Origin of the sequence: Serratia sp. szju, assembly GCF_044594185.1 — a bacterium.
In the GTDB taxonomy this organism is placed as follows: domain Bacteria; phylum Pseudomonadota; class Gammaproteobacteria; order Enterobacterales; family Enterobacteriaceae; genus Serratia; species Serratia bockelmannii.
Genome location: NZ_CP172576.1, coordinates 1885605 through 1941573, shown reverse-complemented (window position 1 = coordinate 1941573; position 55969 = coordinate 1885605). Strand labels below are relative to the sequence as shown.

Below are 55969 nucleotides of genomic sequence, written 5' to 3'. Positions count from 1 at the left end.
TAATCACATGGCACATGATTCAAATGCAGAAAACTTACGCGCTGAACTGAAGTCCTTAGCCGATACGCTGGAGGAAGTGCTGAACTCCTCCACCGACAAGCCGAAAGCCGAGCTGGAGAAGCTGCGCTCGAAAGCGGAAGGCGCGCTGAAAGAGACCCGCGCTCGCCTGAGCGACGCCGGTGACAAGCTGGCTTCGCAAACCAAGCAGATCGCCGGCCAGGCCGACGACTACGTGCGCGACAACCCGTGGACCGGCATCGGTATCGGCGCGGCGGTCGGCGTCGTGTTGGGCGTGCTGCTCGCGCGTCGTTAATCATGGCTGAACAACCGCAAGTGCGCGCGCAGGCGCAAGTGCGCGCGCAGGGCCCCGCTAAAGGGGTCCTGGATATCGGTCAGCGCATCATCACGATCCTGGTCGGCATGGTGGAAACCCGCGTCCGGCTGGCAGTGGTCGAGCTGGAAGAGGAGAAAGCCAACCTCATTCAGCTGCTGATCATGGCCGGCATGACGCTGCTGTTCACCGCCTTCGGTTTGATGAGCCTGCTGATCCTGATCTTCTGGGCCATCGATCCGGTCTACCGGCTGGTGGCGCTGGGCGCGACAACCGGCATGCTGCTGTTCCTCGCCGTGGTCGGCACCATCTGGACGCTGGTCAAGGCCCGTCGCACCACGCTGCTCGGCGCCACGCGCAAGCAGTTGGAACTCGATCGCGCCGAGCTGGAGCGCGAGCCATGAGCCGCCGCTATCTGGAATGGAAAAAAGAGAGGCTGATTCGGCAGATCCAGCAACAGCGTCTGGATCTGGCCGAACACAAGTCTCTGTGGCTGGAAAAGACCGAACGCATCGACCGCGGCTGGCAAACGGTGTTTGGCCTGCGCCGCTATCTGGTGCTCGGTTCCAGCGTCATGGCGCTGTACGGCATCCGCCATCCCAGCAAGATGATCCGCTGGTCGCGTCGCGCTTTCGGCGCATGGAGCGCTATCCGTCTGTTTAAAAAGACGTTTTCCGCCAAGTAAGCCGCTTAGTCTTTCCTTCAAACCTCCTGTTGCTCTGCCCGCATTTTCTCCCTTGATACAACGCGTCCAACCCCGGGGCCGGGCAACCTGCTGATCGGCGGCATTTTATTAGCACGCTAAAGATTCAGATTTTTTGAAAAATTACGACAGTTTTACTTGCTAACAACCTGAGCACTTCCCGCTTAACATTCACTCCATCAATACGATACGGAGCGGACAGGGTCAGAGACCCGCTACGCCGCCCGTTGATATGACTACCGCCGAACAGGCGCACAAAAACACTTTGGAGTAGATGATGAAAAAATTAGAAGATACAGGTTTGTTGGTTGCTCGTATTCTGATGCCAATCCTGTTTATCGTGGCAGGCTACGGCAAAATGGGTGACGCATATGCCGGTACCCAACAGTACATGCAATCGATGGGCGTGCCTGGCTTCTTGCTGCCGCTGACCATCCTGCTGGAATTTGGCGGCGGTCTGGCGATCCTGTTCGGTTTCCTGACCCGCACCGTGGCGCTGTTCACTGCCGGTTTCACCATCCTGACCGCGCTGCTGTTCCACACTGACTTTGCGGAAGGCGTAAACCAGCTGATGTTCATGAAAAACCTGACCATCGCCGGCGGCTTCATCGTGTTGGCAGTCGCAGGCCCGGGCGGCTTCAGCATCGACCGTCTTCTGAACAAGAAATGGTAATCTAAACTGTCATTCAGGGCCCGGCATGCCGGGCTCTGTCGTTTTTTAACTCGGACACCAAGGAGATTCCCATGGGACAACTCGTCGATGGCGTTTGGCAAGACATCTGGTATGACACCAAATCTACCGGCGGCCGTTTCAAACGTTCAACCGCTCAGTTTCGCAATTGGGTGACCGCCGACGGTCAGCCGGGCGAACACGGCGTGGGCGGCTTCCAGGCCGAAGCGGGCCGTTATCACCTTTATGTTTCTCTCGCCTGCCCCTGGGCGCATCGCACGCTGCTGATGCGCAAACTGAAAGGGCTGGAGCAGATCATTCCGGTCTCGGTGGTGCACCCGCTGATGCTGGAAAACGGCTGGACCTTCGGCCAGGATTTTCCGGAAACCACCGGCGATCCGCTGTATCACGCCGACTTCCTGTACCAGATCTACCTGCGGGCCGATCCGCACTACAGCGGGCGCGTGACCGTGCCGGTGCTGTGGGATAAACAGCGGCAAACCATCGTCAGCAATGAATCCGCCGACATCATCCGCATGTTCAACAGCGCATTTGACGGCGTCGGCGCTCGGGCAGGCGACTACTACCCGACCGCGCTGCGCGGCAAGATCGATGAGCTGAACGGTTGGATTTACGATCAAGTGAACAACGGCGTGTACAAAGCCGGTTTTGCCACCAGCCAGGAAGCCTATGACGAAGCGGTCAACGGGGTATTCAACGCGCTGGAGCGCCTGGAGCAGATCCTGGGGCAGCATCGCTACCTGACCGGCGATCGGCTGACCGAAGCCGACCTGCGTCTGTGGACCACGCTGGTGCGTTTCGATCCGGTGTACGTCACCCACTTCAAGTGCGATAAACACCGCATCAGCGACTACCTCAACCTGTACGGCTTCCTGCGCGACATCTACCAGATGCCGGGCATCGACGAGACGGTCAGCCTGCCGCACATTCGCAACCACTACTACCGCAGCCACGCCACCATCAACCCGCACGGCATCATTTCCATCGGGCCGGCGCAGGATCTGGACGAGCCGCACGGCCGCGACCAGCGCTTCGGTTAAGGCGAAAAAAATCCCCTTGCCGCCCGGCAAGGGGATGTCATCCAACCGACTTAACGCTGCGCGAACAGGCGCGGAATTTCGCGCAGGAACCAGGCTTTCGCCTCCCCCATGCTGTCGCGCCGCCAGGCCATGATGATATCGGCTTCGCGGCTGTATTCCGGCCCCACCACGCGCAGCCGCCCGGCCTCGATATCTTTCTCCACCATCGGATACGGCATGGTCGCCACCCCCAACCCGGCCAGCAGCGCCAGACGCTTGTCTTCAATGGTGCTCACCGTCAGACGCTGCTGCTTATCCAGCAGCTGTACGGTCAACACCGGGCGCTCGCGAGCGGTATCCGCCACCGCGATGCCGCGGTATTTCACGCGGGTCACTTCGGAAAGCGGCTCCGGCTCCAGGTGGATAGGATGATCCGGCGCGGCGACATAAACGCTCATCACCTTATACAGTTTGCGGGTGTTGATCTCGGACGACGCGCGAAAATGCATGTCCGGCGCGATCACGATGTCGGCGCGCCCCTGCTCCAGCCGCTCCCAGGCGCCCGCCAGCACCTCGGTGAAAATCGACACCTGGGTGTTGGCCTTCAGCGCCAGCTTGTCCACCAGCGGGAACAGCAGGCTCGGCGGCGACAGCGCTTCGCTGACGATGGTCAGGTGAGTTTCCCAACCGCGCGCCAGCGCCTCGGCGTCGGTGGTCAGCTTGTCGGCCGCTTCCAGCAGCACCCGCCCGCGTTCCAGCAACATGCGCCCCACGTTGGTGAACTTGGTGCGGTGGCCCGAACGGTCGAACAGCACCACGTCCAATTCTTCTTCCAATTTTTGCATGGTGTAGCTGAGTGCCGACGGCACCCGGCCCAATTCGTCGGCGGCCGCGGCGAAACTGCCGCGCCGGTCGATTGCATCCATCACCCTTAGTGCCTCAAGCGTGAGCGCCCGATCTCTGGCCATCGCATCCCTCTGTCAGGAAATTTGAATATGCCGACCAGATTAACTGGCTAACAATCCGACGTCCAGATGCTTACCATTTGGATAATGAATTTAGAGAGCCGATTGCCATGATTACATGCAGAACAGCACAACAATGCGGGCAAGCTGACTTTGGTTGGCTGCAGGCTCGCTACACCTTTTCCTTTGGTCACTACTTCGATCCCAAACTGATGGGCTACGCGTCGCTGCGGGTGCTGAATCAGGAGGTGCTGGCGCCGGGCGCGTCGTTCCAGCCGCGCACCTATCCCAGCGTCGATATCCTGAACCTGATCCTGCAGGGCGAGGCGGAATACCGCGACAGCGACGGCAACACCGCACGCGCCAAAGCCGGCGAAGCGCTGCTGTTGGCCACCCAGCCAAGCCTGAGCTACAGCGAACAGAACGTCAGCAGCGATACGCCGCTGACTCGTCTGCAGCTGTGGCTGGATGCCTGCCCGGAACGCAACAACGAGCGGGTGCAACGTCTGACGCTGCCGACTGCAGGCAACCTGCTGCTGGCCTCGCCTGACGGCGCGCAGGGCAGCCTGCAGCTGCGCCAGCAGGTCTGGATCCATCATCTCGATCTGCAGCCGGGCGAAGAACACACGCTGACGATTAATGGGCCGCGCGCTTATCTGCAGTCGATACACGGTACCATCGCCGCCACCGGCGAGCGCCACGAGGAACAGCGCCTGACCTGCGGCGACGGCGCCTTCGTGCGCGAGGAGAATCGCCTGACGATCCGCGCCGAGACGCCGCTGCGCGCGCTGTTGATTGACCTGCCGGTGTAAGGCCGGCCGGAAAACGAAAAACCCCGCGCAACTGGCGTTGCGCGGGGTTTTCTTTTGTCGAGGGAGTTGACCGGTAAGCCGGGTTCTGTCGTGGACAGTCATTCCTCTAGGCCAGCAATCGCTCACTGGCTCAAGCAGCCTACCCGGGTTCAGTACGGGCCGTACCATGTGAACCCCTATTTGGCCTTGCTCCGGGTGGAGTTTACCGTGCCACGAACTGTTGCCAGCCGCGCGGTGCGCTCTTACCGCACCCTTTCACCCTTACCTGATCCCGCTTGCGCGGGCCATCGGCGGTTTGCTCTCTGTTGCACTAGTCGTAGGCTTGCGCCTCCCAGGCGTTACCTGGCACCCTGCCCTATGGAGCCCGGACTTTCCTCCCCTCCATCTGTCTCCCCGAAGAGGACGGCAATGAAGCGGCGACTGTCTGGTCAACTCCGGCGCGGATAGTAGCGTTGCGGCGGCGGCAGGTCAACCGCTTTACGGCTGTTGTTGCTCCAGCGCGTGCTTATACAACGCATTTTTCTTCACGCCGTGGATTTCCGCCGCCAGCGCCGCCGCCTTTTTCAACGGCAGCTCTTTTTGCAGCAGCGCCAGCGTGCGCAGCGCCTCGAGCGGCAACGCATCCTCCTGCGCTTTGTGGCCTTCGACGATCAGCACCATCTCACCGCGGCGGCGCACTTCATCTTCCTGCACCCACGCCAGCAGCTCGCCCACCGGCGCGCCGTGGATAGATTCCCAGGTTTTGGTCAGCTCGCGCGCCAGCACGACATAACGCTGCGGGCCCCAAACGGTGACCATGTCCTGCAGACTTTCCAGCAGACGGTGAGTGGATTCGTAGAAAATCAGCGTGCGCGGTTCCTCCGCCAGCGCCATCAGCGTATCCTTGCGCCCCTTGGTTTTCGCCGGCAGGAAGCCTTCGTAGCAGAAGCGGTCGGAAGCGACACCCGCAGCGCACAGCGCGGTGGTGGCGGCGCAGGCGCCCGGCAGCGGCACCACGCGAATGCCGGCCTCGCGGCAGCGGCGCACCAGGTGATAACCGGGATCGTTGATCAGCGGCGTGCCGGCGTCGGACACCAGCGCGATGCTCTGGCCTTCCTGCAGTTTCGCCAGCAGCTGATCGGCCTTTTGCTGTTCGTTGTGGTCATGCAGCGCGAACAGACGCGCGTTGATCGCGAAGTGTTGCAACAGCAATCCGGTATGGCGCGTGTCTTCCGCCGCGATCAGATCAACGCTTTTCAGTACCTCTAACGCGCGGTGGGTAATATCGCCCAGATTGCCGATGGGGGTGGGCACCACATACAGCGTTGATGCAGAAATGACTGATTGTTGGTGTTGATTCATTGTTTCATCCGGGTTGCCGATTTAATATTGAGCATCTTGAAAAAAACATCACTGGATACAGTATGCTTTCCTCAACATTCGTTCGTACCAAAGCAGGGCGTTCCAAGCCTGTCCGACTTACCGCAGTCATCGCGGCCGCCCTTTTCCTGGCAGGCTGTCCAAGTCGGGCCCCGCAAACGCCGCCCGCCAATATACAGGACGAAGCGAGCGCCAGCTCCGATTACTACCTGCAGCAGTTGCAGCAAAGCAGCGATGATAACAAGGCTGACTGGCAATTACTTGCTATTCGCGCCTTGCTGCGCGAAGGAAAACTGCCGCAGGCCGGCGACCAGTTGAATCAGCTGCCGAAAAACCTCAGCGGCGCACAGCAGACTGAGCGCCAGTTGCTGACCGCCGAACTGCAGATCGCCAACAAGAGCTACGTCAGCGCCCGCAGCACGCTGGGCCACCTGGACAGCGGTGCGCTGTCGCCGAATCAGAAGGTGCGCTACTACCAGGCGCAGATCGCCGCCAATCAAGGCAAAGCGTCGCTGCCATTGATCCGCGCCTATATCGCTCAGGAGCCGTTGCTGACCGGCAAACCGCACCAGGACAATCTGGATCAAACCTGGCAGGCCCTGCTGCAGCTGACGCCGCAGGAGATGAACAGCCTGGTGATCAACGCCGACGAGAACGTGCTGCAAGGCTGGCTGGATCTGCTGCGCGTCTATCAGGACAACAAGCAGGATCCCGATCTGCTGAAGGCCGGCATCAAAGATTGGCAGAACCGTTATCCGAAGAACCCGGCAGCCAAAACGCTGCCGGCTCGCCTGAACCAGGTGCTGAACTTCACTCAGGCCTCCACCTCGAAAATCGCCCTGCTGCTGCCGTTGAACGGCCAGGCGAAAGTGTTCGCCGACGCCATCCAGCAAGGCTTCGAAGCGGCGAAAAACGGCGGTTCCATGCCGGCGCCGCAACCTCAAGCCGCGCAACCTGCCAGCGCACCGGCCCAAACGGCGCCGGCCGATCAGGCCGCAGCGGGTGACATCAACGCCAACGGCGCCGTCAGCCCTTCGGCGCAAGAGAGCCAGCCGGCCGTGACCGCCGCGCAACCCGCTGCACCGTCCAGCGCGCCGATAACGCCGCTGCAGGCCGCTAATGCGCAGGTCAAAGTGTACGACACCACCAGCCAGCCGCTGGCCGCCTTGCTGAGCCAGGCGCAGCAGGATGGCGCTACTCTGGTGGTCGGGCCGCTGCTCAAAGAGAACGTCGATCAGCTGTCCGCCAGCACCACCACGCTGAACGTGCTGGCGCTCAACCAGCCGGAAACGCCGAAGGACAACCTGAACATCTGTTACTTCGCCCTGTCGCCGGAAGATGAAGCGCGCGACGCCGCCCGCCACATCTGGGAACAGCAGAAGCGTCAACCGCTGCTGCTGGTGCCGCGCGGCGCCTTCGGCGATCGCGTCGCCAAGGCCTTTAACCAGGAATGGCAGAAGCAAGGCGGGCAAACCGTGCTGCGTCAGGACATCGGCTCTGCCGGCGAGCTGCGCCAGATGGTGAACAGCGGCGGCATCCGCATGACCGGCACGCCGATGTCGAGCGCCCCGGCGCCGCAGAGCGTCACCATCGCCGGGCTGACCATTCCTGCGCCGCCGAGCGACGTGCCCGCCGCCACCGGCGGCAGCGTCGACGCGGTGTATATCGTCGCTACCCAGTCCCAACTGACGCTGATCAAACCGATGATCGACATGGCCACCAGCTCGCGCGGCAAACCGGCGATGTACGCCAGCTCGCGCAGCTACCAGGCCGGCGCCGGCCCGGACTTCCGTCTGGAAATGGAAGGCCTGCAGTTCAGCGATATCCCGCTGCTGGCCGGCTCAAACCCTCAGCTGCTGCAGCAGGCCAGCGCGCGCTTCCGCAACGATTACTCGCTGGTGCGCCTGTATGCAATGGGGATGGATGCCTGGACATTGGCCAACCACTTTGCTGAAATGCGCCAGCTGCCGGGTTTCCAGGTTTCCGGCACCACCGGTACGCTGAGCGCATCGCCGAACTGCGTGATCAACCGCAAGCTGCCTTGGCTGCAATACCGTCAGGGTACGGTCGTTCCGGTCTCTTGAACCCACGCGCCTCCGGGGCGGGCTACGAGTTACTGGCCCGCCGTCACCTGGAACACGCCGGGCTCACCTTCTGCGCCGCCAACGTCGCGGTGCGCGGCGGTGAGCTCGACCTCATCATGCGCGACGGCACTACCTGGGTATTCGTCGAAGTGCGCTACCGCCGCAACGACGCCTTCGGCGGCGCGGCCGCCAGCGTCACCTTTCGCAAACAACAGCGGTTGCTGCACGCCGCCGCCGTCTGGCTGGCGGGGCGCGGAGCCAGTTTTGACACATCATCTTGCCGTTTTGATGTTTTGGCCATTACCGGTAGCCAGTTAGAATGGATACCCAACGCCTTCAATGCGGATTAATTGGGGTTTTGCGGCGCAGACCGGCCCTTTGACTTAGTGGATTAATACAACGTGCTGGATAGAATTAAAGTCTGTTTTACCGAAAGCATCCAAACCCAGATCGCGGCGGCGGAAGCACTGCCGGACGCCATTTCCCGCGCTGCGATGACGCTGGTTCAATCCTTACTCAACGGCAACAAAATCCTGTGCTGCGGCAACGGCACCTCGGCGGCCAACGCGCAGCACTTCGCCGCCAGCATGATCAACCGTTTTGAAACCGAGCGCCCCAGCCTGCCAGCCATCGCCCTCAACGCCGACAACGTGGTGCTGACGGCGATCAGCAACGATCGGTTGCACGACGAAGTGTACGCCAAGCAGGTGCGCGCACTTGGGCACACCGGTGACGTGCTGCTGGCGATTTCCACCCGCGGCAACAGCCGTGATATTGTGAAAGCGGTCGAGGCGGCCGTGACGCGCGATATGACCATCGTCGCGCTCACCGGCTACGACGGTGGCGAACTGGCAGGGTTGCTCGGCCAGCAGGATGTCGAGATCCGCATCCCGTCGCACCGCAGCTCGCGCATTCAGGAAATGCATATGCTGACCGTAAACTGCCTGTGCGACCTGATAGACAATACGTTATTCCCCCACCAGGACGATTAAGGAACTGAGATGAAGCTAAAAGCCACATTTGCAGTGCTGTCCAGCGCCCTGCTGTTGCAAGGCTGTATCGCCGGCGTCGTCGTCGGCAGTGCGGCCGTCGCGACCAAAACCGCCACCGACCCGCGCAGCGTCGGGACCCAGGTGGATGACGGCACGCTGGAAGCCAGGGTCGAAAGCGCCCTGAGCAAAGACCAGCAGTTGAAGAAAGATGCCCGGGTGGTCGCCACCGCCTATCAGGGCAAGGTGCTGTTGACCGGCCAGTCGCCTAACGCCGATCTCACCGCGCGCGCCAAGCAGATCGCCATGGGCGTGGAAGGCACGACCGAAGTGTATAACGAGATCCGTCAGGGCACGCCGGTCAGCCTGAGCACCGCGTCCTCCGACACCTGGATCACCACCAAGGTGCGTTCGCAGCTGCTCACCAGCGATACGGTGAAATCGTCCAACGTGAAGGTTACTACCGAAAACGGCGAAGTGTTCTTGCTGGGCCTGGTCACGCAGCAGGAAGGGCAGTCAGCGGCGCAGATTGCTAGCCAGGTCAGCGGCGTGAAGCACGTCACTACCGCCTTTACCTATGTGAAATAAACCGCTTGGCGGGAGCGGCACCGTGCCGCTCCCGCCCGTTTAATCCAGCTTGTTCTCGCGTAAAAACGCTTCCCCGCCCAGTTGCCGCATTTGGCGCATAATCCATTGTTGACGCTGCACCACATAGCCGGACGGCGCATCGGCCCTGAAGCGGTGCGGATTCGGCAATACCGCCGCCAGCAGCGCCGCTTCGGCCGCGCTCAGACGTTTGGCCGGCTTATGGAAAAAGCGCTGTGAAGCCTCTTCCACGCCGAACACCCCGTCGCCGAACTCGACGATGTTCAGATACACCGTCAGAATACGTCGCTTGGTCCACACCAGCTCGATGCCCGACGTCAACCCGGCCTCCAGCCCTTTGCGCAGCCAGCTGCGGCCATCCCACAGAAACAGGTTTTTAGCGGTCTGCTGCGACAGCGTGGACGCGCCGCGGATGCGCGTCGGGCGCTTCTCGTTGTGGCTGAGCGCCTTTTCAATGGCCGCCACATCGAAGCCCCAATGGTCTGGAAACTTCTGATCCTCCGCCGCCATCACCGCCAGCGCCATTTGCGGCGAGATATCGTCCATCGACACCCAGTCCGAATGGGCGACGTAGCCGAAGTCGCCGCTCAGCCAGGCGCTGACTTGCCTCTCCACCATCACGGCGGAAAACGGCACCGGCAGGAAGGCAAAGAGCACAATGCCCAACACCCACAGGCCGATAATCGCGATGACACCGCGCTTCAGCCAATACCACGGGCGCAGCCGCCGCCATCCGCCGAGCGATTTTCTCATTCAGACAGTTCCAGCACCCGCGCCACCAGCTTATCGATGCCGAGGGCCGCCTGCGCGATCGACGGCGCCAGCATATAGGCTGGCGTAGTCACGATCTTGTGCTCGCTGTCCACCACGATGTCGTCCACCGGACAAATCACCGGCTCGCCGCCCATGGCGTCAATCACTTCCCCCAGGTCCGGATCGTTGCCAATGGTGAGCCGCGCTTGTTGATCCAGCAGTTTCGGCAACAGCGCCGGCGCGATGCACATCAGGCCAATTGGTTTGTTGGCCTTATGCATCTCGCGCGTCAGACGCGCCAAATCTTCATCGACCCAACATTCCGCGCCGGCTTCGGCGAAATTGCTGAGATTCTTGGCGGCACCAAAGCCACCGGGCACGATCAGCGCATCCAGCTGGGCGGCTTCCGCCAGCGCCAGCGGCTGCACTGCCCCGCGGGCAATGCGCGCCGATTCAATCAGGACATTGCGCGACTCCGCCATCTCCTCACCCGATAAGTGATTAATAACATGGCATTGTGGTTTATCAGGCGCAAAGCACACCGCCTGGGCGCCGGCACGGTCCAACGCCAGCAACGTCAGCACCGCTTCATGGATCTCCGTACCGTCATAAACGCCGCTGCCGCTGAGGACTACACCCACCTTTTTCATCACTCTTACTCCTGTCGCTGCTGTCAACTGGTTCGTGCTCTGAGTTGACAAACACTAATCTACATCACACATTTTAATGAATCTTCTAACAAGAGCGCTTACATTTGCTATGTTGTTGGCTGTATGATGTTTAGGAATTCGCAACAACCTGCTCGACCAGAACACTGAAACCAATACGCAGGTTCACAATTTCCCTGGTGTTGGCGCAATATTCGCGCACCCCGGCTTAGGTCGGGGTCATTTTTTTTCAGCGTTCTCAACCCAAGCCCGCAGTACCTGCACATCGTTGCGCCACTCTTGTTTCAACTCATCCACCCAATCCTGCACGTTATCCCACCAGGCCGGCAGCGTCGGCGTTTGAATCTGCTGCGCCAGCTGCTGCAGATGGCGCAGACCGACCGAACCGGCGGCGCCCTTGATCTTGTGCCCTTCCTCGGTGATGCCTTTCTGATCGCGCGCCGTCATGTTGGAGTCCAGCACCGCCAGGTAGCCCGGCATCATCTGTTCGAACATCTCCAGGCTTTGGTGGATCAGCTGCGGGCCAACCAGATCCATGTACTGTTCCAGCATCGCGGTATCGAGTAACGACTCATTAATCTGCATCGCCTTGTGCTCCGTTTTCTTTGAAGTGTGAGAAGGTTGATGATCCCAATAGTGTTTGATGACCTGGGTCAGCGCCGGCACCGACAACGGCTTGCTCAGCACATCGTCCATGCCCGCCTCGAGATACTCTTTTTTGTCTTTCAGCACGTTGGCGGTCAAAGCCACCAGCGGCGGCAGCGCCTGCCCGGCATAGCGTTCGCGCAGCGCCCGGGCGATATCCAGCCCGGTCATGTCCGGCAGTTGAATGTCCAGCAGAACTAGATCGAACTCGTCCGGGTCGAACATCGCCAGCGCATCGTGGCCGTTCATCGCCACATCAACGCTGTTGCCCAATTTCTCCAGCACCGATCGCGCCACGATCACGTTCAGTTCGATATCCTCCACCAGCAGGATGTGCAGCGCCGGCAACGGCAGCTCCTCTTCCTCCGATACCTCGCTGACGGCTTCCTGCACCGCCGGCGCCTGGATGGTCAGAGTGAAGCAAGAACCGTGCCCCTGTTCGCTGCGCACGGTGATGTCACCCCCCATGCTCTGCGCCAGCCGCTTGGAGACCGCCAGCCCGATGCCGGTGCCGGTGGCCGGACGGCCGCCGCGCTGATCTTTCACCTGGTAATACATGGCGAAGATCTTGTCCTGCTCGTCCTGCGGGATGCCCATGCCCGAATCTTCCACCTCGAACACCAGCTTCTCCTGCGCCTCGCGCCGCACGCGCACCACGATTTTCCCCTGCTGGGTAAATTTCACCGCGTTGCCGATCAGGTTCCACAGAATCTGCCGCAGGCGCGTGCCGTCGGTCACGATCTGCTGCGGCAGCGGCGTCTGCGGATCCATGATGAACTGCAGCCCTTTCGGCTGCGCCAGCAGGCCGGAGAGGTTCTCCAGATCTGCCAGGAAACCGGTGAAGTCCACCGGCTGGTTGTCGAGCTGCACCTTGCGCCGCTCGAGCTTATCCATTTCGATAATGTCGTTGAAGATATTGCCGAGGGTGATGGCGCTGACGTGGATGGTCTTCAGGTATTTCAGTTGCTCGTCATTCAGCTCGGTATCGAGCAGGATGCGGCTCAGGCCGACGATGCCGTTAAGCGGCGTACGCAGCTCGTGGCTGATGGTGGAGATAAAGGTGGTCTTCTCCCTGCTGGCGTTCTCTAGCGCGTCCTGGTAGCGCTTACGCTCGGTAATATCGCGGCCGAAGCCCATCAGCCCGTGGCGTTTGCCCACCCGGTCGTAAAACGGGACCTTGCGCAGCTCGAAACAGGCCTTGCGGCCGTCGGGATACACCAGCCACTGTTCGTAGGTCAGCGAGACGTTGTGGCGGAACACCTTCTCGTCGGTCTCAATGACCTTTTCGGCGATCTCCTGGCCGTAGACGTCGAACGGCGTCAGGCCGATCAGCTGCTTCTCGCTTTTGCCGGTCAGCAGCTCCATCGCGCGGTTGCAGCCGGAGAACTCTTTGTCTTCGTTGCGGTAGTAGACCAGATCCGGCGAGGCATCGAGGAAGGAACGCAACAGCGCCGATTGCTGGCCCAGCTCAATCTGCGCCAGCTCGCGCTGTTCCATCTCTTCGGTCAGCTTTTCCATCACCTGCAGGCGCTCTTCTTCCGCCTTGATACGGTCGGCAATCTCCTGATTCAGCTGGCTGATATTGTCTTTGAGCTGCTGATTGAGCTCCAGATCGCGGTGGCGCATCTCTTCGAGCTTGTCCACCAGCCGCGCCAGCCGTTGGCGCGACTCTTCCAACTGTTCCACCACCACCGAGAGAAAATAGACCGCCCACGGGGTGATCAACAGGCCGAAGAAGATCGAACGCACCACGTCGATGCTTTCCACTTCGCCGCGCAGCAGCATGGTCACCGCCATCTGCACCACCATCGCCAGCACCACCAGCGCCGAGGCCAGCAGCAGCGAGAAGCGTACCAACCCCAGTTTCACCATTAAATCAACGTAGTACTGGGCCAACACCCGGATTTGCTTCATAGCGGCTCCCATCAGACACAATCTTTTGAATCATACCGTAAAACCGCGGTGAGATAAGGCGGCAAACGCCGAAGTGTGGCAAAGATTGCACTTCAGAGCGGCATTCCAGGGCGGTAGCGCCACTTTTCATCCAGCGCGCTGCCCTGCCCACCGCGCTGTTGCAGATAAGCACCGACCGCCTGCATGCCACTCCAGCGGTTTTCGCACCACAGCGGCGCCAGCAGCGTCGGCCGACGGGCGCTGGCGGAAAGACGGTGATACACCACCTCGCCCGGCGTGTGGCGGATCATCTCCCCGGCGCTGACGGCGTAGTCCTCCAACGCCAGTTCGGACAAGCGCCCGGCGCGCCACGCTCGTGCCAGGGTACTGCCGGTCACGACGTGCAGCGGATGCAGTTTGATGCCATCCACGCCAGTCTCCACCACCCGCTGCAGCGTGAGCAGATGATCGCGCTGAGTTTCTCCCGGCAGCCCGACGATCAGATGGCAGCACACCTTCAGCCCGCGTTGCCGGGCCAGCCGCGCCGTCTGCTGATAACAGCGAAAATCATGGCCGCGATTGATGCGCTTCAGCGTTTTATCGTGCGCCGTCTGCAGCCCCAGCTCCAGCCACACTTCATAGCCTTGCTCGCGGTATCCCGCCAGCAGATCCAGCGCGGCGGGCGGCACGCAGTCCGGCCGGGTGCCGACGCACAGGCCGACCATGGTGCTCTGCGCCAACGCCTGCCGATACATCGACGCCAGCCGTTCGATCTGCGCATAGGTGCTGGTATAGGCCTGGAAATAGGCCAGATAGCGCCGCGCCCGATCGACCCGCGCGGCCTGCTGCGCCAGCTGTTCGTCGATGCTCTGGCGCTGCATCGCTTCATCGGCGAACGAGGCGACATTGCAGAACGTACAGCCGCCGCGCCCCAACGTGCCGTCGCGGTTAGGGCAGCTGAATCCGCCGTGCAGCGTGAGTTTATGGATCTTTTCGCCATAGCGGCGCTGGAGATCTGCGCCAAACATATTGACTAATTGCGGCAACTGCATAATCTTGGTGATTCTCTGTGTTCAAAGCCGCGATGCTAATAAGAAACGGCTTTTCCCGCGATGACAGAGATCAACGCTTTCCCCGCAAGGCGCCGCCAGGCATAACTATTCATCATAAACGCAAATCAATTCACTATAATTCTGATGAATTATTCTAATCGTCACGCAACCGTTAACGGCAATATGACAACACGGTGAAAAATAGTCATAAACATCAGCCAAGCAATATCTTATAGAATAAAATTCTGGCATTAACCCCCGCACTAGCATGGTGCAGAGATTAAGGGGTTGCACTATAGTGAGACAGCTCACACTTCTGCGGGGATCGGTGTTGCCCCACGACAGTGCAAAAATGCATTAAATTACTTATTTATCAAATAAATAAACATCATTAATTCGATAAGAATCTATCTTAAGCCCACATTTGACCTGCGAATTCTTTCTCGCTAAGTTGGAAGTCCGCTGGAAGCTTTCTGGACGGGCAAACGTCTCGTCATATTTATGCAGTAATTGAAGACTCCCTCTTAAAACAAGTCCTATACCACTTGTGAGACCGTCACGAGAGGCCATTGATGGAGGGCGGAAAAGCAGATTGGCGGGGATAACTTGCTGATTGGACTTCTGCCTGAAATTGGGAAGCCCCCTCGCAGTAGGTTGTGAGAGTCACGCAGAGCCTGGGGAGGTTCACGATATGTTGTACGATAAATCCCAAGAGAGGGACAACTGTGGTTTCGGCCTGATCGCCCACATAGAAGGCGAACCTAGCCACAAGGTGGTGCGCACCGCCATTCACGCGCTGGCCCGCATGCAGCACCGCGGCGCGATCCTGGCCGACGGCAAGACCGGCGACGGCTGCGGCCTGTTGCTGCAAAAACCCGATCGCTTCTTCCGCATGGTGGCGGAAGAGCGCGGCTGGCGTTTGGCCAAGAACTACGCCGTCGGCATGATGTTCCTCAGCCAGAATGAAGAGGAAGCGCGCCTCAGCCGCCGCATCGTGGAAGAAGAGCTGCAAAACGAAACGCTGTCGATCGTCGGCTGGCGCGAAGTGCCGACCAACCCGGACGTGCTGGGTGAAATCGCCCTCTCCTCCCTGCCGCGCATCGAGCAAATCTTCGTTAACGCCCCGGCCGGCTGGCGCCCGCGCGATATGGAGCGCCGCCTGTTCGTGGCGCGTCGCCGCATCGAGAAACGCGTGCAGGACGACAGTTTCTACGTCTGCAGCTTCTCTAACCTGGTGACGATCTATAAAGGCCTGTGCATGCCTGCGGATCTGCCGCGCTTCTATCTCGATCTGGCGGACCTGCGCCTGGAGTCGGCCATATGCCTGTTCCACCAGCGCTTCTCCACCAACACCGTGCCGCGCTGGCCGCTGGCGCAGCCGTTCCGCTACCTGGCGCACAACGGCGAAATCAATACCATCACCGGCAACCGCCAATGGGCGCGTGCCCGTACCTACAAATTCCAAACGCCGCTGATCCCGGATCTGCAAGCCGCCGCGCCGTTCGTCAACGAAACCGGCTCCGACTCCAGTTCGCTGGACAACATGCTGGAGCTGCTGCTGGCGGGCGGGATGGATCTTATTCGCGCCATGCGTCTGCTGGTGCCGCCGGCCTGGCAGAACAACCCGGACATGGATGGCGATCTGCGCGCCTTCTTCGACTTCAACTCGATGCACATGGAGCCGTGGGACGGCCCGGCCGGCATCGTGATGTCCGACGGCCGCTACGCCGCCTGTAACCTCGATCGCAACGGCCTGCGCCCGGCGCGCTACGTGATCACCAAAGACAAGCTGATCACCTGCGCCTCCGAAGTCGGCATCTGGGATTACCAGCCGGATGAAGTGGTGGAAAAAGGCCGCGTCGGCCCCGGCGAGCTGATGGTGATCGACACCCGCAGCGGCCGCATCCTGCACTCGGCAGAAACCGACAACGATCTGAAAAGCCGCCATCCGTATAAAGAGTGGATGGAGAAAAACGTCAAACGCCTGGTGCCGTTCGAAGATCTGCCGGACGATCAGGTCGGCAGCCGCGAGCTCGACGACGCGCAGCTCGAAACCTACCAGAAACAGTTCGGCTACAGCAGCGAAGAGCTGGATCAGGTGATCCGCGTGCTGGGCGAGATTGGCCAGGAAGCCACCGGTTCGATGGGCGACGATACCCCGTTCGCCGTGCTCTCCAGCCGGCCGCGCATCGTTTACGACTACTTCCGCCAGCAGTTCGCGCAGGTCACCAACCCGCCGATCGATCCGCTGCGCGAAGCGCACGTCATGTCGCTGGCCACCAGCATCGGCCGTGAAATGAACGTGTTCTGCGAAGCCGAAGGCCAGGCGCACCGTCTGAGCTTCAAATCGCCGATCCTGCTGTACTCCGATTTCAAACAGCTCACCACGCTGGAAGGCGAATACTATCGCGCCGAGACCCTCGATCTGACCTTCGATCCGCAGCAGCAGGATCTGGAGCAGACCATTCGCGCCCTGTGCGACGAAGCGGAACGTAAGGTGCGCGAAGGCGCAGTGCTGTTGGTGCTGTCCGACCGCGCCATCGCGCCCGGCCGCCTGCCGGTACCGGCTCCGATGGCCGTTGGCGCCGTGCAAACCCGCCTGGTGGAGAAAAGCCTGCGCTGCGACGCCAACCTGATCGTTGAAACCGCCAGCGCCCGCGATCCGCACCACTTCGCCGTGCTGCTCGGCTTCGGCGCGACCGCCATCTACCCGTACCTGGCCTATGAAACCCTGGCCAAGCTGGTGGACAGCCAGGCGATCGACAAGAAATACCGCGACGTGATGCTGAACTACCGCAACGGCATCAACAAAGGCCTGTACAAAATCATGTCCAAAATGGGCATCTCGACCATCGCCTCTTACCGCTGCTCCAAGCTGTTCGAAGCGGTCGGCCTGCACCGCGATCTGGCGGATCTGTGCTTCCAGGGCGTGGTCAGCCGCATCGGCGGTGCCAGCTTCAGCGACTTCCAGCAGGATCTGCAGAACCTCTCCAAGCGCGCCTGGCTGAAACGCAAACCGCTGGAGCAAGGCGGCCTGCTGAAGTTCGTACACGGCGGCGAATACCACGCCTACAACCCGGACGTGGTGAACTCGCTGCAAAAAGCGGTGCACAGCGGCGAGTACAGCGACTACCAGGCCTACGCCAAGCTGGTGAACGAGCGGCCGATCGCCATGCTGCGCGATCTGCTGGCCATCACGCCGAAAGGTGAACCGATCCCGGTCGATCAGGTCGAACCGGCGGAGTCGCTGTTCAAACGCTTCGACACCGCGGCGATGTCGATCGGCGCACTGAGCCCGGAAGCGCACGAGTCGCTGGCGATCGCCATGAACGGTCTCGGCGGCTTCTCCAACTCTGGCGAAGGCGGCGAAGATCCGGCGCGCTACCGCACCAACAAGGTGTCGCGCATCAAACAGGTGGCCTCCGGCCGCTTCGGCGTGACGCCGGCCTACCTGGTGAACGCCGACGTGATCCAAATTAAGGTCGCGCAAGGCGCCAAGCCGGGCGAAGGCGGCCAGCTACCGGGCGACAAAGTCACTCCGTACATCGCCAGATTGCGTTATTCAGTGCCGGGCGTGACGCTGATCTCCCCGCCGCCGCACCACGACATCTACTCGATCGAAGATCTGGCGCAGCTGATCTTCGACCTGAAGCAGGTCAACCCGAAGGCGGTGATCTCGGTGAAACTGGTGTCCGAGCCGGGCGTGGGCACCATCGCCACCGGCGTGGCGAAAGCCTATGCCGATCTGATCACCATCGCCGGTTACGACGGCGGCACCGGCGCCAGCCCGCTGTCCTCGGTGAAATATGCCGGCTGCCCATGGGAACTGGGCCTGGTGGAAACCCAGCAGGCGCTGGTGGCCAACGGCCTGCGCCACAAGATCCGCCTGCAGGTGGACGGCGGCCTGAAAACCGGCGTGGACATCGTCAAAGCGGCGATCCTGGGCGCGGAAAGCTTCGGCTTCGGCACCGGGCCGATGGTGGCGCTGGGCTGCAAATACCTGCGCATCTGCCACCTCAACAACTGCGCGACCGGCGTCGCGACTCAGGACGACAAGCTGCGCCGCGATCACTACCACGGCCTGCCGGAACGCGTGACGAATTACTTCCAGTTTATCGCGCGTGAAACCCGCGAGATCATGGCCCAACTGGGCGTGAGCCAACTGGTGGATCTGATCGGCCGCACCGAGTTCCTGACCGAGCTGGACGGCATCTCCGCCAAGCAGAACAAGCTGGATCTGTCGCCGCTGCTGAAAACCGCCACGCCGCATCCGGGCAAAGCGGTGTACTGCACCGAAAGCAGCAACCCGGCGTTCGACAAGGGCCTGCTGAACAAAGAGCTGCTGGCGCAGGCGCAGCCGTACATCGAAGCGAAGCAGGGTAAAACCTTCTACTTCGACATTCGCAACACCGACCGCTCCGTGGGCGCCATGCTGTCCGGCGCGATCGCCGACGTGCACGGCGATCAGGGCATGGCGGCCGATCCTATTAAGGCGCACTTCTCCGGCACCGCCGGGCAGAGCTTCGGCGTTTGGAACGCCGGCGGCGTCGAGCTGACCCTGACCGGCGATGCCAACGACTATGTCGGCAAAGGCATGGCCGGCGGCAGCATCGCAGTGCGTCCGCCGATCGGCTCCGCCTTCCGCAGCCATGAAGCCAGTATCGTCGGCAACACCTGCCTGTACGGCGCCACCGGCGGCAAGCTGTTCGCTGCCGGCCGCGCGGGCGAACGCTTCGCGGTGCGCAACTCCGGCGCCATCACCGTGGTGGAAGGCATCGGCGACAACGGCTGCGAATACATGACCGGCGGCATCGTCTGCGTGCTGGGTAAAACCGGCATCAACTTCGGTGCCGGCATGACCGGCGGCTTCGCCTACGTGCTGGACGAAGATGGTGAGTTCCGCAAGCGCGTGAACCCGGAGCTGGTGGAAGTGCTGGATGTCGATCAGCTGGCGATCCATGAGGAGCATCTGCGCGGCCTGATCACCGAACACGTGCAGGCGACCGGCTCTTCCCGCGCGGAAGAGATCCTGGCCAACTGGCCGGAGTGGGCGCCGAAGTTCGCCCTGGTCAAACCGAAGTCCAGCGATGTCAAAGCGCTGTTGGGTCACCGTAGCCGCTCCGCAGCCGAGCTGCGGGTGCAGGCGCAGTAAGAGGTAGGTCATTAATGAGCCAGAACGTTTACCAATTTATCGACCTGCAGCGTGTTGATCCGCCAAAGAAACCGCTGAAGATCCGCAAAATCGAGTTCGTCGAGATCTACGAACCGTTTTCGGAAACCCAAGCCAAGGCCCAGGCGGACCGCTGTCTGTCCTGCGGCAACCCGTATTGCGAGTGGAAGTGCCCGGTGCACAACTACATCCCGAACTGGCTGAAACTGGCCAACGAAGGCCGCATCATGGAAGCGGCGGACCTGGCGCATCAGACCAACAGCCTGCCGGAGGTGTGCGGCCGCGTATGCCCGCAGGATCGCCTGTGCGAAGGCTCCTGCACCCTGAACGACGAGTTCGGTGCGGTCACCATCGGCAATATCGAGCGCTACATCAGCGATAAGGCCATCGAAATGGGCTGGAAGCCGGACATGTCGCACGTGCAGCCGACCGGCAAGCGCGTGGCGATCGTCGGTGCCGGCCCTGCCGGGCTGGCCTGCGCCGACGTGCTGACCCGCAACGGCGTCAAAGCGGTGGTGTATGACCGTCATCCTGAGATCGGCGGCCTGCTGACCTTCGGTATCCCGGCCTTCAAGCTGGAAAAGGAAGTGATGGTCAAACGCCGCGGCATCTTCAGCGAGATGGGCATCGAGTTCCAGCTGAACACCGAAGTGGGCAAAGACATCAGCATGGAGACCTTGCTGAGCGAGTACGATGCGGTGTTCCTCGGCGTCGGTACCTATCAGTCGATGCGCGGCGGCCTGGAGAATGAGGAAGCGCAGGGCGTGTACGACGCGCTGCCGTTCCTGATCGCCAACACCAAGCAGCTGATGGGCTATGAAACCGAGCAGCACGAGCCTTACGTCAGCATGGAAGGCAAGCGGGTAGTGGTGCTGGGCGGCGGTGATACCGCCATGGACTGTGTGCGTACCTCGGTGCGTCAGGGCGCGACGCAGGTCGTCTGCGCCTACCGCCGCGACGAGGCCAACATGCCGGGCTCCAAGCGCGAAGTGAAGAACGCGCGGGAAGAAGGGGTGGACTTCCAGTTCAACCTGCAGCCGCTGAGCATCGAACTGAACAGCGCCGGCCGCGTGGCCGGGGTGAAAATGGTGCGCACTCAGCTGGGCGCACCGGATGCCAACGGCCGTCAGGCGGCGGAGCAGGTACCGGGTTCCGAACACGTTATCGACGCCGACGCGGTGGTGATGGCGTTCGGCTTCCGCCCACACCGTATGGACTGGCTGGCGGCGCACGACGTGCAGCTCGATAAACAGGGCCGCATCGTGGCGCCGGAAGGCAGCGACAACGCATTCCAGACCAGCAACCCGAAAATCTTCGCCGGTGGCGACGCGGTCCGCGGCTCCGACCTGGTGGTGACGGCGATCGCCGAAGGCCGCAAAGCGGCAGACGGCATCATGAACTACCTGGAAGTGTAAACCTTCCGTACCGCCAAAGGCCCGGCACGTTGCCGGGCCTTTGTTTTAACCGGCCACGCTTTGTAACAACCGCCCCTCTCCTCACTGCCTCAACGCGCTATAGTATTGAGTTAGCACCATTGCAGGGCGCGGCTGCGCCTGACACCGAGATAAGGATAGCGAACATGAAATGCTCCATTTCCCTGTTGGCCGGCGCGCTGCTGGCCGTCAGTTTCAGCGCCTCAGCCCTGGCGCTGGATTCGCAGGAGGTCGGTTACAATATCGAAGCGCGCGGCGCGCGGCCGGTCGTGGCGCAGTTGGGCAAGGCCGGGCAGTTCAGCGCCGTGGAAAACAGCATCCGGTTGGGGGACGACAACTGGATTGCTCTGGCGCCCAAGCTGGCCGGCGGCGGCAATGCCGGATTTACCGCCGGCATTAAATCTGCCCTCTCCGCGGCCCTGATCTACAACCCGGCAGCGGTATTGCAGGCGCTCAACAAAGGCAACGATCTGCCGCTCAATGACATCTGCACCGCGCCACCGGAAGTGCAAGGCGACACCGCCATCACCAGCTTCCGTGAGCGTGCAGCCCACGCGCTGTCCACCGTGCGCGTAGGCGATCTCAGCGCGCCGCGCGATGCCTGCATTGCCGCCTTGAAAGGCTGATCCGCTTCGTCCGGGCAAAAAAAAGCACCCCACGGGGTGCTTTTTCGTTTGTTCACGCGGGCTTATTTCACCACACGCAGCGCCGGGCGGCCACCGCGCGGCGGCTGCGGCGGTTCGTCGTCCGGGCCGTCATCTTCCGCGGTATCCGGGCGATCGCCGTCGATCACTGACATCAGGGTTTCCGAAGGGATCGTCTCATTGTCCAGACCTTCGAACACGCCTTCGCTCTCGTCGTAGGCGGCTTCCGGTTCGAACATCGTGCCGGCGCCGTTTTCACGCGCATAAATCGCCAGTACGGCTGCCATCGGCACCGAAACCTGACGCGGCACGCCGCCGAAACGTGCGTTAAACTGCACGTCTTCGTTGCCCAACGCCAGGTTGCCTACCGCGCGCGGCGCGATATTCAGCACGATCTGGCCATCACGCGCGAACTCCATCGGCACCTGAACATCCGGGCGAGTCACGTCGACCACCAGGTGCGGCGTCAGCTGGTTATCCAGCAACCAGTCGTAGAACGCCCGCAGCAGATACGGGCGACGCGGCGTCATCTGAGACATGTCCATCGCGCTTAGCCCCGGGTTTGCAGGCGCATTTCACGCTCGGCTTCGGTCAGGGAAGCCAGGAAAGCGTCGCGTTCGAAGACTCGGGTCATATAGCCTTTCAGCTCTTTAGAGCCGGCGCCGCTCAATTCGATGCCCAGCTGCGGCAGACGCCACAACAGCGGTGCCAGGTAGCAATCCACCAGGCTGAACTCTTCGCTCATGAAATACGGCGTCTGGCCGAAGATAGGCGCGATCGCCAACAGCTCTTCACGCAGCTGACGACGGGCGGATTCCGCTTCCTGACCGCTGCTCTTCTCGATCTTGTCCATCAGCGAGTACCAGTTCTTCTCGATGCGCAGCATCATCAGACGGCTCTCACCACGGGCAACCGGGTAAACCGGCATCAGCGGCGGGTGCGGGAAGCGCTCATCCAGGTATTCCATGATGATGCGGGATTCATACAGGGTCAGTTCGCGATCGACCAGCGTAGGCACCGTCTGATAAGGGTTGAGGTCAATCAGATCTTGCGGCAGGTTATCCATTTCGACCTGCTCGATCTCGACGCTGACACCTTTCTCCGCCAGTACGATACGTACTTGATGGCTAAAAATGTCGGTCGGGCCAGAGAACAGCGTCATTACCGAACGTTTGTTGGCAGCGACAGCCATGAAAACCTCCAAGTTATCTAGAAAATACTGCGAATAGCCAACTGACAGGCTGCTATCCTGAATAATCTTGCCGCAGGCCGGCAGCACGCAGCGCGACCCGAACCCATAAAAAACCGGCCCAGGAGGTCAACTGCACGGCGAACAGGCGCAAAAGTGGGTGATAGTTTACCAGATTTTGCTTGTTTTGTGGGGGCGGTGCGGCGAATTCATGTTGAATTGTCTGATATGCCACAGATTTTAGTCGAGGACGGCGGATTTCAGGCATAAAAAAACCCGGTGAAGCACCGGGTTTTTTGCGTAAATCGCACTGCCGAAGCAGCGAAAATTAACGCTTGGAGAACTGCGGACGACGACGTGCTTTACGCAGACCGACTTTCTTACGTTCAACCTGACGAGCGTCACGGGTGACGAAGCCAGCTTTACGCAGTTCAGAACGCAGAGTCTCATCGTACTCCATCAGTGCACGGGTGATACCGTGACGGATAGCGCCAGCTTGACCGGAGATACCACCACCTTTAACGGTGATGTACAGATCCAGTTTGCCAACCATGTCGACCAGTTCCAGCGGCTGACGAACTACCATGCGGGCAGTTTCGCGACCGAAGTACTGTTCCAGGCTGCGCTGGTTGATAACGATGTTACCGTTGCCCGGCTTGATGAAGACGCGAGCGGCGGAGCTTTTGCGGCGACCAGTGCCGTAGTATTGATTTTCAGCCATTGCCATTAATCCCGATTAAATGTCCAGAACTTGCGGTTGCTGTGCCGCGTGATTGTGCTCGGTGCCCGCGTAAACTTTCAGTTTACGGAACATAGCACGACCCAGCGGGCCCTTTGGCAGCATGCCTTTAACCGCGATTTCAATCACGCGCTCAGGACGGCGGGCAATCATCTCTTCAAAGGTCGCTTGCTTGATACCACCGATGTGGCCGGTGTGGTGGTAGTACACTTTGTCTGTACGCTTGTTGCCGGTTACAGCAACTTTGTCAGCGTTCAGAACGATGATGTAATCACCGGTATCCACGTGCGGGGTGTATTCCGCTTTATGCTTGCCGCGCAGGCGACGAGCCAGTTCAGTAGCGAGACGGCCTAAAGTTTTACCATCTGCATCAACAACGTACCAGTCGCGTTTTACGGTTTCTGGTTTAGCTGTAAAAGTTTTCATTAGAAAGCTTACCCAATAATTAGTTACACGTTGGTGAACACCCAAACGCTCGAAAACAGTTGAGGCTCACACGACCATACAAGTCCAGCAAACCTACCCCTTCGAATAGCCATTGCCGGCACTATAAAGTTTTTGGGAAAAAAACTTTGTTGTAACGTGGGGTCGCAAGATTATAGAGAAGTCGCTCACAAAGATCGAACGGTTTTTGAATGGAAAATAAATTTATCGCCGGCGGCGGACAACCGGCGATATGGCGGCGGCAAGCCCGGCAGATTCAGGGCAGATGCGGCAGCTTGAGGTACTCTTCGCTCTGCATTTCCTGCAGGCGCGACAGGCAGCGCTGGAATTCAAATTTCAGCTGCACCCCCTGATAGATCTCGAACATCGACGCTTCGGCGCCGATCACCAGCTTGATGTGCCGTTCGTAGAATTCGTCCACCAACGCCAGGAAACGGCGCGCGGTATTCTCTTTCAGCGGCCCCATCACCCGCACATTATACAGGATCACGCTGTGATACAGCCGCGACAGTGCGATGTAGTCCAGTTGGCTGCGCGCCTCTTCGCACAACGTGTGGAAATCCACCGCCAGCACGCCGTCCACCGAACGGATCGCCTGCAGCGGCCGATGGTTGATCTGCAGCACCGGCGCGTCCTCCCCTGACTTGCCCGCCAGCTTGACGAACATCCGATCCAGCGTCTCGCGCGTCTGGTCGCTCAGCGGCGTCAGGTAGAGGTGCGCCTGGGTCAGGGTACGCAGACGATAGTCGATGCCGGCGTCGACGTTCATCACGTCGCAGTACTCGTTGATCAGATCGATGGCCGGCAGGAAACGCGCCCGCTGCAGACCGTTGCGGTACAGATCGTCCGGCGGGATGTTCGACGTGGCCACCAGCGTGATGCCGCGCGCGAACAGCGCCTGCAGCAGCGTGGCCAGCAGCATGGCGTCGGTGATGTCGGACACGAAGAATTCGTCGAAGCACAGCACGTCGGTCTCGGCCTTAAAGCCGTCGGCGACGATTTCCAGCGGGTTTTCCCGCCCCTGCAACTCGGTCAGCTCTTCATGCACCCGCAGCATGAAGCGGTGAAAGTGCAGACGCATTTTGCGATCGCCCGGCAAACTGTGGAAGAACATATCCATCAACCAGGTTTTGCCGCGCCCGACGCCGCCCCACATATACAGCCCCTGCACCGGGCGCTGTGGCGCCGTGTCGCCGCCCTTGCCCAGCAAGCGGCTGAGCTTGCCGCGCAGCCCGCCGGCAGGCGCGCTCGCCGCCGGCTTTTGCAGCAGAGCCTGATAAATGCGATCCAGTTGAGTCACGGCCCGGCGTTGAACCTCATCGGCCTGATATTCACCCGCATCCAGCGCCTGCTGGTAGCGAGATAACGGTGATAGTGCCTGCATCTGTTCGATGTTCCCTAAGAACGCTTAGAAATTATTTAGCCAACGTTGGCGGCAAGTTGATGCCGATTCGCACCGTTATCGCCACAAATACCCGCTGCGGGCGCCGCTGAAAACCCTGTAAAAATTAGGTGGAAGCGCATCAGGATTCCACTCGGACAAGGTTAACGGTTATAGTGGATATTATTAAGTGAAAAATCCCTGCGGAACAACGAAGTCAAAATAGGAGTCATCATGACCTGGGAGTATGCGCTGATTGGTTTGGTCGTCGGTATCGTGATTGGTGCGGTGGCGATGCGTTTTGGCAACCGTAAATTACGTCAACAACAAGTCCTGCAGAACGAGCTGGACAAGAGCAAAACCGAGCTGGAAGAGTACCGTCAGGAGCTGGTCGGCCACTTTGCCCGCAGCGCCGAGCTGCTGGACAACATGGCGCGCGATTATCGTCAGCTGTATCAGCACATGGCGAAAAGCTCGAACAACCTGCTGCCGGATCTGCCGATGCAGGAAAATCCGTTCCGCTATCGCCTGACCGAAGCGGAAGCAGACAACGATCAAGCGCCGGTGGAAATGCCGCGCGACTATTCGGAAGGTGCCTCCGGCCTGCTGCGCGGGCAAAGCGCGCGCCGCGACTGATCCCCTTCGCCCGCGGGGCCACCCGCGGGCTTCCTCGCGTTTACCGTCTTGACCTTCCCTCGCATTACCTTTACTGAACTTTGCACGCAAATTCACGGTCTTACCCTTCACTATGACAAGGTGATTGCCTTATCATCAAATTTTCATCGGCAGGTATTGAGAGAGTTATAATCAATGAAGAAAAAGTCGTTAATTCTTAGTGCATTGGCAATGAGCCTCGGCCTGACGCTCAGCTCCGTACCGGTGGCCAACGCGGCCCTGCCCGTCGCCGTTCAGGGGCAGCCGCTGCCGAGCCTGGCGCCGATGCTGGAAAAAGTCTTGCCGGCCGTAGTGAGCGTGCATGTCGCCGGCACTCAGGTGCAGCGTCAACAGCTGCCGGAAGAGTTCAGACGCTTCTTCGGCCCTAACTTCCCCGGCCAACAGCAGAGCTCCCGCCCGTTTGAGGGGCTGGGTTCCGGCGTGATCATCGACGCCGCCAAAGGCTACGTGCTGACCAACAACCACGTCATCAACAACGCCGATAAAATTCGCGTGCAGTTGAACGACGGGCGCGAGCTGGACGCCAAGCTGGTTGGCCGCGATGAGCAATCCGACATCGCCCTGCTGCAGCTCAGTGACACCAAGAATCTGACCGCCATCAAGATGGCCGACTCCGATCAGCTGCGCGTCGGCGACTTTGCCGTCGCGGTCGGCAACCCGTTCGGCCTGGGCCAAACCGCCACCTCCGGCATTATCTCAGCGCTGGGGCGTTCCGGCCTGAATCTGGAAGGGCTGGAAAACTTCATTCAGACCGACGCCTCCATCAACCGCGGTAACTCCGGCGGCGCGCTGGTTAATCTGAATGGCGAGCTGATCGGCATCAATACCGCCATTTTGGCGCCGAGCGGCGGCAACGTCGGCATCGGCTTCGCCATTCCGAGCAATATGGCGCAGAACCTGAGCCAGCAGCTGATTGAATTCGGCGAAGTGAAACGCGGCCTGCTGGGCATCAAGGGCAGCGAAATGACCCCGGATATGGCCAAAGCCTTCAACACCGACGCGCAGCGCGGCGCCTTCGTCAGCGAAGTGCTGCCGAAATCCGCCGCCGCCAAGGCGGGCATCAAGGCTGGGGATATCCTGGTCTCCGTCGACGGTAAACCGGTGAGCAGCTTCGCCGAACTGCGCGCCAAGGTGGGCACCACCGCGCCGGGCAAAACCCTCAAGGTGGGCCTGCTGCGCGATGGCAAACCGCAGGAAGTCTCGGTCACGCTGGACAACAGCGAGAGCGCCTCGACCAATGCCGAAACGCTGTCGCCAGCGCTGCAGGGCGTCTCCCTCAGTAACGGCGCGTTGCCGAGCGGTGACAAGGGTGTGAAGGTGGAGAACGTGGATAAAGGGTCAACGGCGGCGCAGATCGGCCTGCAGAAAGGCGACGTGATCATCGGCGTCAACCGTCAGCGCGTGGACAACATCACTACGCTGCGCAAAGTGCTGGAGGCCAAGCCACCGGTGATGGCGCTCAATATCGTGCGCGGTAACGAAACCATTTATCTGCTGCTGCGTTAATTTGTGCAAAAACCGGGCTCGGTGACATACTGCGCCCGGTTAACTCATGCTATCCTCCGAACATCGTTCACCACACCACGAAAACTCCATGTTTGCTAAGCTCTTGCGTTCTGTCGTTATCGGTCTCATCGTTGCCGGCCTGCTGTTGGTCGCTCTGCCCATGCTGCGCTCTTCCAACGGCCTGTTTGCAGAGAAAACCGAGAATACCAGTGACGAAACGCCGGTGAGCTACAATAAGGCGGTGCGCCGCGCCGCGCCCGCCGTGGTGAACATCTACAACCGCAACCTGAACGGCGCCGCCAACGTGCTGTCGCTCGGTTCCGGCGTGATCATGAACGAACGCGGCTATATCATCACCAACCGCCACGTGATCAAAGACGCTCAGCAGATCACCGTGGTGTTGCAGGATGGCCGCCGCTACGAAGCACTGTTGGTCGGCTCCGACGGCCTGACCGATTTGGCGGTGCTGAAGATCGATCCCGGCAATTTACCGGTGATCCCGACCAATAAAAATCGCGTTGCCCACGTCGGCGACGTGGTACTGGCAATCGGCAACCCGTATAACCTGGGGCAAACCGTGACTCAGGGCATTCTCAGCGCTACCGGGCGCATCAGTATGAGCACCACCGGCCGCCAGACGTTCCTGCAGACCGACGCCTCAATCAACCGCGGCAACTCCGGCGGCGCGCTGGTCAACTCACTGGGTGAGCTGATCGGCATCAATACCCTGACCTATGACAAAATCACCGACGGCGAAACGCCGGAGGGTCTCGGTTTTGCCATTCCGATCGAGCTGGCCACCAAAATCATGGACAAGCTGATCCGCGACGGCCGCGTGATCCGTGGCTATTTCGGCATTCAGGGCAAAGAGATCATTCCGCTGCGCTCCTCCAATTCCGGCATCGATCGCCTGCAGGGCATCATCGTGACCGAAATTACGCCGAACGGCCCGGCGAGCAGCGCCGGTTTCCAGATCAACGACATCATCATCAACGTGGATAACAAACCGGCGGTGTCCGTGCTGGAAACCATGGATCAGGTAGCAGAGATCAGACCGGGCACCGAGATACCGGTCATCGTGCTGCGCGACGGTAAACGCATTACGCTGAAAATGACGGTGGGTGAATTCCCGGAAGACAGTAATTAACCCCCCTCTTCTAATGCGCCGTTTTTTGCTTTTTCAGAACGGCGCCGGATTTATCACCTCCCTTTACATTAGCAAGAAAATCATTATCACATTAATAATATAATGTACCCCCACCTGATATTAAATACATTTTAAATATGTATTTAATTTTAAAAATAACATTTATATATCATTAATCAATTAATTTAAAAAATGCCTTCTCATGCATGCAAGGTAATTCCGATAATTAACCCGAAGACCCCATAGTTTATTGCCCATATCAGAACAGAAACCAATAATAGCGCAGCAAGTGTCAATGGGTTTTATTTTTACACGAGATTGACTGACTATTCGGCCCGAAATGGAATTACTTCAGTGAATACAAAAAACAATAACATCAAAATTAATTATAACCCAAGCGCATTGGCCGCATTCATTTATAATATCTTGCAACGTCATTATTATTTCCGTGCTGCAATGGGCTGCATGCTATTGGCGTCCTCTCCCATAGCCCTGTCGGCGGCGTTGCCTAACGCAGGGCAGGCAATACGAGATATTGAAGAGACGCGTCTGAACGTTCCACCTCCGGTAGAAATGAAATCCCCCTCTCCACCGGCTCGCCCTATTTCAGCAACTCCGGATAATTCACCAAGCTTATTGGTGAGTGGATTTACTCTTACCGGAAACAAGTCTATTCCCACCACACAGATATTACCTTTGCTTGATGAGTTCAAAGGAAAAAAGCTAACGGTGGCGCAGTTAAAAACAGCCGTGCAACAGGTGACGCTCTATTATCGTGAGCAAGGTTATGTTTTAGCAAACGCTTATCTTCCCAAACAGGAGATCGTTAACGGCCAGGTACGTATTAATATAGTTGAAGGTTATTATGGAAATATCACGGTAGATAATGACTCACAGATCCGCGACGGCATACTGCGTTGGCAGTTGTCGAATGTACGCAGCGGTATGCCGATTACCGACGCACAGTTAGAGCGAAACCTTTTGCTGCTCAATGATATACCCGGCGTCTTGATCAATAGCACCCTGTCAGCAGGCCCACGTCCCGGCACTACGGATTGGCAAATCAGAGCGACGCCCGGAGCACGCGTGGACGGCGTACTGCAAGCTGATAACTTTGGCGATGCCTATACCGGCGAATATCGAGGCAGTGCATCGCTCGGCGTCAATAATCCCCTGTGGTTGGGTGACCGCCTGGACCTTCGTTTGCTGAGCAGCGATAAACATCAACGCTATTACCGCATGGCCTATCAACTCCCCGTCAGCCCCTGGGCGACGCGGGCTGGTGTTGCACATTCATACATGAACTATCGATTAGGCAAAGATTTCAGCGAGCTGAAGGCCCACGGCGATGCCACCCTCAGCAGCGCCTTCCTTATCCAGCCTCTGCTGCGCAGCCGCACCCTGAACGTCAACGCACAGCTGCAGTTCGATGACAAAAAACTCCGCGACGACATCGATCTCTTCGAAAGCCGCAGCCGTAAACGCATCAGCCTATGGACGGCAAGCGTTGACGTCAATGCCCAAGACCGCCTGTTCGGCGGAGGGCAAAGCGTGGCCTCGCTGTCTTACGGCATCGGCAACCTGCACATTGAAGATCCCTCCGCAAGGCGCTGGGACGGCCGCACAGCAAAAACCGAGGGTCAATTCAGTAAGCTGGCGCTGAGTGCATTGCGGCTGCAAAACCTGGGCGACGCTTTCCAACTCTATGCTCAATTCAACACGCAATGGGCCCCCGGCAACCTGGACTCGTCAGAAAAATTCAGCGTTGGCGGCCCTTATGGCGTTCGCGCCTACGCACCGGGCAGCGGCAACGGCGATTTGGGTTGGCAGGCCAGCATGGAATTACGTTATGCCCTCAGGCCCGGTTGGCAACTGAGCACCTTTGTCGATCAGGGGCAGGCTCGCCTCAACCGGCGGCCCTGGACGACGGAGAAAAATCGCGTGCACATGTCAGCCGCCGGTTCTTCGCTCACCTGGGGAGGAACAAACCATCAGATCGGTCTAACGGCAGCCTGGCCGCTGGCCGGTTCAGGCCCAGGTAGCGATACGGACAAATCACCTAGAATTTGGCTGCAGGCGGCCAGGTATTTCTGACGGTCTGCCGCTAAAGACCTGCCGCTGGAAAGCGGCACTCATGAAAATAAGGAAATAAATAATGAATAAAGTCTACGCATTGGTATGGAACCCGGTTCGGGAGTGCTGGAATGTGGTCAGCGAACACTGTAGCCGCTGCGGCAAGGGCGGCAGCAAGCGCCGTTTAGCGGTGGCACTGTCGCTGCTGAGTCTGCTGCCACTGGAGCAGGCTCTCGCCCTGCCGAGTGGGCAAAACATCGTGGCCGGCCGGGGTGACATCAGCAGCAATGGTCAAAACATGACCATCAATCAACACAGCGACAAGCTGATCACGCAATGGGATAACTTCAGCGTGGGCGGTAACGAAAGCGTGACGTTCTATCAGCCAGGCAGTAACTCCGTCGCCCTGAACCGCGTCGTAGGCGTTAACGGTAGCGATATCCAGGGCCGGCTGGACGCCAACGGCAAAGTGTTCATCGTCAACCCGAACGGCGTGATTTTCGGTAAGAATGCGCAGGTGAACGTCGGTGGGTTGATAGCCTCCACTCGCGATATCAGTAACGCCGATTTCCTGGCGGGTAAAAACCGCTTTACCGGCAGTTCACAGGCAGAGGTCGTCAACGAAGGCCGTCTTCAGGCCGCTGAAGCCGGCAGCATCGCCCTGCTGGGCGCGCGGGTCGATAACCGTGGCGTGATCCAGGCAAATATGGGCACCGTCGCGCTGGGCGCAGGCGACAATGTCACCCTGAACTTCGACGGCAATAAGTTGCTTAACCTGCAGATTGACGGCTCCGCGCTCGATGCGCTGGTACAAAACGGCGGCGTTCTGCGCGCCGATGGCGGCCAGGTGTTGATGAGCGCCAAAGCCGCCGGCGACGCACTGAGAACCGTGGTGAACAATCAGGGTACCCTTGAAGCAACGACCTTACGCAACCAGGCCGGTCGCATCGTTCTGGACGGCGGCGACAATGGCGTCGTCAACGTCGCCGGGACGCTGAATGCCTCGGCCAACGTCGGCAACGGCGGGCGGATCGAAACCAAAGGCGCTCGGGTAGCGGTGCAATCCGATGCAACAGTCACCACCCGTTCAGCCAATGGCAAGACCGGTAGCTGGCAGTTAGCCTCCGCCGACGTCAACGTTGCGGACAACGCGACGGTTAATGCTCAAACGCTGTCGCACACGCTGGAGAACAGCAACGTCGAGCTGATCAGCACCAAAGGCGATGTCGCGGTTTCTCAGCAGGTGCGCTCGCAAAGCGCCAACACACTGGCGCTGACGGCCGAACGCGCGGGCATCAAGATCAACGCGCCGATCTCGACAACCGGCGGCCTGGCGTTAAACCACAAAACCGGCTATTCCCTGAGCAAAGACGCCACTGTGACCCTGGCCGGCAAGGATGCGTCGTTCAGCATCAATGGCGACCAGTACCAAGTCGTGCAAAACATGGGACAACTGCTGGGGATCAATAGAGATCTGAACGCCCGCTATGTCTTAGGGAATTCTCTCACCGGCAATATGCACATCAACGCTATCGCCGGCGAGTCGTCTTTCAATGGCAGTTTCGAAGGGTTGGGTAATACGATTCGGGGACTTGAAGTCGCCAATAACAATAACGCTTACCTTGGCCTGTTCGGCGTCTCCACAGGGCACATCAGCAACCTGAAGCTAGATTCGCTGACGCTGATCCCTACTGGCGACACGATTTACAGCGGTGGCCTGACCGGCCTGAACTTCGGTACTATCTCCAACGTGCAGGCTACAAATATCAATATCCGCGGCCAAGGTGATATCGGCGGCTTGGTGGGCATCAACTTCGGTAAAGTGGCGGGCTCTTCGGTATCCGGCAACATCACCGGCACTGCGAGCAACAGCAACCTTGGCGGGTTGGTTGGCTTCAACCTGGGCAACATCCAGGATAGCCAGACTAACGTCAATGTAACAAGCCTCGCGAATGCCGCTTCCAACCGGGTCGGCGGTCTGGTCGGCGATAACAGCGGTAGCATCGAGGATTCATCAAGCAAAGGATATGTCATTACGTCTGGTGAGCAAACGGAGATCGGCGGGCTGGTCGGTGCCAATAACGGTAAGATCGTCAATGCCATCGCCAACGCCACTGTCATCGGGGGCCGCAACAACCTTATCGGCGGTCTGGCCGGTACCAATACCGGCAAGATCAGCAATGCGACAGCCAATGGTCCGGTAACGGGGAGCGGTTCATACGCCATCGGCGGCCTGATTGGTCAAAATGCCGGTGAATTGGACGTGGTGCGTGCCAATGGTGATGTGGTTGACAAGAACGGCCGCCACCTCGGCGGCTTGATCGGCATCAACGCCAAAAATGCTCGGGTGCAAAATGCCCATGCAACCAACGCCGTTACCGGTGGCAACAATGCCAACATCGGCGGGCTGATCGGGCTCAACGATGCCGGCAAAGCCGTCAACGCTTCTGCTGGCGGGAAAGTCAGCGGAGGTGACAACAGTCAGATTGGCGGTCTAGTGGGGCGCAACAAAGGAATGTTGACCCAAGTAAAAGCGCAGGGTGACGTGAGCGGCGGACGCGATAGCGACGTAGGTGGTCTGGTCGGCATTCATGATGTGGCTAGCAGCATTGAGCAGGCCAGCGCTACCGGCAATGTAACAGGTCTGGCGGGCAGCGCAGTCGGCGGGCTTGCCGGCCGCAATGGTGGCACCATCAAGAAATCGTCGGCCTCCGGCCATGTAGACAGCATCGGTCCTTCTCAGCGCGGTGGTTTGATCGGCGCTAACGTCGGCCACTTATACGGTTCCACCTTCAACGGTTCGATCGCGAAAAAAACGATGGAGTATCAATGGGTCGGCAGCCTGATCGGTGCTAACATCGGCGGTAACGTGAGCAACAATACGGTCACCGGCAGCTCTGCTGACCAACCGCTGTACGGACGGGGCTCGCCTGACACCTGGTAATATCGCTCGCAACATGCAGCAATAGCAAAAACGGCTTCTAATTTTAGAAGCCGTTTTTTTGCTTAGCAGCCGCTATTCAACCACCTTACTCGCCTTTCACACGCTCGATGTTCGCACCCAGCGCGCGCAGCTTGTCTTCAATACGCTCATAGCCGCGATCGATGTGATAGATGCGATCGACGACGGTCACGCCGTCGGCGATACAGCCGGCGATCACCAGGCTAGCGGAAGCGCGCAGATCGGTCGCCATCACCTGAGCGCCGGACAGCTGCTCAACGCCATGGCAGATCACGGTATTGCTCTCGATTTCCGCGTGTGCGCCCATGCGGATCAATTCCGGCACGTGCATGAAGCGGTTTTCGAAGATGGTCTCGGTGATAACGCCGGTGCCTTCCGCCACCAGGTTCAACAGGCTGAACTGGGCCTGCATGTCGGTCGGGAAGCCCGGGTGCGGCGCGGTGCGCACGGTGACCGCTTTCGGGCGTTTACCGTGCATGTCCAGGCTGATCCAGTCTTCACCCACTTCGATATCGGCACCGGCTTCGCGCAGCTTGGCCAGCACCGCATCCAGCGTATCCGGGCGGGTGTTGCGGCACATCACTTTGCCACCGGAAACCGCGGCGGCGATCAGGAAGGTCCCGGTCTCGATGCGGTCAGGCAGCACGCGATACACGCCGCCGCCCAGACGCTCGACGCCTTCGATGGTGATCTTGTCGCTACCGGCGCCGCTGATCTTCGCGCCCAGCGTATTGAGGAAGTTGGCGGTATCGACAATTTCCGGCTCACGTGCGGCGTTCTCGATAACGGTGGTGCCGGTCGCCAGAGTCGCGGCGCTCATGATGGTTACGGTCGCGCCCACGCTCACCTTGTCCATGACGATGTGCGCGCCCTTCAGACGGCCCTCGACGGACGCCTTAACGTAGCCTTCTTCCAGCTTGATCTCGGCACCCAGTTGCTCCAGGCCGGTGATGTGCAGATCGACCGGACGCGCGCCGATCGCGCAGCCCCCCGGCAGGGAAACCTGACCGCGGCCGAAGCGCGCCACCAGCGGCCCCAGCGCCCAGATGGAAGCGCGCATGGTTTTCACCAGATCGTAAGGGGCGCAGAACTCGTTCACGCCGCTGGCGTCCACGAAGACCGAACCGTTACGCTCAATCTTGGTACCCAACTGGTTGAGTAGTTTAATGGTGGTGTCGATGTCCTTCAGCTTAGGGACATTCTGCAGCTCGACCGGCTCTTCCGCCAACAGGGCGGCGAACAGGATCGGCAGGGCGGCGTTTTTGGCCCCGGAAATAGACACTTCACCGCTCAGGCGTGTCCGACCCTGCACACGAAATTTATCCATCTGACTACTCTCTGTTATCTAATCTGAAGCTGCCCGCCCAGCAGGGCAAACAGCCTTAAAATCCGTTGAGTTTGCGGTCTCGCTGCCACTCTTCAGGGGTGTACGCCTTGATAGACAAGGCATGAATGCGGTTGTCAGCAATGTATTCCATCAGCGGTGCGTAAACCGTCTGCTGTTTTTTGACGCGGCTCATGCCGGCGAACAGTTCACCGACCACGATCGCTTGAAAATGGCTGCCGTCGCCCGTCACATGTGCTTCATCCAGTGCCAATGCCTGCATCAGCACGTCTTTAATCTCGTTGGTTTCCATAGTATCCAGTTCTGCCGCTAAAGGATCATAAACAGCCTAGTATCTTAGTGGAATACGATGTTTTCTTAAACTAAAGAAAAAGCCCCTGCATAACAGGGGCTTTGTATCGTTTTACCACGCAATGGCGGCGTAAAACGCCGCTAACCGACGGTATCGACAGGCATTATCGCCTGCAGGTTGTAGAGCGCGATCAGCGTTTTCAGGCGCTCGGTGGCGCCGAAAATTTTCAGCGCTACGCCGCGTTGGCGCTGCTCTTCCTGCAGATGCAGCAACAGCGCCAGCCCGGCGGAGTCCACGCGCTGCAGTTGCGCCACGTCGATCGCGGTTTTATCCGCCATCAGCGCGTCGCGCTGCCGCCACAGCGGCTGCAGCGTTTCCCGATCCAGTTCACCGCGCAGGATCAGCGTCTGCTGCTCTGATTCGAAGCTGAGCGCTGCCGACATCAGTTTTTCTTGTCCAGCGTGATAGGCTGCGCGGCGGCGGCCTGCAGCTGTTTGGTCAGGCCGTCGATGCCCTGAGTACGCAGCGTAGACGCCCACTCGTTCTGCTTGGTGGTGATCATGCTGACGCCTTCGGCGATCATGTCATACGCCTGCCAGTAGCCGGTTTTGCTGTTCTTGCGCCATTGGAAATCCAGACGCACCGGCGGACGGCCGCCGTTGTCGATGATGGTGACGCGAATAGCCACGATGTCGGCATTGCCCAGCGGTTGTTCAGGCGCGATCTGGTAAGTCTGGCCGTGATACATCGCCAGCGCCTGGCCGTAAGCCTGCTCCAGGTAAGCCTGGAAGGCGGTGAAGTAAGCTTCGCGCTGCGCAGGCGTTGCCTCTTTGTAATAACGCCCCAGCACCAGCGCGCCGGCGTATTTCACCTGCACGAACGGCATCAGTTCCTGATGCACGATGGCACGCAGGTAGTTCGGGTCCTGCTTGATCTTCGGCTGTTCGTTCTTCAAACGGCTGAAAGTCTTCTGCGCCGCGTCTTGCATCATGCTGTAAGGATTGGTTTGGTCGGCTGCGCTCGCCAGCGGTGCAACCACCAGCAGAGCCACCATCAGTAAACGTTTAAACATGCAGGTATCCTCTCTTAATGATTTGGAACAGCGGGTTGCGGTGCGGCGCCGGCAGCCGGCTCAGCGGCCGCGTCTCCCGATTTGGCGCTGTCCTGACCGCCGCTTTTATACAGGAACTGGCCGATCAGGTCTTCCAGAACCATGGCTGATTTGGTGTCCTGAATGGTACCCCCGTCTTTCAGGATGGTGGTACCCATCTCAGGATCTTCAAAGCCCACGTTAAGCGCCAGGTATTGCTCGCCCAGCAGGCCGGAGGTGCGGATCGCCAGCGAGCTGGTATCTGGGATTTGGTCGTACTTTTTCTGGATATCCAGCGCCACGCGCGGCGTGTAGGTTTTCGAATCGAGTTCGATGTAAGCCACGCGGCCGATCACCACGCCGCCAATCTTCACCGGCGAACGCGGTTTCAGGCCGCCGATGTTGTCGAACGTTGCGTAAATGCGGTAGGTCGGCTCGCTGCCGATCGATTTAAGGTTCGCCACCTGCAGGCAGATAAACACGATGGCGCACAGCGCGATCAGCATAAATGCCCCAACCCAGATTTCACTCTTCTTCGTTTGCATCGAATCAATTCCCAAACATCAGTGCTGTCAGCACGAAATCCAATCCCAACACCGCCAGTGACGAATGCACCACGGTACGCGTCGTCGCCCGGCTAATCCCTTCAGAGGTAGGCACGGCGTCGTACCCGTTGAAAATGGCAATCCAGGTTACGGTAATGGCGAATACCACGCTCTTGATCAGGCAGTTGAGCAGATCTTTTTTCCACTCCACGGCGCCCTGCATCGCCGACCAGAAGAAGCCGCTGTCGATGCCTTTCCAGTCCACGCCGACCACCGAGCCGCCCCAAATGCCGATCGCCACGAAAATGATGGTCAACAGCGGCATGCTGATCAGCCCCGCCCAGAAGCGCGGCGCCACGATGCGCCGCAGCGGATCGACCGCCATCATTTCCAGGCTGGAGATCTGCTCCGTCGCCTTCATCAGGCCGATTTCCGCCGTGAGCGCGGAACCGGCGCGGCCGGCGAACAGCAGCGCCGTGACCACCGGCCCCAGTTCGCGCAGCAGCGACAGCGCCACCATCATGCCGAGGCTGGCCTCGGCGCTGTAGGTGGTGAGCACGATATAGCCCTGCAGGCCCAGCACCATGCCGATAAACAGCCCGGAAACCATGATGATCAGCAGCGACTGCACGCCGACGCTGTAGAGCTGTTTCAACAACAGCGGCCACTGCTTGCCGGGTTCCGGCCGGCCAATCAACGCGTTGAACAGCATCAACCCGGCGCGGCCGAAGCTGGCGCTGGTGTTGATGCCACTGCGCCCCAACGACGCTAACGCTCTTAATAACATGAGCTTATTTACTCCCTAAGCCTAGCAGTTCGGCCTGATAATCCCCGGCCGGATAGCGGAACGGCACCGGCCCATCCGCTATACCATCCAGGAACTGGCGCACGCGCGCATCAGGATTGTTCTGCAATTGCTGCGTGGTGCCTTCAGCGATCACCCGGTGATCGGCCACGATGTAAGCGTAGTCAGCGATGCTCAGCACCTCCGGTACGTCGTGCGACACCACGATGCAGGTAATGCCCAGCGCATGGTTCAGCTCGTCGATCAGCTTGACCAGCACCCCCATGGTGATCGGATCCTGGCCAACGAAAGGTTCGTCGAACATGATCATTTCCGGGTCCAGCGCGATCGCACGCGCCAACGCCGCCCGGCGCGCCATACCGCCGGAAAGCTCATTGGGCATCAGCTGAGCCGCGCCGCGCAGCCCCACGGCTTCCAGCTTCATCAGCACCGTGCTGCGCAACAAAGGCTCCGGCAGGTTGCTGTGCTCGCGCAGCGGGTAAGCCACGTTTTCGAATACGGTCAAATCGGTAAACAGCGCGCCCGACTGGAACAGCATGCTCATCTTTTTGCGCGCGTCGTATAACTGACGGCGGGACAACGCGGGAATGTTGTCGCCGTCGAACCAAATCTCCCCGCTGTCCGGCGCCAGCTGGCCGCCTATCAGGCGCAGCAGCGTGGTTTTGCCGATGCCCGATGGCCCCATGATCGCCGTGACCTTACCGCGAGGCACCGTCAGGTTGATGTCTTCAAATATCCGTCGGTCGCCGCGCGAGAAGCTCATGTCGCGCACTTCGACCAAATTATCTGCCTTTTGGAGCATGTTAATGGACCCTTTACGACTCATCTTTTGCTGAATCTACCCGTGATGTTAAAGCAATGGGCGCAATCCGTCTCATCTTTACAAAAACTTACTGCCATTTCGCAACCAATGGTGCCATTGGTTTTACTTTTCCGCGCCACCCGGTCAAAATTGGCGCCATAACGAAAAAAAACGAAACTGTTCAACAATTAGCCGGGAAAAACCGTTGCTGCGGCTCAAACGCGCGCAACGGAGGGCAAGCAATACCGCCGCATTGACGGCTTTAACCAACGAACCGGGATAATACCCGACAAAGGACCCTGCATGTTTCTCGCGATAGCATTATTAATCGTTGGTTTATTTCTACTGGTGTATGGTGCAGACCGCTTAGTTTATGGTGCTGCCGTGATTTCCCGCTCGCTCGGCGTACCGCCGTTGATCATCGGCATGACCATCGTCGGCATCGGCACGTCGCTGCCGGAGCTGATCGTGTCCACCACCGCCGCGTTGAACGGGCAGATAGATATGGCCGTTGGCAACGTATTAGGGTCCAACATCACCAACATCTTATTGATCCTGGGGGTGGCGGCGCTGATTCACCCGCTGGCCGCGCGCTCCGAGATACTGCGGCGCGAACTGCCGCTGATGTTAGCGGTCACAGTATTGTGCGGTTTCGTGTTGATGGACGGTACCCTGAGCAGGCTGGACGGCGTGCTGCTGCTGACCGCCGCCGCCGGCTTCATCTTGTTGATGCTGAAAATCGCGCGGCTGGCGCAGCGCGAGGGCAGTGACAGCCTGACCATGGAGCAGATCGCCGAACTGCCGCAGGACAGCAGCAATACCGTGGCGGTGCTGTGGCTGGTGCTGGCGTTTATCATTCTGCCGCTCTCTTCCAGAATGGTGGTCGATAATGCGACGGTGATTGCACACTATTTCGGCCTGAGCGAACTGGTGGTCGGTTTGACCATTATCGCCATCGGCACCAGCCTGCCCGAACTGGCCACCTCCATCGCCGGGGCGCTGAAGGGCGAGGATGATATGGCGATTGGCAATATCATCGGCTCCAATATTTTCAACACGGTGATCGTGCTGGGCGTACCCGCCCTGCTGTCGCCGGGCAGCGTGGATGCCGCCGCCTTCCAGCGCGATTACTGGGTGATGCTGGCGGCCAGCGTGCTGCTGAGCGTGCTGTGCATCGGCCGCAAACATCGCATCGGCCACCTGGCCGGCGCGCTGTTATTATGCGGCTTTATTGCGTATCTTGCGGTGCTGTTCTTTAACCCTTTCAGTACTTTCGGCTAAACCGACGGGAATGAGTATGTCGAACATTGAGTTGCAACCGGGCTTCGATTTTCAACAGGCCGGCAAAGAAGTGCTTCAGATAGAGCGTGAAGGGCTGGCTCAGCTCGACAGCTACATTAACGCAGACTTCACTCGCGCCTGCGAAACGATCGCCGCCTGCGGCGGCAAAGTGGTGGTGATGGGCATGGGCAAATCCGGCCATATCGGCTGCAAGATCGCCGCGACCTTCGCCAGCACCGGCACCCCCTCATTCTTCGTTCACCCGGCGGAAGCCAGCCATGGCGATTTGGGCATGGTCACCCCGCAGGACATCGTGCTCGCCATCTCCAACTCTGGCGAGTCCAGTGAGATCCTGGCGCTGATCCCGGTGTTGAAACGCCAACAGATCACCCTCATCTGCATGACCAACAATCCGGAAAGTTCGATGGGCAAAGCAGCGGATATCCACCTGTGCATCAAGGTGCCGCAGGAGGCCTGCCCGCTGGGGCTGGCGCCGACGACCAGCACCACCGCCACGCTGGTGATGGGCGATGCGCTGGCCGTCGCGCTGCTGAAGGCGCGCGGTTTCACGCCGGAAGATTTCGCGCTGTCGCATCCGGGCGGCGCACTCGGCCGCAAACTGCTGCTGCGGGTTAGCGATATCATGCACAGCGGCGACGAAATGCCCCGCGTCAGCGCCGACGCCTCGTTGCGCGACGCGCTGCTGGAAATCACCCGCAAAAATCTGGGCCTGACGGTTGTCTGCGACGACCTGATGAAAATCGCCGGCATCTTCACCGACGGCGACCTGCGCCGGGTGTTCGACATGGGCATCAACCTGCACGAGGCGAAGATCGCCGATGTCATGACGCCGGGCGGCGTGCGGGTGCGCCCCAACATCCTGGCGGTCGATGCATTGAACCTGATGCAACAACGCCACATCACCGCGCTGCTGGTTGCCGATGGCGACCAACTGCTGGGTGTGGTACATATGCATGACATGCTGCGCGCCGGCGTCGTTTAATTAAGGAATAGAACGGAATGGGTATGGTAGAAACCTGCTACGGGCCGGTAGAACAAGAGGTTATGGCGCGTGCCGGTAACATCCGCCTGTTGATTTGCGACGTTGACGGCGTGCTGTCGGACGGCCTGATCTTCATGGGCAACAACGGTGAAGAACTGAAGGCGTTCAACGTGCGCGATGGCTACGGCATCCGCTGCTTGAAAACCTCGGACATCGAGGTGGCGATCATTACCGGACGCTCCGCCAAGCTGCTGGAAGACCGTGCGCAAACGCTCGGTATCACCCATCTGTATCAGGGGCAGTCCGATAAGCTTTTGGCCTTCCGTGAACTGTTGGATAAACTGTCGTTAACGGCGGATCAGGTCGCCTATATCGGCGATGACCTGATCGACTGGCCGGTGATGGCGCAGGTCGGCCTGGCGGTCGCGGTGGCGGACGCCCACCCGCTGCTGACGCCGCGCGCCCACTACGTCACCCGCATTGCCGGCGGCCGCGGTGCGGTACGCGAACTGTGCGACATCATTCTTTTGGCTCAAAATAAGCTGGAGGACGCCAAAGGGCTGTCGATATGAGTAAAACCAAACTGTGGATCACCATCCTGTTGACGGTGATCGTTCTGGCGCTGATCGGCTGGAACATGACGGACTTCAGCGACGACACGGCCCCAGGCCCGGTCAACGATCAGGATCCGACTTACCAGAGCCAGCACACGGTCACCGTGGTGTACAACCCAGCCGGCAAGCTGAATTATAAACTGGTGGCGGAAGACGCGAAGTATTACACCGCCGGCGAGCTGAGCTGGTTCACCCAGCCGGTGATGACGCTGTTCGATGAGAATGCGGTGGCCACCTGGTCAGTTCGCGCCGATCGCGCCAAACTGACTAAAGACCGGATGCTGTATCTGTATGGTCACGTCGAGGTGAACAGCCTGACCACCACCTCGCAGCTGGAAAAAATTAAGACGGACAACGCTCAGGTAAACCTGGTCACCCAGGACGTCACCTCCGATGACGAAGTCACGCTTTACGGGACCAATTTTACCTCTAACGGCATGAAAATGCGTGGGAACCTGCGGACCAAAACCGCTGAGCTGATTGATAAGGTTAAGACCAACTATGAAATTCAGAACCAAAAACCAACTCCGTAACCTGTTGCTCGGCAGCTTAGTTTTGGCCGCCAGCGCCCCCGCTCTGGCGCTGAAATCCGACTCCAGCCAGCCGGTCAGCATCGACTCGCTCAAGCAGTCGTTGGACATGCAAAGCAACGTCAGCACCTTCACTGACAACGTGGTGATCAAACAGGGCACCATCGATATTCGCGCCGACAAGGTGGTCGTCACCCGCCCGGGCGGAGATCAGAATAAGACCTATATTGAAGCGTTCGGCAACCCGGTAACCTTCTACCAGATGCAGGACAGCGGCAAGCCGGTCAAAGGCCACGCGCAAAAAGTGCGCTACGACGTGGCGACCCAGCTGGTGACCCTGACGGGCAACGCCTATCTGGAGCAGCTCGACAGCAACGTGAAAGGCGATCGCATCACCTATCTGGTGCAACAGCAGCAAATGCAGGCGTTTAGCGACAAAGGCAAACGCGTGACAACGGTTCTGGTACCGTCGCAGTTGCAAGACAAAAACGGGCAAAAAAAGAGTAACTAATCACTTATGGCAACACTCATCGCAGAAAACCTGGCGAAAGCCTACAAGGGCCGTAAAGTTGTCGAAGACGTCAGCCTGAAAGTGAAATCCGGCGAGATCGTCGGCCTGCTCGGGCCGAACGGCGCCGGTAAAACCACCACCTTCTACATGGTGGTCGGCATCGTGCCGCGCGACGCCGGGCGCATCGTGATCGACGAAGAAGACATCAGCCTGCTGCCGCTGCACGCCCGCGCGCGCCGCGGCATCGGCTATCTGCCGCAGGAAGCGTCGATCTTCCGCCGCCTGAGCGTGTACGACAACCTGATGGCGGTGCTGGAGATCCGTCCCGATCTCACCAGCGAACAGCGCGAAGACCGCGCCAAAGAGCTGATGGAAGAGTTCCATATCTCCCATCTGCGCGACAGCCTCGGCCAGGCGCTGTCCGGCGGCGAACGCCGCCGCGTCGAAATCGCCCGCGCGCTGGCGGCCAACCCGAAATTCATTCTGCTGGACGAACCCTTTGCCGGGGTGGATCCGATTTCCGTTATCGATATCAAGAAAATCATCGAGCACCTGCGTGACAGCGGCCTGGGCGTGCTGATCACCGACCACAACGTGCGCGAGACGCTGGACGTGTGTGAACGCGCCTACATCGTCAGCCAGGGCAAACTGATTGCCCACGGCACGCCGGATGCTATTCTGGCCGACGAGCAGGTTAAACGCGTTTATCTGGGCGAAGAGTTCCGCCTCTAAGCGCCGGCGCGCCCTGCGGGGCGACACCGTTAACGGAAGTAGACAGAAAACTATGAAGCAAGGTTTGCAACTCAGGCTCAGCCAACAGCTGGCCATGACACCTCAGCTCCAGCAGGCGATCCGCCTGCTGCAGTTGTCCACGCTTGAGCTTCAGCAAGAGATCCAGCTGGCGCTGGAGAGCAATCCGCTGCTTGAACAGACCGATCTGCACGACGAAATCGACGCCAAAGAAACCCAGGAGACCGAGGGGCTCGATACCCGCGAGGCGCTGGAACAGAAAGACATGCCGGAAGAGCTGCCGCTGGACGCCACCTGGGATGAGATCTACACCGCCGGCACACCGTCCGGCACCGGCACCGACTACAGCGACGACGAGCTGCCGGTCTATCAGGGCGAAACCACCCAAACGCTGCAGGATTATCTGATGTGGCAGGTGGATCTGACGCCGTTCTCCGATACCGACGCCGCCATCGCCACTTCCATCGTCGACGCGGTGGATGACACCGGCTATCTCACCGTCCCGCTGGAAGACATTCTGGAAAGCCTGGGCGACGAGAACGTGACCCTCGAGGAAGTCGAGGCGGTGCTGAAGCGCGTGCAGCGTTTTGATCCGATCGGCGTCGCCGCGCGCGATCTGCGCGATTGCCTGCTGGTGCAGCTCTCCCAATACGCCAAAGATACGCCTTATCTGGCCGAAGCGCGGCTGATCATCAGCGAGCATCTGGATCTGTTGGCCAACCACGACTTTCGCAGCCTGATGCGATCAACCCGGCTAAAAGAAGATACACTGAAAGAAGCGATGCTGCTGATTCAGTCGCTCGATCCGCGCCCGGGGCAGTCGATCAATACCGGCGAATCGGAATATGTGATTCCGGACGTGCTGGTACGCAAGACGCAGAACAAATGGACGGTCGAGCTCAACGGCGACAGCGTGCCGCGTTTGAAGATCAATCAGCAGTACGCCGCGCTGGGCAACAGCGCCCGCAGCGAAGCCGACGGCCAGTTTATCCGCAGCAACCTGCAGGAAGCCAAGTGGTTGATTAAAAGCCTGGAGAGCCGCAACGAAACGCTGCTGAAGGTCACCCGCTGCATCGTCAGCCAGCAGCAGGCGTTCTTCGAGCAAGGCGAAGAGTTTATGAAACCCATGGTGCTGGCGGATATCGCCCAGGCCGTGGAGATGCATGAATCGACGATCTCGCGCGTTACCACGCAGAAGTTTCTGCACAGCCCGCGCGGCATTTTCGAATTGAAATATTTCTTCTCCAGCCACGTGAATACCGACAGCGGCGGCGAAGCCTCCTCGACGGCGATCCGCGCGTTGGTGAAGAAATTGATTGCGGCGGAAAACCCCGCCAAACCACTCAGCGACAGCAAGCTGGCCACCCTGCTCGCCGATCAGGGGATCATCGTGGCCCGGCGCACCGTCGCCAAGTACCGAGAGTCTTTGTCCATCCCGCCGTCGAACCAGCGTAAACAGTTGGTTTGACCTCTATTGAGAAGGAAGACACTATGCAGCTCAACATTACCGGACACCACATCGAAATCACCGATCCGTTGCGCGAGTTCGTGAACAACAAGTTCGCCAAACTCGAACAGTATTTTGATCGCATCAATCAGGTGTATGTTGTATTAAGTGTGGAAAAAGTGCAGCAAATTGCGGAAGCAACGGTGCACGTGAATGGAGGCGAGTTGCACGCCACCTCGGAAGACGAGAATATGTATGCCGCAATTGATACGCTGATCGATAAATTGGCACGTCAATTGAACAAACATAAAGACAAATTGAAGCAACACTGACACCCTAACCCATTCCGTGAGGTTGCCTCCGTCGCAGCCTCGCCCTTCGGCGCGTGACCCGCATGGGTGACGCGCCGAACGGTAATCAGGGTTAAAACCGACGAAAAACCGCCTTGCCGGGTGCGCCCGGCGGCGCGGTTTTAAGTGAAGATGAGATGAACAACGAATATATGCAATTAAGCTCGGTGTTAAACATCGAGTGCACCAAAAGCTCGGTACACTGCACCAGCAAGAAGCGGGCTTTGGAAATTATCAGCGAACTGGCCGCCAAACAGCTCAATCTGCCTTCGCAGGTGGTGTTTGACGCGGTTCTCACCCGGGAACGCATGGGCAGCACCGGTATCGGCAACGGTATCGCCATTCCCCACGGCAAACTGGAAGAGGACACACTGCGGGCCGTTGGCGTGTTTATCCGTCTCGACCAACCCATCGCTTTCGACGCTATCGACAACCAGCCGGTCGACCTGCTGTTCGCGCTGCTGGTGCCTGCCGATCAGTGCAAAACCCATTTGCATACCCTGTCGCTGGTCGCCAAACGCCTGGCCGACAAAACCGTATGCCGCCGCCTGCGCGCCGCGCAAAGCGACGAAGAACTTTACCAAATCATCACCGAGTGATACCCGGTCGGCGTGACTTCCAGCCCGGATAACGTTACTGTTTCACGATGATGGATCCGGCCTCGGCCGGAATAACAAAGTTTACACCGGTGGCGATGAACGCCGCCGCGATGCCAGGGGAGTTGCCACATGGTGCTGATGATTGTCAGCGGCCGTTCCGGTTCCGGAAAATCCGTCGCCTTGCGGGCGCTGGAAGACATGGGTTTTTACTGCGTTGACAACCTGCCGGTGGTTCTGCTGCCGCAGCTCGCCAATACGCTGGCGGAACGCAATATCTCCGCGGCGGTCAGCATCGACGTGCGCAACATGCCGGAATCGCCGGAAGTGTTCGAATACGCGATGACTCAACTGCCGGACAGCTTCTCGCCGCAGCTGCTGTTTCTCGACGCCGATCGCAACACGCTGATCCGCCGTTACAGCGACACCCGCCGCCTGCACCCGCTCTCCAGCAAAAACCTGTCGCTAGAAAGCGCCATTGACGAAGAGAGCGATCTCCTCGAACCGCTGCGCTCCCGGGCCGACCTGATTATCGACACCTCGGAAATGTCGGTGCACGAACTGGCCGAAATGCTGCGCACCCGCCTGCTCGGCAAGCGCGAGCGCGAACTGACGATGGTGTTCGAATCCTTCGGCTTCAAGCACGGTATTCCGATCGACGCCGACTACGTGTTCGACGTGCGCTTCCTGCCGAACCCGCACTGGGATCCGAAGCTGCGGCCGATGACCGGTCTGGACAAGCCGGTGGCGTCGTTCCTCGATCGCCATACCGAAGTGCACAACTTCATCTACCAGACCCGCAGCTACCTGGAACAATGGCTGCCGATGCTGGAAACCAACAACCGCAGCTACCTGACGGTCGCCATCGGCTGTACCGGCGGTAAACACCGCTCGGTGTACGTGGCGGAACAGCTGGCCGATTACTTTCGCTCGCGCGGCAAGAACGTGCAGTCGCGCCACCGCACGCTGGAAAAGCGTAAACAATGACGGTCAAACAGACGGTTGAAATCAAAAACAAGCTGGGCATGCACGCACGCCCGGCGATGAAACTGTTCGAGTTGGTGCAAAGCTTCGACGCCGAAGTGATGCTGCGCAACGAAAGCGGCACCGAGGCTGAAGCCAGCAGCGTCATCGCACTGCTGATGCTGGACTCCGCCCAGGGCCGGCATATCGAAGTCGAAGCGACCGGCCCCGACGAAGTCAACGCGCTGACGGCGGTGGTCGAGCTGTTCAACTCCGGGTTTGATGAAGATTAGTCGCTGAGACTCTCCCCATGCGTCGCCTCGGCGCATGTGTTGCCTCCGCCCCACCCATAACGTAGCCCTCCCGTTTCTCACTTTGCGAATCCGCTTCCAGAATCAGCCGTAACCGCCTGTAAATTCACGTCATGGATTTACCCCCACCGCGGTAATCGCAATAGTGTGTAACGCAAAAACAGACAACTGGCGGGAGTTTCCCCACGCTTTGCTGGCGGGACAACGAAAAGTTTACAATTTGTGAACTTCACCGACAGTCGCTATAATGTTCACCGGGTAGGAATCGAAGGAACGATGCATATCATTTCCAGGGAACCGTTCAATAACGCAACGAAGCAATATCCCAATGAAGCCACTGCTCTCGAGGCCATTTATAAAGCGTTGCGACGGGGCGAGTTCCGCACGCCGGACGAGTTAAAAGCGCTTTTTCCTTCGCTCGATCGTATGAAATACAAAGAGAAATGGTGGGTCATTGACGTCGGCGGCAACCACCTACGGATCTTGTTCTTTGCCAGCTTCGAGACACAGAAAGTCTTCATAAAGCATATCGTTAGCCACGCCGAATACGACAAGCTGATGCAGCACTATCGAAGGAGTTCGTCATGATTACAGATGCCATTAAGGCGGCCGATGCGCTACTGCGCGCCGTACCCTTATTGCAGGGCAGCCACGCTCAGCAAGACTACCGAGAAGCGCTCGAATTGGTGGAATATCTGCTGGAAAACGATGAACACCATCCGCTGATTGACATGTTGGCAAAAAAAATCGCCGAATATGAAGACAACAGTGCCGAATTTACTGCATTCAACCAGCGTATCGCCCAACTCCCGCAGGGGGTGGCCGCGCTTCGCGTATTGATGGAACAGCACCAACTCAGCCAAAGTGATTTTGAACATGAGATCGGTAAAAAGTCGTTGGTTAACCAAATCCTGAACGGCAAAAGATCGCTGACCATTCCGCACATTATGGCGCTGGCCAAACGTTTCAATCTGCCCCCGGCCCTGTTCCTGCCGGAAGCGGATTAGCCCCTCAACTCCGGCTCAGGCAGTCCAGCGCCACCGCTTTGAAGCTGTCGAAGCTGTCGCTGCCCAGCAGGCGGCTCATTGAGCGTTCACGCACGAAGGTGACGAACAGCTCGTAGATCGCCATCGCCTCTTCATAGTCGCTCTTGCTGATCGCCAGCAGGAAAATCACGTGCGCGATCTCACCTTCCCCCCAGGCGACCCCCTGCGGCGCCAGCAGCGTCACTACCACGGTCTTTTTCGCCAGCAGCCCCAGCGAGTGCGGCAGCGCGATGCCTTCACCCAGCAGCGTGGAGACGATCGCCTCACGTTCGACCAGCGACGGATAAAAGTCCGCGCCGACGTACCCTTCCTGCTCCAGCTGGCCGCACACCCGGCTGAACAGCTCCGCCTGCGTCAGCGGCTCGTTGAGCACCATGAAATGCTCGGCGTCGAAAAACTTCTCCAGCATGTACGGTTTGGTGCGATCCACCAGCACCAGCTTGCCCAGTTGCTCCAGCTGATAATCGGTCGGGAACGGCGACATTACCACCACCGGCTTGTTCTTTTCGCCGATGCGGGCGTTGGAAATCACGAAGTCTTCGTCGATGCGCGCAAGCATCTCGTAATCGCGCAGCGAGACGATGCGCGTCATCACCAGCTGCGGGTACTTGCGCGCAATCTGCGCCTGGATCATCCGCACCGTTGAGTTGCCGGTATCGCACACCAGCATCACCTGCGGGTGGCGTTCATAACCGATGTTGTAATGCCGCTCCAGCCCCACGCCAATATGTAACACCAGATAGCCTATCTCGTTCTCACTCAGGGTATAGGGGGTGTATTTGCCCCAGCTGGAGACCGCCGCCAGCGTCACGTCGTAAGCCATCGGATAGTGCTGCTTGATATTGGCCAACAGCGGATTGGGGATATTGATCTGGTATTTCACCCGCGTAATCATGGTCTTGATATGGGTGAGCAGGTCGGCCCGCAGCTGCTCGTCGCCCTGCAGGTTGTAGTTATAGTGTGCGTTGATGTAGGACAGGATGTAGTCCACCAACGCTTCTTCATCGTCGGCATTGATCTCGGTCGGTTGCACGTCCTGCACGCGGCGCGCGGCGATGTTGACCCGCAGATAGGCCTCTTCGGCCATCGAGATCTCTTTGCCGGAGGCCGCACGCAGCTCCGCCGCCAGGCGGGTCGACACCTGGCGCACCGCGTCGTCGCCGTCCTCCACCTCGAAGTCCGGCAGCGGATAGCCGTCGTTGATGCGCCGCAGCGCCACCGCGCAGTAGAAAATCAGGTACTGTTCGCCCTCATCGGTCAGGCGAATGGCATATTGCGACAACAGCGGATGCAGCAATCCGGCGAACGCCGCTACCTGCGGCTGCAGCAGGATCTCGTTGTTGAGCAGCGGGTTCTCGGCATCGGCCAGCTGCAGCTGGAACAGCAGATCGGTGAGGCAGGCGCGGATCGCCATCTCGGCGCCGAACAGCTTCATGCCGTAGCGCGGTTTGGTTTCGATCGTCAATTGATAGTGCGCCAGACGTTCCCTCACCTCAGCCATGTCGTTTTGCAACGTACCGCGGCTGACGAACCATTCGTCGGCCAGATCTTCCAGTTTAAGGGAGAAGGCTGAGGTCAAAAAACGCACCAGCAGATAATGCACCCGCTCTTGCGCGCTGCGCGGGGTAGCATGCTTGCGGCGCTCCTGATGCTGCAGGGCGCTGAACAGCGCGGCGTTATCGACCTGCAGGCGATAGCCGGCCCCACGGCTATGCACGAAACGCGCGCCGTACTTGTCCAGGATCTCGTTCAGCGCGGTGATATCCGCCCGCACCGTGCGGGTGGACACGGCGAAACGCTTCGCCAGCTCATCCTGCGGCAAAGTCTCGGTTTGCAAAGCATCGAACAAGTAAGCCAAACGCGGGTAAGGAAATCGCACCATTCTGTATCCGTCAATCAGGCGGCCCACCCGGCGAACCGGGCGGGCCACGGGTTACTTCGCCGGCGGCAGAAACGCCATTTGCGAGGGGCTGCCGATCGGCAGATAGCCGCCCACAAAGCTGAGCTTGCCGTCCGTCGGGTTGACGCTGAAGCGAGTGACGTTATCGCTGCGCTGGTTCAACGCATACAGATAGCGGCCATCCAAGCTCAGCGTCAGCGAACGCGGGTAATCGCCGCGGGTCCAGGTTTCCGCCACCGGTTTCAACTTGCCGCCGGCGCCCACGCTGAACTGGGCAATGCTGTTATGCAGCCGGTTGGCGACGTACAACGTGTCGCCGTTCTTGCTGAGCGCCAGCCCCGAAGCGAAGCTGGTACCCTGATAGTCGGCGGGCAGCGCGGAAACTGCATGCAGTTGTTTCAGAGTACCTTTTTGGCGATCAAAACGGTAGCTGGTCAACGTCGAAGCCTCTTCGTTCACCAGCAGCACGGTGTCGCCATCCGGATGAAACACAAAGTGACGCGGGCCGGCGCCGGCGGACGAGGCAGCGATCCACGGTGGATCGTTCGGCGTCAGCCGGCCGCTCGCGGCGTCAAAGCGCCATTGGTAGATACGATCCAATCCCAGATCGGTAGAGAACACAAACTTGCCGCTTGGATCGCTGGCGATCATATGGGCATGCGGGCCGTTGTGATCGCTGATGGCGAAGCTGCCGTTCACCGCCGCCGCCGGTTTGGCAGCGCCCGCCGGGCCCTGTTGTTGCTGCACCGAGCTGGCGGTGCCCAGGCGGCCGTCCGCTTCGATCGGGAAAGCCGCCACGCTGCCGCTGACGTAGTTCGCCACCAGCAGATGCCGCCCGTCCGGCGTCGATGAGAGATACACCGGCCCCGCCCCCTGCGAATCCACCTGGTTGAGCTGCGTCAGGCCGCCGTCGGCCGGATTGACCCGGTAGGCGGTGATGCCGCCGTGCTTACCGCCGTTGAAATCGTCCACTTCGCTGGCGACATACAGCGTTTTGCCGCCGACGCCCAGCGTCAGCTGCGCCGGATTCGGCACGTTGCTGACCAGCGTGGCGTGGCTCAGCGCGCCGCTGGCCGGATCGACCTGCACCCGGTAAACGCCTTCGCCGTTGGGATTGTAGGTGCCAATATAGGCGAAATGAGATGACGTGGAATTCATTGCATCCTCAGCATGCAGCGCCGGGCCGGTCACGGCCAGCAGCGCCAGGAACAACGCGGTGCGTCGGGTTGGAGCCTGCCAGTTTCGCATAGTAGTCCTCAGTATATACCCGTCATCTTTCAAGCCGCAGCGTTGTTGGCTGCCCACACTCACCCCAGTCACTTACTTAAGTAAGCTCCTGGGGCTCCTGCGCTTGCCGCCTAGCTGCAACTTGAAAGCTATAGGCTATAGGTAACGGCGCGGCATGCCGCGCCACGGGAAAACCTTCGCCTCCCAGCGTTTACCTCATCCCATTGTGCGTTCAGCCCACCAGCTTTTTGGTCATCGCCAGCAGGGTTTTCACGTCCTGCGGACGCGTGTCGCCGCTGGCGGCGTCGATGATCGAGCTGTAGATATGCGGGATCACGCGTTTCACGCCGGCCGCCAGCGCGATCTCGACGATCGGCTCAAAGTTCTCCAGATCGATGCCGCCGGTCGGCTCCAGCATAAAGTCATGCTCGGCGCAGGCCTTGGCGACGTACTGGTATTCGTCCTTGCACTTCAGGCCGCCCATCGGGAAATACTTGATGGAGCTGCCGCCCATGTCCTTCAGCAAGGCGATGGCGGTTTCCACCAGCACGATGCCGTCCGGCGCCGCGGCGCTCAATGGGCCGGTAGAAATCTTCACCCAACCGACGCGGCCGGTCGGCGACACCAGGCCGTTGACCACGCTGTCGTTCTGGCCCAGCAGCGCGCGGCTAGCGCCGACGCCGGTAAACACCTGGTTAACGTGCTGCGGCTGCACCTGCTGAGCGATCAGGCTGACCATCGCCGACTGCTTCGGATCGCCGGCGCCCAGGCCGACCGACAGCGCGTTTTCGATCAGGCGCGCATAGCGCAGCATGTCGGTCACCGCGCTGTCGACGTCCGGGTAGTTCTTGGAGAGCACGCCCACCAGCACATGGCCTTCCGCCGCGGCGTAGATGTCCTGCGCGTTGGCTTTGGAGCCGGCGAGCACGTTCAGGCAGACGCGGTCGCGATAGTAGTTAGGCTGCAGCTTCATGCTTGTTTCTCCGTAAACAGGTTTTTGATACAGCTAAAGACGGTCATCAGCTGTTGCTCGTCGACGCTGCGCACGTCGACCTCAATCTTGCCCTCGTTGGCCTTATAGCCGCGGAAGTAAATGGCGATATCGCCGGTTTTCAACGCCTGGACGATGTCATAGGTCGAACGCCCCAGCACCGCTTCGTCAAAGGCGATCTCGGCGCGGGCGATATCGCGGCCGGCGCTGTCCCAGACGGTCTTGGCGCTGACGCCGGTCAGGGTGTTGAGGCTGTTGAGGAATGGCGTCATCCGCTCCACCATCTGTTGCCCGGTGGTTTTCTCAAGCGTCAGATAGCTTTCAATCGCCTGCGTCAGGCCGAGGATGCCCTCTTTACCGACCTTCATCGCCCGGCCGATGCCGCCGGATTGCAACTTCACCCACTCGACGTACTGTTTCTTGCCGACAACCAGACCGCTGGTCGGCCCCTCGATGGCTTTGGCGCCGCTGTAGATCACCAGATCGGCCCCCATCTGGTAGTAACACATCAGATCTTCTTCCGCCGCGGCGTCGACGATCAGCGGCAGGTTATGCTTGCGCGCCACCACCGCCGCCTGTTCGACGGACAAAATGCTTTTCTGCACGCAGTGGTGCGATTTGACGTACAGGATCGCCGCAGTCTGCGGCGTGATGCAGGCTTCAATCTGCTCCGGCGAACATTCGTTGGCGTACCCCGCCTCCACCACCTTGCCGCCGCCCAGCGCCACCATGGTGTCCACCGGCGCGCCGAAGTTGACGTTGTGACCGCGCGGCAGCACGATCTCGCGCGGCACGGTCACCGGCGCCGAATGCAGGTTCACCAGCAGATTGGCGTTATCTTTAACGATCACCGCCGCCACCGACTGGGCGATGCCCGCAGAGGCGCAGGAGACGATCACCGCATCCTCCACGTTGAGCAGATCGGCGATATAGGCGCCGGTCTTGTTGACCAGATCCTTGATTTCGAAATAGTGGTTCAGGCCGTAATCAACGGCGTCGATCACGTCCTGGCGCGGCGTAGAAACGCCGAGAATGGTCATGCGGCCGGAGGTGTTGATCACCTGCTTCAAACCGTATTTTTCATAAATCGAAGACATGGCTTGCCTCCCCTTGTTCGGTTAATAGGATTTCCCCGGCCACCACGGCGGCCAGCGGCACCAACAGCTGTTCGCCCTCGGCGGTTTGCCCTTCGGCGTCGGCGAACACCTGCGGTTCGCGGCGCAGTTCAAACAGCGTGAAATCGGCGTCATAGCCCGGCTCCAGCCGCCCTTTGCCGCTCAGCTGCAGCGCCGACGCGGCGTTCTCCGTCACGCAGGCGATCACCTGCGGCAGCGTCAGGCCGACGCTGAAGAATTTGGACATCACCGTCGCCAGGCTGTGCACCGGTCCGTTCATGCGGTTGCGGCAGTAAATATCGGAGCTGATGGTGTGCGGCAAAATGCCCAATTTGATCGCCTGGCGCGCCACCTCGAAGCTGAAGCTGGCGGTGCCGTGCCCTACGTCGAGCAATACGCCGCGCCGCAGCGCGCGCTGGATAGACTCGCGCAGCGTGCCCGCCGGCGTCAGAATGCGGTTCGGTTTGCCGTTGTAGCAGTGGGTGATGATGTCGCCGCGGGTCAGCAGATCGGCGATCTCATCCAGATCCGGCGGGTTATTGCCGATATGCACCATCAACGGCAGCTGGCGGTTTTCCTGCTGGATCTCTTTGGCCAACACCAGCGGGCGAGTGCCGTTCTTGCCCACCACGCTGCTGCTCATGCGCGCCTTGATGCCGATGACAAAGCCGGGGTGGTTGGCGATGGCCTGGCCGGCCTCGCGCTTGTCGATGTCCGTCATCTCCGCCAGCTCGTTCTGCCGCAGCAGGCCGATGCGCGAGATATTGAGGAAGGCGAAAACGTTGGTTTTGGCGCTGCGCGTCAGCTGATAAAAGGCGTCGATATCGTCGGCGCCGGTGCTACCGGCATCGACCACGCTGGTGACGCCGCTGGCGACGCCGACCCGATCCGGCTCGTCATGGTAAATCGGCGATTCGGGATAGCAATGCACGTGCGCGTCGATCCAACCGGCGCTCAGGCGGCAGTTGCCCGCCAAATCCAGCTGGCGAACGGCGCTGACGTCCGCCGCCAACCGCCCCACCGAGACTATTTTGCCGTCTTTCACCGCCAGATCGATCAGCGTGTCGTCCGCCAGTCTGGCGCCTCTGATTACTAAGTCATACATACCGCATTGCTCCTGTTAGCCCGGGTGCCGCCGTATCGGGCGGCGCCTGGCGCAGGCCTCTTAAGAAATGGCTACCGGGAAGATCGCCCCCAGGATCATCGCGCCGAGGATCGCTCCGCCGGTGATCGGTTTACCCCAGATATAGAACAGCAGCGCGCCGAGCAGCGAACCGATGCCGATCGGGATCGAGGCAGTCATCGCCGACAGGATGATCAACGGCCCGAGGAAGCGGCCCGACGAGTTGCCCGCCCCCATCATCACGTCCGCCCCGTAGGTGGAGTTGCTCTGATTGATGGTGAATTTGCGCGCCAGAATGATCACGTAACCGATCGCCAGGCCGATGATCAGACCGGTGGCCAGCGAAGCGGCGAAGTTGGCGACCGGGAACACGATGCCGGCCCCCAAAAGCAGCGCCGGCACGCCCAGCCCGACGCCGGTCTGGATCGCGCCGCCGATGTCGAGGATGCCCACCAGCGAACCTTCGATGATGCGCGCGAACAGGAAGCTGGCGCCGAACGCCGCCACCGCGCCGTACACGCCGGTATCCATCCCCGCCCGCAGCATGGAGACGAAGGCCACTTCGTTAAAGGCGCCGATGCCGTACAGGTAGTACATGTGCGTCCCGGCGAACACGCCGGAGGACAGCAGGCCAACAAAAATCGGGAATGACCAGTCGGCGTACCAGAAGCCTTTTTGGGTTTGCTCTTCCATCATCCCGCTCCTTATTTACCGCTCAGGGTGTTGTGAATGGCGTCCAGCCAACCCGGCACGCCGAGGCTGAAGGACTCGAGAACTTTCATGTCGAAGCCGCGGAAGAAGCCGCTCAGCACGAACAGCAGCACGATCACCGCCATCATGATCTTGGTGATTTTGTTCCAGCCGCTCTCTTCCACGCCTTTGCCGATCAGAATGCCCAGCACCAGGCCCGGTACGGCGTTGCCCATGATCAGCTGCGCCAGGCCGCCGAAAATGGTGCCCCAGAAGCCGGAACGGCGCCCGGCGTCGATCGCCGCCAGCCAGAAGATCACCGGCATCACGGTGTTCACCAGCAGGTTGGCCGCCGGCACCAGCACCTTGATGGCGGTAACCTGCAGCGCGGCAGGCACGGCGGAAGCGGTGGTATTGAGGAAGGCCACCACCAGCATGCCGATGATGCCGCAGGCGATGGCCATTTTTTTCGGATCGTGCAGCGTTTGCGCCAGATTGCGGTTCTTGACCATCAGGGCCGCCGCGCCCCAGTGCGGGATGATGCGGTGATCGACGTCCTGCGTGAAGGAGCCCGCCGCCACGGAAGACGCCCAGGCGTTGAAGAAGAAGCCCAGACCGAATGAGAAGTGGGAAGCCGGATCGCCCTCGCAGGAGTTCAGCTCGCCCAGGGTGCGAAACGCTCCCATGCCCTGTGTTGTCGGCGCGTGGA

At 59.7% G+C, this 55969-nt stretch carries 56 protein-coding genes and 1 other RNA gene (1 of these 57 running past the window's edge); 31 read left to right on the top strand and 26 right to left on the bottom strand.

Features of this window, described 5'->3' with window-relative positions; translation table 11 throughout:
- Window positions 1-7 precede the first annotated feature (7 nt).
- The 5 genes from RE418_RS09155 to RE418_RS09135 all read left to right on the top strand — a co-directional run bounded on the left by RE418_RS09155 (window position 8) and on the right by RE418_RS09135 (window position 2765).
- Complete coding sequence (locus RE418_RS09155; protein ID WP_004937125.1) at window positions 8-313, top strand: YqjD family protein; 306 nt, start codon at window positions 8-10, stop codon at window positions 311-313.
- 2 nt (window positions 314-315) lie between these two features.
- A complete protein-coding gene (locus RE418_RS09150) occupies window positions 316-735 on the top strand; it encodes a phage holin family protein (protein WP_089181368.1) in 420 nt (139 codons plus the stop codon).
- On the top strand, window positions 732-1016 hold the full coding sequence (locus RE418_RS09145) for a YqjK-like family protein (RefSeq protein WP_089181369.1): 285 nt from the start codon (window positions 732-734) through the stop codon (window positions 1014-1016). Before RE418_RS09150 ends, RE418_RS09145 begins: the two co-directional genes overlap by 4 nt.
- Window positions 1017-1311: 295 nt before the next feature.
- Entirely contained in the window at window positions 1312-1707 is a 396-nt protein-coding gene (locus RE418_RS09140; RefSeq protein ID WP_004937119.1) for a DoxX family protein, read from the top strand.
- A gap of 71 nt (window positions 1708-1778) precedes the next feature.
- The gene (locus RE418_RS09135; RefSeq protein WP_049208330.1) at window positions 1779-2765 is read left to right on the top strand and encodes a glutathione S-transferase family protein; all 987 of its coding nucleotides are present in this window, start codon (window positions 1779-1781) and stop codon (window positions 2763-2765) included.
- 50 nt (window positions 2766-2815) lie between these two features.
- Here the strand turns inward: RE418_RS09135 and RE418_RS09130 are convergent, their stop codons facing one another.
- On the bottom strand, window positions 2816-3712 hold the full coding sequence (locus RE418_RS09130; protein ID WP_025304355.1) for a LysR family transcriptional regulator: 897 nt from the start codon (window positions 3710-3712) through the stop codon (window positions 2816-2818).
- 107 nt (window positions 3713-3819) lie between these two features.
- On the opposite strand from RE418_RS09130, the gene RE418_RS09125 reads away from it, so the two are divergent.
- Window positions 3820-4521 carry a pirin family protein gene (locus RE418_RS09125; RefSeq protein WP_043141999.1) on the top strand — a complete coding sequence of 234 codons (702 nt, stop codon included), beginning with the start codon at window positions 3820-3822 and terminating at the stop codon, window positions 4519-4521.
- A gap of 58 nt (window positions 4522-4579) precedes the next feature.
- Here the strand turns inward: RE418_RS09125 and rnpB are convergent.
- Window positions 4580-4957: RNase P RNA component class A (gene rnpB, locus RE418_RS09120), an RNA gene on the bottom strand.
- Window positions 4958-4998: 41 nt separating this feature from the next.
- A complete protein-coding gene (rsmI, locus tag RE418_RS09115) occupies window positions 4999-5862 on the bottom strand; it encodes a 16S rRNA (cytidine(1402)-2'-O)-methyltransferase (RefSeq protein ID WP_004937108.1) in 864 nt (287 codons plus the stop codon).
- Window positions 5863-5924: 62 nt separating this feature from the next.
- Between rsmI and RE418_RS09110 the strand changes: the two genes are divergently transcribed.
- From RE418_RS09110 to dolP, 4 genes are read left to right on the top strand one after another with little or no spacing between them, the layout of a single operon-like run.
- Window positions 5925-7964 carry a penicillin-binding protein activator gene (locus RE418_RS09110; RefSeq protein WP_043141990.1) on the top strand — a complete coding sequence of 680 codons (2040 nt, stop codon included), beginning with the start codon at window positions 5925-5927 and terminating at the stop codon, window positions 7962-7964.
- The gene (locus RE418_RS09105) at window positions 7961-8314 is read left to right on the top strand and encodes a YraN family protein (RefSeq protein ID WP_015379164.1); all 354 of its coding nucleotides are present in this window, start codon (window positions 7961-7963) and stop codon (window positions 8312-8314) included. Before RE418_RS09110 ends, RE418_RS09105 begins: the two co-directional genes overlap by 4 nt.
- A 51-nt stretch (window positions 8315-8365) precedes the next feature.
- A complete protein-coding gene (gene diaA / locus RE418_RS09100; RefSeq protein WP_004937103.1) occupies window positions 8366-8956 on the top strand; it encodes a DnaA initiator-associating protein DiaA in 591 nt (196 codons plus the stop codon).
- A 9-nt stretch (window positions 8957-8965) separates the two neighbouring features.
- On the top strand, window positions 8966-9541 hold the full coding sequence (gene dolP / locus RE418_RS09095; RefSeq protein ID WP_004937101.1) for a division/outer membrane stress-associated lipid-binding lipoprotein: 576 nt from the start codon (window positions 8966-8968) through the stop codon (window positions 9539-9541).
- A 39-nt stretch (window positions 9542-9580) separates the two neighbouring features.
- On the opposite strand, the gene mtgA is transcribed toward dolP, so the two are convergent.
- The 4 genes from mtgA to RE418_RS09075 form a co-directional block, all read right to left on the bottom strand.
- The gene (mtgA, locus tag RE418_RS09090) at window positions 9581-10312 is read right to left on the bottom strand and encodes a monofunctional biosynthetic peptidoglycan transglycosylase (RefSeq protein WP_025304358.1); all 732 of its coding nucleotides are present in this window, start codon (window positions 10310-10312) and stop codon (window positions 9581-9583) included.
- Window positions 10309-10962 (bottom strand): isoprenoid biosynthesis glyoxalase ElbB, encoded by a 654-nt coding sequence (elbB, locus tag RE418_RS09085; protein WP_043141979.1) that lies wholly within the window; start codon window positions 10960-10962, stop codon window positions 10309-10311. The genes mtgA and elbB overlap by 4 nt, the downstream gene beginning before the upstream one ends.
- A gap of 237 nt (window positions 10963-11199) precedes the next feature.
- Window positions 11200-13539, bottom strand: a complete 2340-nt coding sequence (arcB, locus tag RE418_RS09080; RefSeq protein ID WP_025304360.1) for an aerobic respiration two-component sensor histidine kinase ArcB — start codon at window positions 13537-13539, stop codon at window positions 11200-11202.
- Between the two features lie 92 nt (window positions 13540-13631).
- Entirely contained in the window at window positions 13632-14570 is a 939-nt protein-coding gene (locus RE418_RS09075; protein ID WP_089181370.1) for a TIGR01212 family radical SAM protein, read from the bottom strand.
- Window positions 14571-15261: 691 nt separating this feature from the next.
- On the opposite strand from RE418_RS09075, the gene gltB reads away from it, so the two are divergent.
- From gltB to RE418_RS09060, 3 genes are all read left to right on the top strand, one after another.
- Window positions 15262-19722 (top strand): glutamate synthase large subunit, encoded by a 4461-nt coding sequence (gene gltB, locus RE418_RS09070; protein WP_025304362.1) that lies wholly within the window; start codon window positions 15262-15264, stop codon window positions 19720-19722.
- A gap of 14 nt (window positions 19723-19736) precedes the next feature.
- Window positions 19737-21155, top strand: coding sequence for a glutamate synthase small subunit (locus tag RE418_RS09065; RefSeq protein ID WP_043141970.1), 1419 nt, complete (start codon window positions 19737-19739; stop codon window positions 21153-21155).
- Window positions 21156-21319: 164 nt separating this feature from the next.
- Window positions 21320-21799: a hypothetical protein gene (locus tag RE418_RS09060; protein WP_025304364.1), complete on the top strand. Its 480-nt coding sequence runs from the start codon at window positions 21320-21322 to the stop codon at window positions 21797-21799.
- Between the two features lie 62 nt (window positions 21800-21861).
- Here the strand turns inward: RE418_RS09060 and sspB are convergent, their stop codons facing one another.
- From sspB to zapE, 5 genes are all read right to left on the bottom strand, one after another.
- The gene (sspB, locus tag RE418_RS09055; protein WP_025304365.1) at window positions 21862-22362 is read right to left on the bottom strand and encodes a ClpXP protease specificity-enhancing factor; all 501 of its coding nucleotides are present in this window, start codon (window positions 22360-22362) and stop codon (window positions 21862-21864) included.
- A 5-nt stretch (window positions 22363-22367) separates the two neighbouring features.
- Window positions 22368-23009 carry a stringent starvation protein SspA gene (gene sspA / locus RE418_RS09050; RefSeq protein ID WP_025304366.1) on the bottom strand — a complete coding sequence of 214 codons (642 nt, stop codon included), beginning with the start codon at window positions 23007-23009 and terminating at the stop codon, window positions 22368-22370.
- 325 nt (window positions 23010-23334) lie between these two features.
- Entirely contained in the window at window positions 23335-23727 is a 393-nt protein-coding gene (gene rpsI, locus RE418_RS09045; RefSeq protein ID WP_004937080.1) for a 30S ribosomal protein S9, read from the bottom strand.
- Window positions 23728-23742: 15 nt separating this feature from the next.
- Window positions 23743-24171 carry a 50S ribosomal protein L13 gene (rplM, locus tag RE418_RS09040; protein ID WP_004937079.1) on the bottom strand — a complete coding sequence of 143 codons (429 nt, stop codon included), beginning with the start codon at window positions 24169-24171 and terminating at the stop codon, window positions 23743-23745.
- A gap of 274 nt (window positions 24172-24445) precedes the next feature.
- Entirely contained in the window at window positions 24446-25573 is a 1128-nt protein-coding gene (gene zapE, locus RE418_RS09035) for a cell division protein ZapE (protein WP_025304367.1), read from the bottom strand.
- A gap of 231 nt (window positions 25574-25804) precedes the next feature.
- Here zapE and zapG point away from each other — a divergent pair, with 231 nt between their 5' ends.
- From zapG to RE418_RS09010, 5 genes are all read left to right on the top strand, one after another.
- Complete coding sequence (gene zapG, locus RE418_RS09030) at window positions 25805-26206, top strand: Z-ring associated protein ZapG (RefSeq protein WP_004937074.1); 402 nt, start codon at window positions 25805-25807, stop codon at window positions 26204-26206.
- Between the two features lie 174 nt (window positions 26207-26380).
- Window positions 26381-27751: a serine endoprotease DegQ gene (gene degQ, locus RE418_RS09025; RefSeq protein WP_025304368.1), complete on the top strand. Its 1371-nt coding sequence runs from the start codon at window positions 26381-26383 to the stop codon at window positions 27749-27751.
- Between the two features lie 88 nt (window positions 27752-27839).
- Window positions 27840-28898: an outer membrane-stress sensor serine endopeptidase DegS gene (gene degS, locus RE418_RS09020; protein WP_025304369.1), complete on the top strand. Its 1059-nt coding sequence runs from the start codon at window positions 27840-27842 to the stop codon at window positions 28896-28898.
- 354 nt (window positions 28899-29252) lie between these two features.
- Window positions 29253-30992 (top strand): ShlB/FhaC/HecB family hemolysin secretion/activation protein, encoded by a 1740-nt coding sequence (locus RE418_RS09015; protein WP_225735545.1) that lies wholly within the window; start codon window positions 29253-29255, stop codon window positions 30990-30992.
- A gap of 61 nt (window positions 30993-31053) precedes the next feature.
- The gene (locus RE418_RS09010) at window positions 31054-33915 is read left to right on the top strand and encodes a GLUG motif-containing protein (protein WP_089181371.1); all 2862 of its coding nucleotides are present in this window, start codon (window positions 31054-31056) and stop codon (window positions 33913-33915) included.
- 85 nt (window positions 33916-34000) lie between these two features.
- Here RE418_RS09010 and murA read toward each other — a convergent pair whose 3' ends face one another.
- From murA to mlaF, 7 genes are all read right to left on the bottom strand, one after another.
- On the bottom strand, window positions 34001-35260 hold the full coding sequence (gene murA, locus RE418_RS09005; RefSeq protein WP_004937068.1) for a UDP-N-acetylglucosamine 1-carboxyvinyltransferase: 1260 nt from the start codon (window positions 35258-35260) through the stop codon (window positions 34001-34003).
- A gap of 55 nt (window positions 35261-35315) precedes the next feature.
- Window positions 35316-35570: a BolA family iron metabolism protein IbaG gene (gene ibaG / locus RE418_RS09000; RefSeq protein ID WP_025304370.1), complete on the bottom strand. Its 255-nt coding sequence runs from the start codon at window positions 35568-35570 to the stop codon at window positions 35316-35318.
- 140 nt (window positions 35571-35710) lie between these two features.
- The gene (mlaB, locus tag RE418_RS08995; RefSeq protein ID WP_025304371.1) at window positions 35711-36013 is read right to left on the bottom strand and encodes a lipid asymmetry maintenance protein MlaB; all 303 of its coding nucleotides are present in this window, start codon (window positions 36011-36013) and stop codon (window positions 35711-35713) included.
- A complete protein-coding gene (gene mlaC / locus RE418_RS08990; RefSeq protein ID WP_025304372.1) occupies window positions 36013-36642 on the bottom strand; it encodes a phospholipid-binding protein MlaC in 630 nt (209 codons plus the stop codon). Before mlaC ends, mlaB begins: the two co-directional genes overlap by 1 nt.
- 14 nt (window positions 36643-36656) lie before the next feature.
- A complete protein-coding gene (gene mlaD / locus RE418_RS08985) occupies window positions 36657-37205 on the bottom strand; it encodes an outer membrane lipid asymmetry maintenance protein MlaD (RefSeq protein ID WP_089181372.1) in 549 nt (182 codons plus the stop codon).
- A 4-nt stretch (window positions 37206-37209) separates the two neighbouring features.
- Complete coding sequence (gene mlaE, locus RE418_RS08980; protein ID WP_004937059.1) at window positions 37210-37992, bottom strand: lipid asymmetry maintenance ABC transporter permease subunit MlaE; 783 nt, start codon at window positions 37990-37992, stop codon at window positions 37210-37212.
- A 4-nt stretch (window positions 37993-37996) separates the two neighbouring features.
- Entirely contained in the window at window positions 37997-38812 is an 816-nt protein-coding gene (gene mlaF / locus RE418_RS08975) for a phospholipid ABC transporter ATP-binding protein MlaF (protein ID WP_043141965.1), read from the bottom strand.
- Between the two features lie 303 nt (window positions 38813-39115).
- Between mlaF and RE418_RS08970 the strand changes: the two genes are divergently transcribed.
- The 13 genes from RE418_RS08970 to RE418_RS08910 all read left to right on the top strand — a co-directional run bounded on the left by RE418_RS08970 (window position 39116) and on the right by RE418_RS08910 (window position 48175).
- Window positions 39116-40093: a calcium/sodium antiporter gene (locus tag RE418_RS08970; RefSeq protein WP_033644493.1), complete on the top strand. Its 978-nt coding sequence runs from the start codon at window positions 39116-39118 to the stop codon at window positions 40091-40093.
- A gap of 16 nt (window positions 40094-40109) precedes the next feature.
- The gene (gene kdsD / locus RE418_RS08965) at window positions 40110-41096 is read left to right on the top strand and encodes an arabinose-5-phosphate isomerase KdsD (RefSeq protein ID WP_089181373.1); all 987 of its coding nucleotides are present in this window, start codon (window positions 40110-40112) and stop codon (window positions 41094-41096) included.
- 17 nt (window positions 41097-41113) lie between these two features.
- The gene (gene kdsC / locus RE418_RS08960) at window positions 41114-41668 is read left to right on the top strand and encodes a 3-deoxy-manno-octulosonate-8-phosphatase KdsC (RefSeq protein ID WP_021505108.1); all 555 of its coding nucleotides are present in this window, start codon (window positions 41114-41116) and stop codon (window positions 41666-41668) included.
- Entirely contained in the window at window positions 41665-42243 is a 579-nt protein-coding gene (gene lptC, locus RE418_RS08955; RefSeq protein WP_004937047.1) for an LPS export ABC transporter periplasmic protein LptC, read from the top strand. Before kdsC ends, lptC begins: the two co-directional genes overlap by 4 nt.
- Window positions 42212-42751, top strand: a complete 540-nt coding sequence (lptA, locus tag RE418_RS08950) for a lipopolysaccharide ABC transporter substrate-binding protein LptA (protein ID WP_025304377.1) — start codon at window positions 42212-42214, stop codon at window positions 42749-42751. The genes lptC and lptA overlap by 32 nt, the downstream gene beginning before the upstream one ends.
- 6 nt (window positions 42752-42757) lie before the next feature.
- On the top strand, window positions 42758-43483 hold the full coding sequence (gene lptB / locus RE418_RS08945) for an LPS export ABC transporter ATP-binding protein (protein WP_004937040.1): 726 nt from the start codon (window positions 42758-42760) through the stop codon (window positions 43481-43483).
- 52 nt (window positions 43484-43535) lie between these two features.
- Window positions 43536-44969, top strand: a complete 1434-nt coding sequence (gene rpoN / locus RE418_RS08940; RefSeq protein WP_043141961.1) for an RNA polymerase factor sigma-54 — start codon at window positions 43536-43538, stop codon at window positions 44967-44969.
- 23 nt (window positions 44970-44992) lie between these two features.
- Window positions 44993-45280 carry a ribosome hibernation promoting factor gene (gene hpf / locus RE418_RS08935; protein ID WP_004937038.1) on the top strand — a complete coding sequence of 96 codons (288 nt, stop codon included), beginning with the start codon at window positions 44993-44995 and terminating at the stop codon, window positions 45278-45280.
- A 155-nt stretch (window positions 45281-45435) separates the two neighbouring features.
- The gene (gene ptsN, locus RE418_RS08930; RefSeq protein ID WP_016930212.1) at window positions 45436-45897 is read left to right on the top strand and encodes a PTS IIA-like nitrogen regulatory protein PtsN; all 462 of its coding nucleotides are present in this window, start codon (window positions 45436-45438) and stop codon (window positions 45895-45897) included.
- 129 nt (window positions 45898-46026) lie between these two features.
- Window positions 46027-46881, top strand: a complete 855-nt coding sequence (gene rapZ / locus RE418_RS08925) for an RNase adapter RapZ (RefSeq protein ID WP_015379177.1) — start codon at window positions 46027-46029, stop codon at window positions 46879-46881.
- Window positions 46878-47150, top strand: a complete 273-nt coding sequence (npr, locus tag RE418_RS08920; RefSeq protein ID WP_043141958.1) for a PTS phosphocarrier protein NPr — start codon at window positions 46878-46880, stop codon at window positions 47148-47150. Before rapZ ends, npr begins: the two co-directional genes overlap by 4 nt.
- Window positions 47151-47444: 294 nt before the next feature.
- Entirely contained in the window at window positions 47445-47756 is a 312-nt protein-coding gene (locus RE418_RS08915) for a type II toxin-antitoxin system HigB family toxin (RefSeq protein WP_004937033.1), read from the top strand.
- On the top strand, window positions 47753-48175 hold the full coding sequence (locus RE418_RS08910; RefSeq protein WP_049208318.1) for a type II toxin-antitoxin system HigA family antitoxin: 423 nt from the start codon (window positions 47753-47755) through the stop codon (window positions 48173-48175). The genes RE418_RS08915 and RE418_RS08910 overlap by 4 nt, the downstream gene beginning before the upstream one ends.
- A gap of 4 nt (window positions 48176-48179) precedes the next feature.
- On the opposite strand, the gene RE418_RS08905 is transcribed toward RE418_RS08910, so the two are convergent.
- The 7 genes from RE418_RS08905 to RE418_RS08875 all read right to left on the bottom strand — a co-directional run.
- Window positions 48180-50096, bottom strand: a complete 1917-nt coding sequence (locus RE418_RS08905; protein ID WP_399676082.1) for a BglG family transcription antiterminator — start codon at window positions 50094-50096, stop codon at window positions 48180-48182.
- Window positions 50097-50147: 51 nt separating this feature from the next.
- Window positions 50148-51362 (bottom strand): lactonase family protein, encoded by a 1215-nt coding sequence (locus RE418_RS08900; protein ID WP_089181374.1) that lies wholly within the window; start codon window positions 51360-51362, stop codon window positions 50148-50150.
- Between the two features lie 211 nt (window positions 51363-51573).
- Window positions 51574-52314 carry a KDGP aldolase family protein gene (locus RE418_RS08895; protein ID WP_089181375.1) on the bottom strand — a complete coding sequence of 247 codons (741 nt, stop codon included), beginning with the start codon at window positions 52312-52314 and terminating at the stop codon, window positions 51574-51576.
- On the bottom strand, window positions 52311-53429 hold the full coding sequence (locus RE418_RS08890; protein WP_043141950.1) for a DgaE family pyridoxal phosphate-dependent ammonia lyase: 1119 nt from the start codon (window positions 53427-53429) through the stop codon (window positions 52311-52313). Before RE418_RS08890 ends, RE418_RS08895 begins: the two co-directional genes overlap by 4 nt.
- Entirely contained in the window at window positions 53413-54552 is a 1140-nt protein-coding gene (locus RE418_RS08885) for an amidohydrolase/deacetylase family metallohydrolase (RefSeq protein ID WP_089181376.1), read from the bottom strand. The genes RE418_RS08890 and RE418_RS08885 overlap by 17 nt, the downstream gene beginning before the upstream one ends.
- A 60-nt stretch (window positions 54553-54612) precedes the next feature.
- The gene (locus tag RE418_RS08880) at window positions 54613-55263 is read right to left on the bottom strand and encodes a DUF4310 family protein (RefSeq protein ID WP_004937013.1); all 651 of its coding nucleotides are present in this window, start codon (window positions 55261-55263) and stop codon (window positions 54613-54615) included.
- A gap of 11 nt (window positions 55264-55274) precedes the next feature.
- Window positions 55275-55969, bottom strand: the 3' portion of a protein-coding gene (locus RE418_RS08875) for a DUF4311 domain-containing protein (protein ID WP_004937006.1). The gene runs 82 nt beyond the window's last position; only the last 695 of its 777 coding nucleotides appear in the window; its start codon lies beyond the right edge, outside the window; its stop codon occupies window positions 55275-55277.

What these genes read in the sequence shown, in the direction of transcription:
- RE418_RS09155 (WP_004937125.1), top strand. Translation starts at nt 8, where the DNA reads ATGGCACATGATTCAAATGCAGAAAACTTACGCGCTGAACTGAAGTCC.
- RE418_RS09150 (WP_089181368.1), top strand. Translation starts at nt 316, where the DNA reads ATGGCTGAACAACCGCAAGTGCGCGCGCAGGCGCAAGTGCGCGCGCAG.
- RE418_RS09145 (WP_089181369.1), top strand. Translation starts at nt 732, where the DNA reads ATGAGCCGCCGCTATCTGGAATGGAAAAAAGAGAGGCTGATTCGGCAG.
- RE418_RS09140 (WP_004937119.1), top strand. Translation starts at nt 1,312, where the DNA reads ATGAAAAAATTAGAAGATACAGGTTTGTTGGTTGCTCGTATTCTGATG.
- RE418_RS09135 (WP_049208330.1), top strand. Translation starts at nt 1,779, where the DNA reads ATGGGACAACTCGTCGATGGCGTTTGGCAAGACATCTGGTATGACACC.
- RE418_RS09130 (WP_025304355.1), bottom strand. Translation starts at nt 3,712, where the DNA reads ATGGCCAGAGATCGGGCGCTCACGCTTGAGGCACTAAGGGTGATGGAT.
- RE418_RS09125 (WP_043141999.1), top strand. Translation starts at nt 3,820, where the DNA reads ATGATTACATGCAGAACAGCACAACAATGCGGGCAAGCTGACTTTGGT.
- rsmI (WP_004937108.1), bottom strand. Translation starts at nt 5,862, where the DNA reads ATGAATCAACACCAACAATCAGTCATTTCTGCATCAACGCTGTATGTG.
- RE418_RS09110 (WP_043141990.1), top strand. Translation starts at nt 5,925, where the DNA reads ATGCTTTCCTCAACATTCGTTCGTACCAAAGCAGGGCGTTCCAAGCCT.
- dolP (WP_004937101.1), top strand. Translation starts at nt 8,966, where the DNA reads ATGAAGCTAAAAGCCACATTTGCAGTGCTGTCCAGCGCCCTGCTGTTG.
- mtgA (WP_025304358.1), bottom strand. Translation starts at nt 10,312, where the DNA reads ATGAGAAAATCGCTCGGCGGATGGCGGCGGCTGCGCCCGTGGTATTGG.
- elbB (WP_043141979.1), bottom strand. Translation starts at nt 10,962, where the DNA reads ATGAAAAAGGTGGGTGTAGTCCTCAGCGGCAGCGGCGTTTATGACGGT.
- arcB (WP_025304360.1), bottom strand. Translation starts at nt 13,539, where the DNA reads ATGAAGCAAATCCGGGTGTTGGCCCAGTACTACGTTGATTTAATGGTG.
- RE418_RS09075 (WP_089181370.1), bottom strand. Translation starts at nt 14,570, where the DNA reads ATGCAGTTGCCGCAATTAGTCAATATGTTTGGCGCAGATCTCCAGCGC.
- gltB (WP_025304362.1), top strand. Translation starts at nt 15,262, where the DNA reads ATGTTGTACGATAAATCCCAAGAGAGGGACAACTGTGGTTTCGGCCTG.
- RE418_RS09065 (WP_043141970.1), top strand. Translation starts at nt 19,737, where the DNA reads ATGAGCCAGAACGTTTACCAATTTATCGACCTGCAGCGTGTTGATCCG.
- RE418_RS09060 (WP_025304364.1), top strand. Translation starts at nt 21,320, where the DNA reads ATGAAATGCTCCATTTCCCTGTTGGCCGGCGCGCTGCTGGCCGTCAGT.
- sspB (WP_025304365.1), bottom strand. Translation starts at nt 22,362, where the DNA reads ATGGACATGTCTCAGATGACGCCGCGTCGCCCGTATCTGCTGCGGGCG.
- sspA (WP_025304366.1), bottom strand. Translation starts at nt 23,009, where the DNA reads ATGGCTGTCGCTGCCAACAAACGTTCGGTAATGACGCTGTTCTCTGGC.
- rpsI (WP_004937080.1), bottom strand. Translation starts at nt 23,727, where the DNA reads ATGGCTGAAAATCAATACTACGGCACTGGTCGCCGCAAAAGCTCCGCC.
- rplM (WP_004937079.1), bottom strand. Translation starts at nt 24,171, where the DNA reads ATGAAAACTTTTACAGCTAAACCAGAAACCGTAAAACGCGACTGGTAC.
- zapE (WP_025304367.1), bottom strand. Translation starts at nt 25,573, where the DNA reads ATGCAGGCACTATCACCGTTATCTCGCTACCAGCAGGCGCTGGATGCG.
- zapG (WP_004937074.1), top strand. Translation starts at nt 25,805, where the DNA reads ATGACCTGGGAGTATGCGCTGATTGGTTTGGTCGTCGGTATCGTGATT.
- degQ (WP_025304368.1), top strand. Translation starts at nt 26,381, where the DNA reads ATGAAGAAAAAGTCGTTAATTCTTAGTGCATTGGCAATGAGCCTCGGC.
- degS (WP_025304369.1), top strand. Translation starts at nt 27,840, where the DNA reads ATGTTTGCTAAGCTCTTGCGTTCTGTCGTTATCGGTCTCATCGTTGCC.
- RE418_RS09010 (WP_089181371.1), top strand. Translation starts at nt 31,054, where the DNA reads ATGAATAAAGTCTACGCATTGGTATGGAACCCGGTTCGGGAGTGCTGG.
- murA (WP_004937068.1), bottom strand. Translation starts at nt 35,260, where the DNA reads ATGGATAAATTTCGTGTGCAGGGTCGGACACGCCTGAGCGGTGAAGTG.
- ibaG (WP_025304370.1), bottom strand. Translation starts at nt 35,570, where the DNA reads ATGGAAACCAACGAGATTAAAGACGTGCTGATGCAGGCATTGGCACTG.
- mlaB (WP_025304371.1), bottom strand. Translation starts at nt 36,013, where the DNA reads ATGTCGGCAGCGCTCAGCTTCGAATCAGAGCAGCAGACGCTGATCCTG.
- mlaC (WP_025304372.1), bottom strand. Translation starts at nt 36,642, where the DNA reads ATGTTTAAACGTTTACTGATGGTGGCTCTGCTGGTGGTTGCACCGCTG.
- mlaD (WP_089181372.1), bottom strand. Translation starts at nt 37,205, where the DNA reads ATGCAAACGAAGAAGAGTGAAATCTGGGTTGGGGCATTTATGCTGATC.
- mlaE (WP_004937059.1), bottom strand. Translation starts at nt 37,992, where the DNA reads ATGTTATTAAGAGCGTTAGCGTCGTTGGGGCGCAGTGGCATCAACACC.
- mlaF (WP_043141965.1), bottom strand. Translation starts at nt 38,812, where the DNA reads ATGCTCCAAAAGGCAGATAATTTGGTCGAAGTGCGCGACATGAGCTTC.
- RE418_RS08970 (WP_033644493.1), top strand. Translation starts at nt 39,116, where the DNA reads ATGTTTCTCGCGATAGCATTATTAATCGTTGGTTTATTTCTACTGGTG.
- kdsD (WP_089181373.1), top strand. Translation starts at nt 40,110, where the DNA reads ATGTCGAACATTGAGTTGCAACCGGGCTTCGATTTTCAACAGGCCGGC.
- kdsC (WP_021505108.1), top strand. Translation starts at nt 41,114, where the DNA reads ATGGGTATGGTAGAAACCTGCTACGGGCCGGTAGAACAAGAGGTTATG.
- lptC (WP_004937047.1), top strand. Translation starts at nt 41,665, where the DNA reads ATGAGTAAAACCAAACTGTGGATCACCATCCTGTTGACGGTGATCGTT.
- lptA (WP_025304377.1), top strand. Translation starts at nt 42,212, where the DNA reads ATGAAATTCAGAACCAAAAACCAACTCCGTAACCTGTTGCTCGGCAGC.
- lptB (WP_004937040.1), top strand. Translation starts at nt 42,758, where the DNA reads ATGGCAACACTCATCGCAGAAAACCTGGCGAAAGCCTACAAGGGCCGT.
- rpoN (WP_043141961.1), top strand. Translation starts at nt 43,536, where the DNA reads ATGAAGCAAGGTTTGCAACTCAGGCTCAGCCAACAGCTGGCCATGACA.
- hpf (WP_004937038.1), top strand. Translation starts at nt 44,993, where the DNA reads ATGCAGCTCAACATTACCGGACACCACATCGAAATCACCGATCCGTTG.
- ptsN (WP_016930212.1), top strand. Translation starts at nt 45,436, where the DNA reads ATGAACAACGAATATATGCAATTAAGCTCGGTGTTAAACATCGAGTGC.
- rapZ (WP_015379177.1), top strand. Translation starts at nt 46,027, where the DNA reads ATGGTGCTGATGATTGTCAGCGGCCGTTCCGGTTCCGGAAAATCCGTC.
- npr (WP_043141958.1), top strand. Translation starts at nt 46,878, where the DNA reads ATGACGGTCAAACAGACGGTTGAAATCAAAAACAAGCTGGGCATGCAC.
- RE418_RS08915 (WP_004937033.1), top strand. Translation starts at nt 47,445, where the DNA reads ATGCATATCATTTCCAGGGAACCGTTCAATAACGCAACGAAGCAATAT.
- RE418_RS08910 (WP_049208318.1), top strand. Translation starts at nt 47,753, where the DNA reads ATGATTACAGATGCCATTAAGGCGGCCGATGCGCTACTGCGCGCCGTA.
- RE418_RS08905 (WP_399676082.1), bottom strand. Translation starts at nt 50,096, where the DNA reads ATGGTGCGATTTCCTTACCCGCGTTTGGCTTACTTGTTCGATGCTTTG.
- RE418_RS08900 (WP_089181374.1), bottom strand. Translation starts at nt 51,362, where the DNA reads ATGCGAAACTGGCAGGCTCCAACCCGACGCACCGCGTTGTTCCTGGCG.
- RE418_RS08895 (WP_089181375.1), bottom strand. Translation starts at nt 52,314, where the DNA reads ATGAAGCTGCAGCCTAACTACTATCGCGACCGCGTCTGCCTGAACGTG.
- RE418_RS08890 (WP_043141950.1), bottom strand. Translation starts at nt 53,429, where the DNA reads ATGTCTTCGATTTATGAAAAATACGGTTTGAAGCAGGTGATCAACACC.
- RE418_RS08885 (WP_089181376.1), bottom strand. Translation starts at nt 54,552, where the DNA reads ATGTATGACTTAGTAATCAGAGGCGCCAGACTGGCGGACGACACGCTG.
- RE418_RS08880 (WP_004937013.1), bottom strand. Translation starts at nt 55,263, where the DNA reads ATGGAAGAGCAAACCCAAAAAGGCTTCTGGTACGCCGACTGGTCATTC.